Origin of the sequence: Hydrogenophaga sp. RWCD_12, from assembly GCF_046604225.1 — a bacterium.
Classification (GTDB): Bacteria; Pseudomonadota; Gammaproteobacteria; order Burkholderiales; family Burkholderiaceae_C; genus Hydrogenophaga.
On record NZ_JBKIXC010000006.1, the window covers coordinates 55,942 to 111,667 of the forward strand.

Below are 55,726 nucleotides of genomic sequence, written 5' to 3' on the forward strand. Positions count from 1 at the left end.
CTCGGCCCTCTGCGCGACCAGGCGCTGGCGGGAGGCACGCGTGCCGATCTGTTGCTGGGTGCAGAGGCCGCCTTGCGGACGCAGACCGCATTGCCCGCCGTGGCGTCGCGCCTGCAGGACTGGCTGGTGGCGCGACCGAAGGACGCCTCGGCCTGGCAGATGCTGTCCCGGGTTCAGGCGGCGCTGGGGCAGCGGCTGCGGTCGGTGCGTTCCGATGCGGAGGCGCACGCCGCACAACTGGATTTCAGTGGCGCGGCCGAGCGCTTCCGGGCCGCGCAGATGTTGCCGGCCGCCGAGCGCAACGCCGACGCCATGGAACTGGCGATCATCGATGTGCGCCGGCGCGAGGTCGAAGCCCTGCAGCGCGATTCAGCGCGACAGGAGTGATTTCACCGCAGCATCGACCATCAGCATGATGGCCGAGTAGATCAGCGAACCCAGCAGCGCGGCACCGAAACCGTTGACGTGGAAGCCGTCGAGCATGCTGGCGGCCGCCCAGAACAGCAGGGCGTTGATCACGAACAGGAACAGGCCCAGCGTGATGATGGTGACCGGCAACGTCAGGATCACAAGGACCGGCCGCAGCACCATGTTGAACAGCCCGATCACGAACGCCGCGATCAGGGCCGAAGTGAAGTTTTGCACCTGCACACCAGGGTACAGATAGGCCACCAGGAGCAGGGCGCAGGCGGCGAGCAGCCAGGTCAGGATGGTTTTCATTGGACCAGCATAGCACCGGTCCCATGGGTCTGTCGCTCAGACGGGAGCCGCTGGATCGCTGTTGGCGTGCCGGCGGTTGCGCCACCATCCGGCGGCGAGCACACCTGCGATGCACAGGCCAATCACTGCCCAGTACAAGGCGTTGGTGGCGGGTTCCGTGCCGGCGGTGTGGAACGTGTCGAACACCAGCTTCTCGTTGACGATCATGCTGCCGGCGGTGAAGGCGAGCACCCCAGCACCGATGTACATGATGGAAGGAAAGCGTTCGACCAGCTTGAGCACTACGGTGCTGCCGAACACCACGATGGGCACGCTCACCAGCAGCCCGATGACCACCAGGTCGAACGAACCGTGGGCCGCACCCGCCACGCCCAGCACGTTGTCGACGCCCATGATCGCGTCGGCGACCACGATGGTCTTCATCGCACCCCAGAAGGTGGTGGCTCCCGGGCCATGGTCATCCCCGCCGTCATCCTCCGCGATCAGCTTGTAGGCGATCCAGAGCAGCGCCACGCCACCGACCAGCATCAGGCCCGGGATCTTGAGCAGCCAGACCACGCCGATGGTCATGATCGAGCGCACGACGATGGCACCGACTGTGCCCCAGACGATGGCCTTCTTCTGCAGGGCGGGGGGCAGGCTGCGGGAAGCCAGGGCGATGACGATGGCGTTGTCGCCCGCCAGCACGAGGTCGATGAGGATGATGGCGAGCAGCGCCGACCACCAGGCGGTGGACAGGAATTCCATGGGGAGGCTCCAGATGGGTGAGTATCTGAAGGTCTTGTCCAGCCCACCAGCCTGGTGGGCCCAGCGCGCCGGGTTCCGTGGATGGAACCGTATTGACGACACGCTGTTCAGCGTCATCCTGCCTCAGTGTGGACAGGATCCGCTTGGGACTACTCCCCTTCCGCTAGCTCTCGATTTTATGGCGCCGACATTCCCCTGCAGACTGAAGGTCCTTCAGTGGTCGTACGCGGTATCCCGCATGGGTGTTCCGGACCAGCCTGTTTACACTGACGCGCTTTCGGCTCGGCTTTTTGCCAGGCTTCCGAACACGACATTTCGCGCGGAGACTCGCTTGGACTTCTTTACTAACCCGCAGTTCTGGCTGGGCCTGGGCCAGATCATCTGGATCAACATCATCCTGTCGGGCGACAACGCGGTCGTGATCGCATTGGCGGCCCGTGGTCTGGAGCCCCGTCAGCAAAAGCAGGCGATCTTCTGGGGCACTGCAGCCGCGGTGATCCTGCGGGTGGTGCTGACCATCGTGGCCGTCAAGCTCATGCAGCTGCCGTGGCTGCAGCTGATCGGTGGCATTCTCCTGCTGTGGATCGGTGTGCAGCTGCTCAATGATGGCGACGAGGAGGAAGTGGAAGGCCACTCCCACAGCGGCCTGATTCCCGCCATCCGGACCATCCTGGTGGCGGACCTGGTGATGAGCCTGGACAACGTGATCGGCGTGGCTGCTGCGGCCAACGGGAACACGGCCCTGCTGGTGATCGGTCTGGCGATCGCGATCCCGATCGTGATCTTCGGCAGCACGCTGATGATCAAGGTCATGGGCCGCTACCCGATCATCGTTACCTTTGGTGCCGCCCTGATTGGCTGGGTCGGTGGTGAAACCATGGTGTCCGATAAGATGATCGAACCGATGGTGCCCCACCATTCGGTCGCTTTCTATGCGGCGGCCGCAGCCGGTGCCGTGCTGGTGGTGGTCCTGGGCAAGTTCCTGCAGAACCGCAAGGCCGTGTCGGCTGCGTGACCAGTGGAGACGGCTGGCGGGGCAGCCGGTCGTAAGATCAGTTTCCCATGCCTGCCATCCACATCACCGACATCGAAGCCGCGATCAACCACTGGCGTGAGCGGGTGCCGTCTGCAGACGGTGTGGCGCTGGCGCCCGAGCTGCAAGCGCTGGCGAAGGTGTATGCGTTGCTGGTCTTTCATGGCCAGACGGAGGCCGACGAAGCGGCGTTGTCCGTAGAGGCGCGACGCGCCTGGCTGGCCTGGTTCGAAACCACCCCGGACACGCCCTGCATCGCAATCTGCTCGACCAGCCAAGGCGATGAGGTGTGCAAGGGCTGTGGCCGCAGCTTCCATGAAGTGCAGCACTGGACGGGCATGAGTCCCGCCGAGAAGCGCAGCGTCTGGCGCCGCATTACCCTCGCAGGAAATGCCTGGCGCTTCAACCGCTACGCCGAGCGCGCGATCGAATAACGATCCGCGCAGCGGCGGAGTGGCGGAGTGGGGGCCAGCCCCTCAGGCCGGGATCGTGTAGTTCGCCTGCGTGACGTTGTCGATGCCGCAGGTCAGGTCACCGATCCAGCCGATGAACTCCTTGACCGCATCGCCGGACAGCGGCGCGCCGTGTTGCGGCACGATCATCTGGATCGGCAGCTGGCGCACCATGTTCGCCCACAGGCGCAGCACCTTCTGCGACACCATGTAGCGGCGGTGGAAGGCTTCCATGCGGTGCAGGTGCGGCGCCAGGCTGGTGATCGGTGTGGCCGCTTCGCCCGAGGTGCCCAGCGACACGCCGAGGTCGCCGGAGAACAGGATCTTGCTCACCGGGTCCCAGAACTGGAAGTTGCCTTCGGCATGCATGAAGTGCGCCGGCAGTGCCACGATCTCGCTGCGCCCGAGCTTGATCCGCATGCCAGGGTCGGGGATGCCGACAATGCGCCCGGCCGTCTTTCCGGGCTTGCAGAAGTGAGGCGCGAAACGCTCCCACAGCTTCGAGATGTACAGCGTGGCCTGGGTGCTGGTCATCCAGCGGTCCAGCGAGGCAATGATGTCCGGATCGGCGTGCGAGGCCAGGATCTCGGTGAGCTTGTTGGGCGGAAAGTAGCGGCCGATGGTCAGCAGCAGTTCGTTGAATGCCATGTTGCCGCCCGGATCGATCACCGCGCCCTGATCGCCATCGATGATCAGGAACTGGTTGGCCTGCACGGCTTCGCCGCCCTCATCGCTGAGGTGCGCGAACATCAGGCACACATGCCCTTGGTGGTTGTACAGCTCGATGGCCATGGTTTTGTGTTCTCCAACGAAAAGCGGGCCATAGGCCCGCAGTGGACCACCTCTTGCCGGGCGGTCTCAAGGGCGTGACTGTAGGGGTGATGCCTCTGGCCCGACTTGAGCCAGATCAACCCCTGCAAGCACTATGCCCAAATTCGAGAAGCACGAAGGGTGGGAAAACCAGTCTTTTCCCCCATTTGTTGGTGCCGGGCTCCACGACGCACACCGAAGTGGTGCGAGGGAGCCCTGCCCCGCAGGGTATCGGGCCCTGGCTCAGGCGCGGCGGGCGAGTTCGGCGGCCTTGCCGACGTAGCTGCCCGGCGTCATCGCCAGCAGGCGGTCCTTCTCGGCCTGGGGGATCTCCAGGCTGCGGATCAAGGTATGCAGCGCCTCGGCGGTCACGGTCTTGCCGCGCGTGACTTCCTTGAGCTTTTCGTAGGCACCCTGCACGCCGAAGCGACGCATGACGGTCTGGATCGGCTCGGCCAGCACTTCCCACGAGGCGTTCAGGTCCTCGGCCAGCGCTTCTTCATTGAGCTCCAGCTTGTTCAGTCCGGTCATGAGCGAGCTGTAGGCCAGCACGGCGTAGCCCATGGCCACACCCATGTTGCGCAGCACGGTCGAGTCGGTCAGGTCGCGCTGCCATCGGCTGATCGGCAGCTTCTCGGACAGGTGCCTGAGCAGCGCGTTGGCCAGGCCCAGGTTGCCTTCGGCGTTCTCGAAGTCGATCGGGTTGACCTTGTGCGGCATGGTCGACGAGCCGATCTCGCCGGCCTTGAGCTTCTGCTTGAAGTAGCCCAGGCTCACATAGCCCCAGATGTCGCGCGAGAGGTCGACCAGGATGGTGTTGGTGCGCGCGATCGCGTCGAACAGCTCGGCCATGTAGTCGTGCGGTTCGATCTGGATCGAATACGGCTGGAACGTCAGGCCCAGACCCAGCGGTTCCGGCGTCTCGATGACCTTCTTGCTGAAAGCTTCCCAGTCGAAGTCGGGCCAGGCCGACAGGTGGGCGTTGTAGTTGCCGACCGCGCCATTCATCTTGCCCATCAGCTTGACCGCAGCGATGCGTTCGCGGGCCGTGGACAGTCGCACCACCACGTTGGCCAGCTCCTTGCCGACGGTGGTCGGGCTGGCGGTCTGGCCGTGGGTGCGGCTGAGCATGGGCACCTCGGCGAACTGCCGGGCCATGTCGCGCAGTCGGTTGATGATGGTGTCCAGCGCGGGCAGCAGGACCACGTCGCGGCCGCCCTTGAGCTGCAGGGCGTGGCTGGTGTTGTTGATGTCTTCGCTGGTGCAGGCGAAGTGCACGAATTCGGCGGCCTTTTCCAGTTCGGGGCGGGCGTCGAACTTGGACTTGATCCAGTACTCGACGGCCTTGACGTCGTGATTGGTGGTCTTTTCGATGTCCTTGATGGCAACAGCGTCTGCTTCGGAAAAGTTCTTCACCAGGCCCATCAGGTAGGTGCGAGCGCCGGGTGAGAGCGGCGGAAATTCGTCGAAACCGGCGTCGGACAGGGCGATGAACCAGGCGATTTCAACCTGCACGCGGCGGTGCATGTAGCCCTGCTCGCTCATGAAGGGGCGCAGCGACGCCAGCTTGCCGGCATAGCGGCCGTCCAACGGAGAAAGGGCGGAAACGGGCGTGAGGGTGCCCGCGGCGGAGGGGGAGGCAGTGGTGGTCGATCGCATCCTTGGATTGTAGAAGGCGGGTGTGGCGCCGGGGTGACCGCCTGCCGTCAGCACGTGTTGGCACCGCGCTGGCTAAAATGACCGGCCCAGGGACTCCCACGCTTTTTCTCCATGAAACTCATTGGCGCCATCACCAGCCCTTACGTCCGCAAAGTGCGCGTCGTCATGGCCGAGAAAAAGCTCGACTACCAGTTCGTGCCGGAAGACGTCTGGTCGGCCGACACGTCGATCGCCACGTCCAACCCGTTGGGCAAGGTGCCCTGTCTGATCATGGAAGGCGGCGAAGCGGTCTTCGATTCGCGCGTGATCGTCGAATACCTCGACACGCTCTCGCCCGTGGGCAAGCTGATTCCGCCGTCCGGCCGCGAACGCGCCGAGGTCAAGACCTGGGAAGCGCTGGCAGACGGCGTGATGGACGCCGCGATCCTGGCGCGCCTGGAAGCGACCTGGCCCGGCCGCACCGAGGAGCAGCGCAGCCAGGCCTGGATCGACCGCCAGCTGGGCAAGGTCGACGCCGCGCTGGTGGCGATGGCCCGCGGACTGGGCGACAAGCCCTTCTGCTCGGGCATCCACCTGAGCCTGTCCGACGTCGCGGTCGGCTGCGCCCTGGGTTACCTGGGCTTCCGATTCCCACAGCTGGAGTGGCGCACCACGCACCCTAACCTCGCCCGCCTGGCCGACAAGCTGGCGCTGCGCCAGAGCTTCGCCGACAGCCGTCCCAGCTGAAGCCTCCCGCCGTTGGGCGGGTTCACTGATTGGCTCTGCGCCTGAGCCAGCGCATCACTGCGCCCAGGCCGGGCAGCTTTTCGTACAGCTCTTCGGCCGCGTCCCAGTAGTCGCGGTGGTCGGTGACCTTGCCGTCGGCAGCCAGCGTCAGATGCGAACCGCCGCGGATCACCTGTTCGGTCACGGTGTCGAAGCGGCGGAAACGGAAGCGGAATTCCCAGACCAGAAAGGCCTGCGATCCGTCGACCAGCTGCTGTGTGACCACAAAACGCGGCTCGTGCAGCGCCGTGAACATGTGGCCGAAGATCTGCCGGATCGCGGGCAGGCCCTGCACCTCGTTGAACGGGTCCTTGAAGCGCGCCGCGGGGGCGTAGTACTCCCCGAGGCGGCCGAGATCCTGCGGGCCCAGTCGCGCGTAGAACGTGGCCAGCCGGGCGACGGCGGCGCGGTGGTCGGAAGTGGCGTTCGTCGTCATGTCGGGTCAGAGCCCGGTGGCCCGGTGCACCAGCGGGAAGTAGGCGCGGTACGGCAGCAGGCGCAGCAGCTTCATCCAGCGCGTGAAGCGCTTGGGAAAGTGGATGTCGAACGCGCCCGCCGCGATGCCGGCCAGCAGTTCCCGTGCCGCCACCTCGGGCGTGATCAGCGCGGGCATCTCGAACTCGTTTTGTGCGGTCAGCGGTGTTTTCACGAAACCGGGGTGTACCACGCTCACGCCGATGCCGCGCGGCGCCAGGTCGAGGTACAGCGTCTCGGCCAGATGCGTCAGCGCCGCCTTGGTCGGGCCGTAGGCCAGTCCCTGGGGCAGGCCGCGAAAGCCCGCCACACTGCTGACCAGGCTGATGTGGCCCTGTCCGCGCGCTAGGAAAGCAGGCAGCACGGCGTTGAGCAGGTTCAGTGCGCCGCCGTAGTTGATCGCCATGTGGCGCTGCATCTCGGCCAGGTCGAAGGTGTCGGCGCGCTGGCCGCGGTAGTGGCCGGCGCAGTAGAGGACCACGTCGACTGGGCCCTGTGCCAGGATGGCCTGGGCGGCGCGGGAGACGCTGGCGGCGTCGGTGGCGTCCAGCGGCCAGGCCTGCACGCGCGACGGCTCACCGGTGCGGGTATGGCGGGCGACCAGTTCTTCCAGCCCGGCCGCGCTGCGCGCCGACGCCAGCACCGTCGCGCCGTGCGCCAGCAGCTGTTCCGACGCGGCGCGGCCGATGCCGGTGGAGGCGCCGACGATCCAGACCCGCTGCCCGCGCCAGTTGGTGATGGGCGGATTGAACGGTCGCCAGAGACCGGGCCCGCGCCGGGGCGCGGAGGTGCCGGTGGCGGCGACCGGTTCGACAAAGCTGCGTGGGGTGTTCATGCCATCGGGCTCAGGTGGCGCGACGCACGAAGCTCAGCGTGACTTCGCCGAGGCGGACGCCGAACTTGCTCATGGTCGCCTTGTTGAGCATCACGCGCTCGTCCATCAGGTACATCCAGTCGTCGAAATCGACGTTCCAGACCCGGCCGTCCACCGGCAGCGCCAGCGTGTAGCCCCAGCGGAAAGCGTTGCCAGCCACCTGTCCGTCGGCGATGCCGACCACGTCGTCCGCGCGGCCGGTGTAGCGGCCGTTGCCCAGGTGCGTCAGGCGCCAGATGCGCTTCTGGGTCGTGCCGTCCGAATAGGCGAAGTCTTCGTCGAGCACGCCCTCGTCGCCGTTCCACTGGCAGCGCATCACCACGGTGAAGCGGCGCACCACCTTGCCGCTGCGGTCGGTGAACACGCCATAGGCGTCGAGCGTGCCGTTGAAATAGGTGCGCAGGTCCAGCGGCGGTTTCTCGCTCGCATATTCGGTCACCTGCGGTCCGGCGCAGCCGGTGAGTGCGAGCGAGGCGGCGGCAGCGCCGGCACCGGAGAGCAGGAGGCGACGTTTCATGGCAATGCCTTGTGGGGAATGGTCGGGGCCGGCGCGGCGGCCGGGCGGATCAGCAGTACGTACAGCAGGCCGGCGGCCAGCAGCTTGAGTGCACAGGGCAGCAGGGCGTAGGCCAGGGTCAGGGTCTGCAGGGCCTCGGGGTCCCGCGTGCCGGGGGCGTAGCCCAGCGCGCCCAGCAGCGGCAGCGCCAGGCCGGCCGCCAGCGCGAGGTTGAACTTGGCGGCGAAGTTCCACCAGCCCAGGTAGGCGCCTTCGCGCTGGCCGCGTTCGCCGGTCTCGTCCATCAGCCCGGTCAGCAGCGCACCCGGCAGCGCCAGGTCGGTGCCCAGCGCAATGCCCGAGAGCGCACACACGATCAGGAAGGGCACGGTGTCGCCGCTGCCCAGCGTGGCGGTCCACACGAAGGTCGCAACCGCCAGCAGCATGCCCGTCAGCCAGGTGCGCGCCAGGCCGAGCCGCGGCACCAGCTGCAGCCACAGCGGCAGCGACAGCGCAGCGCTCAGGAAGTACAGACCCAGAAACGCGGGTTCGAGACGGGCCGGTGCCTGCAGCCGGTCCTGGACGAAGAACAGCACCAGGGTCGCGGGAACCGCACTGGCCGTGCCGTTGACCACGAACACCGCCAGCAGGCGCACGAAGCGCGGTTCCCGCCAGGGGCTGGCGGCGGTCCGGGTGGTGAGCAGCTGCACACCGGGTGGTGGCGCCAGGGCGCTGGACCAGGCCAGCCAGCCGATCGCCAGCAACGCGGCGAACACGCCGACGGTCATTGCCAGACCACCCACCGTCGGCAGCACCGCCGCGATCAGCACGCCGGCCAGAGCGAGCCCCTCGCGCCAGGCCTGCACGCGGCTGCGCTGCACCTCGTTGCCGCCCAGGCGCGCGCCCCAGGACTGGTGCGCCACGCTGGCGACGCTGTAAGCCGCATAGGTCACGGCCATCAGCGCGCCGGCCCAGACCAGCAGGCCGGTGCTGCCGCCGCGCAGCGCGGGCAGCGGAAACAGCAAGCCCCACAGCCCCAGCGCGAGCACGGCCGCCGCCGCGCCCGCGGCGCCCAACACCGCGCGGTGCGAGCGCGCGAACAGCCGGTCGCACCAGCGCCCGATCCACGGGTCGAGCAGCGCGTCGAACAGCCGTGTACCCAGCAACACCATGCCCAGCGCCGCCAGCGGCACGCCGAAGCTGCGTGCGTAGTGGTTGGGCAGCAGCACGTACAGCGGCAGCGCCACGAAGGCCAGCGGCAGACCGAGCAAGCCGTAGCGCAGGCCTTCGCGCCAGGCGCCCGGCCCGGTGAAGCGCTCGGCCACGGAAGGGGTGTGGGTGGCTGGCATGGCTGCGCCTCAGCGCGTCGCGCCCGCGATCAGGGCGTCGCGCAGCTTGGGCTGCGAGGTGCGGGGCGAAAGCCAGATGCCGAAAAAGCGCGCGGAAAACACCGGGTCGTCCACCGTGCCGTGCAGACGGCCGTTGAGGTAGAAGCGCGCGCCGCGTTCCGGGTCGTGTTGCCCGAGCAGCCGGTCGCCCGGAGCGACGTCGGGAAACGTCCTGGCCATGAGGTCCAGCCACTGGCGCGAGCGCGCCGGCTCCAGCGGCGCGATGCCCTGCATCTCGTCGAGCGAACGTTTCGCGATCGCCGGGCCGTCGAAGGCGCGCCGGTATTCCAGCTCCAGGGCGAAGCGCTGCCCTTCATAGCCCTGGGGCTCGAAGCCGGGGCTGGCGTACAGCGTGGCGCGGTAGACCTCCAGGCCAAACCAGCGGAACAGGCTCTGTCCGATCGCGCGCTGGCCCGCCAGGGCTTCGTCCGCCGTGTGCGCATTCGCCGCCGCCAGCCGCGGCAGTGCCGAGCTGCCGGTGGTCACCAGCAGCGTTTGCAACAGGAGCCTGCGCGTGGCCATGGGGCGGTCCTCAGTCCGGCTTGCGCAGCGTGAACTGCACGACGTCGGTGTTGCCTTCGGCGAAGGCGGCTTCACAGTAGGCGAGGTAGAACTCCCAGGTGCGCATGAAGCGCGCGTCGAAGCCCAGCGGCTGCACCTGGTCCTGCTGCTGCAGGAATCGCTGGCGCCAGTGCCACAGCGTGCGCGCGTAGTCCAGGCCGAAGTGGAACTGGTCGACCACCTGCAGGCCGGCGCGTTCGGCGGCGGCGCGGAACTGCGAGGGGCTGGGCAGGCAGCCGCCCGGGAAGATGTACTGCTGGATGAAGTCGGTGCCGGCGATGTAGCGCTCGAACAGGTCGTCGCGGATGGTGATGCTCTGGATGCAGGCGCGGCCGCCCGGTTTGAGCAGGCGCGCGACCGCGCTGAAGTAGGTGTCCCAGTACTCGCGACCCACGGCTTCCACCATCTCGATCGAGCAGATGGCGTCGAACGGCGCATCGGCGATGTCGCGGTAGTCCTGCAGGCGCAGGTCGGCCCCCGGGTTGCGCTTCTGTGCAAACTCCAGTTGTTCGGTCGACAGCGTCACGCCGGTCACCGAAGCTCCAAACTCGGTGCTCGCCTTCTCGGCCAGCGCGCCCCAGCCGCAGCCGATCTCCAGCACCCGGTTGCCCGGCTGCACGCCGGCCATGCGCAGCGCGCGTCGCACCTTGGCGTGCTGCGCCTCCACCATGTCCTGGTCGGGCCGCTCGAACAGCGCCGACGAGTAGTTCATTGTCCCGTCGAGCCAGAGCTCGTAGAAGGCGTTGCCCAGGTCATAGTGGGCGTGGATGTTCTTGCGGCTGTTGGCCTTGCTGTTGCGGTGGAGCAGGTGGCGCAGCCGGTAGGCCAAGCGGCCGATCCAGGAGCCGTAGACCACGTCTTCGATCGCGCTGCGGTTGGCGATCAGCAGGCGCAGCAGGTCGGTCAGCTGCGGCGTGCTCCAGTCGCCGGCGATGTAGCTCTCGGCAAAACCGATGTCGCCGGATTTGAGCGAGGCGCCGAACACGTTCCAGTTGCTCAGGCGCATGGTGGCCAGCGGCCCCTGCCCACTGCCGAAGCGCTGCACCGTGCCGTCGGGCAACTGCAGCGTGAGCGATCCATGGCGCATGCCCTGCAGCAGTTGCAGCGTGGTGCGCGCGGCGGCCGGGGCGCTGCGGGGCAGGGCGAAGCCGGCGTGACGGGGGGCGGTGGTGCTGTTCATGGATCGGATCAGGAGGGCGTGGACACGGGGGGGCTGGGATGGCCGGGCGTGACGAAGTCGGCCGGCGGGGCGGGCTGGCGGAAAAACGGGGCGCGCTTGATCCACAGCCGCAGCGCCTGCCAGTGGATGCGCGCAACCACGGCCAGCGTCATCGCCGGGTGTTGCCACAGCGCACGGCGGGCACTGGCTTCGGTCAGTGGTTCGAGCGCGCCGCTGACGCTGGTGCGGATCAGGGGCTCGGCGCCGGGTTCGTCGTGGAAGTCGATGCGTGCCACGGTGCGGTCTTCGGCGCCGTGCTGCGTGCGCAGGAAGACGAATCGGTATTCCCCACGCACCGGGCAGAAGGGCGAGACGTGGAACACCTTGTCGGCCTTGGCCGGCACGCCGGAGCGCGGCGCGTCCAGCAGGTAGCAATGGCGTTCGCCGAAGGTGTTGTTGACCTCGGCCACCACGGCGCGCAAAGCACCGTCGGCCGCGTGGCAATACCAGAAGCTGACCGGTTTGAACACGAAGCCCAGCACGCGCGGGTAGGTGTGCAGCCAGACCTCGCCGCTGGCGTCGGTGATGCCTTGTGCGGCCAGGGTCTCGTCCAGCCATTGCAGGCTGTCTTCGCGGCCATCGCCGTGGTCGCGGTCGTGGAAGGCCAGCGCGGCGCGGCGGTTGCGCACCAGCGCACCGTTGCCCTGCGCGCGCAGGCTGCGCATCGGCAGCAGCAGGAAGAAGGTCGGGTAGGCAAACGCGTGCGCCTTGGGCCGCGAACGGGCGTGGCGCACCTGGCCAAAGCCGATCAAGGCCTTTGACAGGTTCACGCGATCACCCCGGGCTGTGCCGCCATGCGGGCCTTGCGGGCGCTGCTGGCAGGCAGCAGGTCATGATCCAGGATGATTTCGTGTGCTGCGCGCAGGCCAGCCTTCAGGCCGTCTTCGTGGAAGCCATAGCCCAGCCAGGCGCCGGCGAACCAGGTGTGGTTCTGGCCCTGAAGCTGGGCGATCTGCTTCTGTGCCCGGATCGCGGCCAGGTCAAACACCGGGTGTGCGTACTCGTATTCGCCAACCACGGTGGCCGGGTCGATCGGGCCCTGAGGGTTGAGCGAGACGATCACGGGCGTCTGCACCGGCAGCGGCTGCAGGCGGTTGATCAGGTAGTGCAGGCAGACGCGCGGCTCGCCGCTGGCGCCGCCGGCCTCGTAGTTCCAGGCCGCCCAGGCCTTCTCGCGCTGCGGCAGCACCGAGACGTCGGTGTGCAGCACGGCGCGGTTGGGCTGGTAGCGGATGGCACCCAGCAACACGGATTCTTCGGCCGTGGCCGAGCGACCGAGGATGGACAGCGCCTGGTCGCTGTGGCAGGCCATGACGATGGCGTCGAAGCGTTCCACGCGGGCGTGGGTGACCACCTGCACGCCGTGCGCGTCGCGCAGCACCTGCTGCACCGGTGTGTTCAGGCGACGGTCGGGAATGGCCGCGACGATCTTCTCGACATACTGCCGCGCGCCGCCGGCGACCGTGTACCACTGCGGGCGGTTGGTGACCTGGATCAGGCCGTGGTTGTGGCAGAAGCGGACCATGGTCGCGACCGGGAAGCGCAGCATCTGGTCGGTCGGGCAGCTCCAGATGCAACCCATCATCGGCAGGAAATACCAGTCGCGGAAGGCATCGGAAAAACGGTGGCGGGTCAGGAAATCGCCCAGCGGTTCCAGCAGCGGGCTGTCGCCGCCGAGGTCGTCGCCGCGCCGCGCCAGCCGGGTCGTCAGGCGGTTGAAGCGCACGATGTCGGCCAGCATGCGCCAGAAGCGCGGGTTCCCCAGGTTTTCTCGCTGCGCGAACACGGTCGACAGGTCACAGCCGCTCCACTCTAGCGCCGCACCCTTCGGACCGGCACCGGGCGCCTGGACCGAGAAGGACATGTCCGACGGGGCGACGGCCACGTCCAGTTGTTCCAGCAACGCCAGGAGGTTGGGGTAGGTGCGCTCGTTGAGCACCAGAAAGCCGGTGTCGACGCCGAACGTGACCGGCCGGCCGCTGGGATCGGGCAGGGTCAGGTCGACCGTGTGCGTATGGCCGCCGAAGTAGTCGCCGGCCTCAAACAGCGTCAGTTCGGCCAGTCCGGTCAGGGTGTGGGCGGCGGCCAGTCCGGCGATGCCGGAGCCGACGATGGCGACGCGGGGACGGCGGCCGGGAGCGCCGCCGATGGGGGAGGTCTGGTGGGGCGAGTACATGGCTCAGCCCCGGCAGGCCGCCACCCGGAAGGGGCGGCGGTGAGAGGAAAAACAAAGATCTGCGAAGCGCCCCGACGCGAAGGAGGGAGGGAGGGAGGAGGAGGAGAAGCGCCTCGGGATTGCAACCGCCACGATCGGCGGAAGGCTTCGCAGAGCAAAAACCTGTGGTTCCGACAACACCAGCATCGGCATCGCGGTGCCGATATTGAGCGGGGTGGCCGTGGAAAAGTTCCGCGGGTATGGGTACATGTGCCCTCCGGGTGGCTGGGTTGCCGAATTGAACTGCTTGGTCTCATTGTGACTGATTAGTCACAAAACAGCCGAAGCAATCTTTCGGTTGCCCCTTCCGGGCACATGGTCTTGGTTGCTGGCGCCCCGCGCAGCGCCGGAGGGCACGGGCCAGCCGCCGGGCCGTCCCAAGGCTGGCCCAGCCCCCTTGGGGGGCAGCGACCCGCGCCAGCGGCGGAGCGTGGGGGCTCGATCTAGCCTGGGTTGCCGAGCACGTGTTGCCAGAGCGCCTGTACCGCAGCGGCCAGGCCGGCGGCGGCGCTGGCGTCGATCTGTGTTGGCGCTTCGTCCAGGCGTGCCCTGTGCTGGAGGTGACGCAGCTCGCGGTAGGCGTCGGCCGCTTCCTGGCCCACGCCGTGCGGCAGCAGCCCCACCGCCTCGGCACGCTGCAGCAGTGCGATGTTGCCCAGATTGCCGCGCAGTTCCGGGTGTTCGCCCGAGTGCGCCAGCACCAGGTACTGGACCACGAATTCGACGTCGACCATGCCGCCCACGCTGTGCTTGACGTCGAACTGGTCGCCGCGCACAGGGTGGGCCGCGCGCACCTTCTCGCGCATAGCCGTGATTTCCTGCGCCAGTGCAACGCGATCGCGCGTGGCGGTGATGACCGCTTCCCGCACATCGTCAAAGCGCAGGGCCAGCTCGGCGATGCCCATCACGAAACGGGCCCGCGTCATGGCCTGGTGTTCCCAGGTCCAGGCGGTGTTGCTGCCGCGGCCGCGCTGGTAGTGGTCGTAGGCAGCGAAGGTGGTCACCAGCATGCCCGAGTTGCCGTTGGGCCGCAGGGCGGTGTCGATCTCGTAGAGGTCGCCTTCGCCGGTTTTCACGGTGAGCCAGTTGATCAGCTTGCGCACGAAGCCGGCGTAGATCTCGCTGGCGTTTTCGTGCTCGTCTTCGTAGACGAACACGATGTCCAGGTCGCTGCCGTAGCCCAGCTCCTTGCCGCCGAGCTTGCCGTAGCCAATGATGGCGAACGCAGGCTCGTCGCGGTGGCGGTTCTTCAGCCGGCTCCAGCACCAGCGTGCGGTCACGCGCAGTACCGCGTCGGCCAGCGCCGACAGGTCGTCGGCCACCTGCTCCACCGTCAGCACGCCCTCGACGTCGCGCGCCAGGGTGCGGAACACCTCGGCGTGCTGTGCGCGGCGCAGCAGGTTCAGCAGCGCCTCCTCGTCGTCCTCGCCGGTGCGGGTCAGCGAGGTGCGCCGGTCTTCGAGGTCGGCCTCGAACTGCGCGGCGTCGAAGCGGTCGGTCAGCAACTGCTGGCTGGCCAGTTCGTCGATCACGCCCGGGTGCTTGAGCAGGTAACGCGCCGGCCACTTGGCCGCGCCCAGCAGGCGCAACAGCCGCTCGTGCACCGAAGGCCGCTCCTGCAGCAGGGCGAGGTAACTTTCGCGGCGCAGCAGCGGCTCGATCCAGTCGGCCAGGCGCAAGGCCGCCACTTCGCTGACGCGCCCTTCTTCGAGCCACGCGCCGGTGCGTTCGACCAGCCGCACCAGCCGCATGCGCGCGTCTTCGCGGAGTGCCAGCACGCGCGGGTGTTCACACCACTGAGCGACCTTGGCGGCAAAGGCCTTGGGCAGGCCGGCCATCACGCCCTGTAGGTCTTCCATCGCGCCGCGCGAGGCAGCCTTGTGGCAACCCTTGCCGCTGCAACCGCCGCCCGGCGCGCCGCCCAGCAGGATGTCGAACTCGTGCGCCACCGTTTCGCGGTGGGTGTCCAGCGCGCACAGGAAGGCACAGGTGTCGGGGTAGCCCATGGTCGCGGCGATCCAGGCCAGGTCGTCGTCGCGCGTGGGAATCAGGTGGGTCTGCTGGTCGTCGAGGTACTGGATGCGGTGCTCCACCTTGCGCAGGAACACATAGGCCGTCGACAGCGCGTCGGCCGTGGCGCGCGGCATCAGGCTGGCCTTGGCGACGCGCTGCAGTGCATCCAGCGTCGGGCGCGTGCGCAGCTCGGGGAACTGGCCGCCGCGCACCACCTGCAGCAGCTGCACAGTGAATTCGATCTCGCGGATGCCGCCGCGCGAGAGCTTGACGTCGTTGGCGCGGCCCGGGTTGCCGGCGGCGCGCTTGGCCGCGTGGTCGCGGATCTGGCGGTGCAGGGTGCGCAGGGCGTCGAAGACGTTGTAGTCCAGGTACTTGCGGAACACGAAGGGCAGCACGGCGCTGCGCAGCGCGCTGGCGCTCTTGTCGGCGATGCACGCGTCGGGCGCGATCACGCGGCTCTTGAGCCAGGCAAAACGCTCCCACTCGCGCCCCTGCACCAGGAAATACTCTTCCAGCGCCCCAAGCGAAACCGCGCTGGGGCCGGAGTTGCCATTGGGCCGCAGCGCCAGGTCGACGCGGAACACATTGCCGTGTTCGGTGGTCTCGCCCACGCTGTTGTAGAGGTGCTTGACCGCCTTGCCGAAGTACTCGTGGTTGCTGATGCGGTTGCGGCCGGCCGCGTTGCCGGCGGTCTCGCCGTCGGCGTCGTAGACGTAGATCAGGTCGATGTCGCTGGAGACGTTGAGCTCGCGCGCGCCGAGCTTGCCCATGCCGATCACCCAGAGCTGGGCGCGCTGGCCGGTCTCGCTCATCGGAGCGCCGTAAAGGTCGTCGAGGTCGGCAAAGGCCAGCGTGCAGGCTTGGTCGAGGGCCAGTTCGGCCAGTTCGGTGACGGCGCGCGTGATGTCGGCGAGCGGGGCATCCTGTTCGCAATCGAGCACCACCAGGCGTTCCATCACCAGCTGGCGCAGCACCCGCAGAGCGGCCGGCACCGGCAGGCTGCGCGCACGCAGTGCCGCCAGGCAGGTCAGCATCGTCGCCTTCACCGGGGCACCCGGCGGGAGGCAGTCCAGTTCGTTCTCGTAGCGGCGCCGCACCCGCTGCACGAAGCGGGAATGCTCGGCCTGCCGCGCGACCGGAGCACCGGAATTCACATTTGATGACAAAGCAGAAACCGACGCTGCGGAACCGTCGCTAGCACTGACCGTCATAATTTGCGTTGGATATGAATCAAAGCCCGGCCCCCGTCGCCCCTGCCTCGCGAACACAAAGGACCTTTTCGGCGATCACGCGGCTGCTGCTGTGGGTGGTGCTCGCGGTCTGGACGGTGTTCGCCCTGACCCTGGGTGCCTTGCATCTCTGGATTGTGCCGCGAATCGGAGAGTGGCGCCCCGACCTGGAACGCTGGGCCACGGCGGCCGTGGGGGTACCGGTCAAGGTTGGCGCCATCCGTGCCGAATCTGTGGGTGAGTCGGGCGCGCAGGCCGGATACCTTTTGCGCCTGGTGCCCGCGCTGGAACTCGACGACGTGCGCCTGTTCGACACGGTCGGGCGCGAGGCGCTGCGTTTGCCGCGGGTGCGCGCCGCGATCTCGGTCACCTCGCTGTGGCGCCTGGGCTTCGAGCAGTTGATGATCGATTCGCCGGTGCTCGACATCCGGCGCACCGCCAAGGGCCACATCGAAATCGCCGGCCTGGACTTCTCCGGCCCGAAGGAAGACGACGGCCGCGCGGCCGACTGGTTCTTCTCGCAGACCGAGTTTGTGATCCAGAACGGCACCGTGCGCTGGAGCGACGACCTGCGCAACCGGCCGCCGCTGTCACTCTCGGCGCTGAACCTGGTGGTGCGCAACAGTGTGCGCAGCCACCTGATGCGGCTGGACGCCAGCCCGCCGGCGGACTGGGGGCAGCCGTTCAGCCTGATGGCCAACCTGCGCGAGCCGCTGCTCGATCTCGACCTCGGCCCGGCGCCCCAGGACCGCGCACCCTGGCACAACTGGAGTGGCGAGCTGTACGCCGACTTCCCCGGTGTCGATGTGTCGCGCCTGAAGACCTATGTCGATCTGTCCGAATGGAACATCGAGGTGCGCACCGGCCAGGGCAAGCTTCGCGCCTGGGGCGACATGGATCGGGGCCAGCTGGTCGGTGTCACCGCCGACCTGGGGCTCAAGTCGGTCGCGACCCGCCTGGGCGCGCAGCTGCCAGAACTGGCGCTGGACAGTGTCGACGGCCGCCTGGCCGCCAGCTGGAACACCCAGGGCTTCGCGCTCTCGGCCGACAACCTGAGTTTTCGCACCAAGGACGCGCTGGACTGGCGCAGCGGCAAGCTGCGCCTGAAGCACGACAACGGCCAGACGAGCCGCACCCAGTCGACCACGCTGGATGCCGACCGCGTCGATCTGGCGGCGCTGGCGGCGCTGGCCGAGCGCGTGCCGCTGCCCGAAGCCAGTCGCAGCCTGCTCGCCAGCCTGAATCCGTCCGGCCGTCTGGAAGGGCTGTCCGCGCGCTGGCAGGGCCCCGCGACCATACCGGCGACGCCGGCCGGCAATGCCACTGCGCCAGCACCGGCTGCTCCTGCTCCTGCCGCCACCATCACCGCCTACCAGGCCAAAGGCCGCGCTGTTGGCGTCTCGCTGGCGGGCCAGCCCAGCGGGCAGATGTCCGCCTTGGGCCCCTACCCGATCCCGGGCCGGCCCGGCGTGACCGGCGCCAATGCCGACTTTGAATTGACGCAGGACGGCGGCTCCGCGCGCGTGACCATCACCAAGGGCTCGGTCGAACTGCCGGGCATGTTCGAAGTGCCGGTGATTCCGCTGGACAGCCTGCAGGCCGATGCCCGCTGGGAGCTCAAGGGCGAGCGCATCGAGGCCTGGGTCGAGAACGTGCGGCTGGCCAATGCCGATGCCACTGGCACTGCGCGCATCCGCTGGGCCACGGCCGACCCCGCCCGCAGCAAGGCGAAGTCGAAATTCCCCGGCGTGCTTGACCTGGACGCGACCCTCACCCGCGCCGACGCGAAGCAGGTGCACCGCTACATGCCGCTGTCGGTCAGTGCCGACGTGCGCCGCTATGTGCGCGAGGCGGTGCGCGGCGGCAGCTCGGACAAGGTCGAGTTCCGGGTCCGCGGCGACCTCTGGGACCTGCCGTTCACCGAAGCGGGCACCGAGGGTGAGTTCCGCATCTCCGCTGGCCTCAAGGGGCTGGACTACGGCTTCCTGCCGGCGTATCTGCAGGCCGCTGGCGAGCCGGTCTGGCCAGCGCTCAAGGCCATGGACGGGCTGCTCGTGCTGGACAAGGGCTCCCTGAAACTGACCGGCCTGGCCGGTGGCGTCGAGGGCCAGCCCAGGGTGCGCCTGTCCGAGGGTGAGGTGAGCGTGCCGAACCTGATCGTCAACCCCAAGCTCGAGGTCTCGGCCAAGGCGCAGGGGCCGGCCAGCGAGGTGCTGGGCTTCGTGCAGGCCTCGCCGGTCAACGGCCTGCTCGGCAACGCGCTGGCCAAGACCACCGGAACCGGACAGGCCGGCGTGCAGTTCAAGCTGCAGCTCCCGCTGCAGAAGACCGAAGACTTCACCATGCAGGGCAGCGTGGCGCTGTCCGGCAACGATCTGCGCATCACCCCCGATTCGCCCCTGCTCGAACGCAGCAGCGGCAGCATCGCCTTCACCGAACGCAGCTTCAAGCTGCAGGATGCGCGTGCCCGGGTCTACGGCGGCGAGATCGCCCTGGACGGCGGCATGGTGCCGGCCGACACGCGTGGCCCTTCGCGCGTCGAGTTCCGCGGCCAGGGCACGGCCACCGCCGAGGGTTTGCGCGATGGCGGCCTGGGTTTTGCCTCGCGGCTGTTCGCCCGCGCCAGCGGCAGCACCGGCTACACCGCGCGGCTGGGCTTTCGCGGCGGCGTGCCCGAGATCAATGTGGCGACCAACCTGCAGGGCATGGCGGTCAACCTGCCGGCGCCGCTGGAAAAACGCGCCGACGAAAGCTTGCTGCTGCGCTACGACAACGTCGTCACATCGGTCGGCCCTGGCGCTGGTGGCGAGGTGGCGCGCACCGACCGGCTGTCGGTCGAGGTCGGCCCGCCGGCACAGCCGGTGCTGACGGTGCTGTACGAGCGCGACGTCACCGAGCCGGAGGCGCGTGTGCTGCGGGGCAGCCTGGGCACCGGCCTGCAACCCGGCGAGTCGTCGCCCATCCCGCCGCAGGGCGTGCTGGCCAACCTGCGCTTCGGCCGGGTCGATGTCGGTGCCTGGGAAAGCGTGTTCAACAGCGTCAGCGGCGTCGATGTGCGCAGTGCCGCTACCTCCGCCACGCCGCCACCCGCCTCGGCCAACCAGAGCCTATCCTACCTGCCGACCATCCTGGCCGCGCGCGCCGGCCAGGTGCTGGTCGACGGACGCACCTTCAACAACGTGGTGCTCGGCGGTTCGCGCGATGGCACGCACTGGCGCACCAACGTCGAGGCCGACGAGCTCAACGGCTATGTCGAGTACCGCCAGCCCACGGCGACCAGCGCCGGCAGCATCTATGCGCGGCTGGCCGAGTTGAACCTGGCGCCCAGCGCGGCGGCCGACGTCGAGCAGTTGCTGGAGCAGCCCAGCAGCGTGCCGGCGCTGGACATCACGGTCGAGAACTTCGTGCTCGCCGGCCGCCAGCTGGGCATGGTCGACATCCAGGCGGTCAACCGCGGCACCGGCCGCAACCGCGAGTGGCGGCTGAACAAGCTCAATGTGCGCGTGCCCGAAGCGCGCCTGATCGGCAGCGGCAACTGGGCCGCGTCCGACAGCGACGGCGGGCCGCGACGCTCGCACCTGGATTTCCGCCTCGACGTCGACGACTCCGGCAAGCTGCTGGCGCGCTTTGGCAAACCCGGCGTGGTGCGCGGCGGCAAAGGCACGATCGAGGGCAACATCGCCTGGCGCGGCTCGCCGCTGGCGCTGGACTACCCCAGCCTGTCGGGCGAGATGAACGCCAACTTCGAGACCGGCCAGTTCCTCAAGGTCGAACCCGGTGCGGCCAAGCTGCTGGGCGTGCTGAGCCTGCAGGCGCTGCCGCGGCGCCTGACGCTGGACTTCCGCGATGTGTTCTCCGAGGGCTTCGCCTTCGACTTTGTGCGCGGCGACGTGCAGATCCAGCAGGGCGTGGCAACCACCAACAACCTGCAGATGAAGGGCGTCAACGCGGCGGTGCTGATGGAAGGCACGGCCGACATCGTGCGCGAGCAGCAAGACATCCGCGCCGTGGTCGTGCCCGAGATCAACGCTGGCACCGCCTCGCTGATCGCCACCGCGATCAACCCCGCGATCGGCCTGGGCACCTTCCTGGCGCAGTTCCTGTTGCGCCAGCCGCTGCAGTCGGCCACGACGCAGGAGTTCCACATCAGCGGCAGCTGGGCCGACCCCAAGGTCGAGAAAGTGGAGCAGCCCAAACCCGCCAAAGAGCCCGCCAAACCCGAGGCGCCTGCCACGCCGGCCCCGGCGGTGAAGTAAGCTGGTGTCACTGCGCCGCCCGCGAGTGGCGCGCCAAGGAGAAATGATGAAAGTCGCCGCCATCCAGATGGTCTCGGGCATCAGCCTGGACGCCAACCTCAGCGCCGCGCGCGCCCTGCTGGACCAGGCCGCCCGCAGCGGCGCCGAGCTGGCGGTGCTGCCCGAATACTTCTGCTTCATGGGCCAGCAGGACGCCGACAAGCTGCTGCTGGCCGAGCAGCCCGGCCTGGGCACGGTGCAGGACTTCCTCTCCGACGCCTCGCGCGAACTCAAGCTGTGGATCGTCGGCGGGACCATGCCCATGGCCACCGACGACCCGGCGCACGCCGCCAACGCCTCGCTGGTCTATGACCACAAGGGCCACTGCGTCAGCCGCTACGACAAGATCCACCTGTTTCGCTACGACAACGGCCGCGAGGCCTACGACGAAGCCAATGTGCTCAGGCCGGGCGACACGCCGACCGTGTTCGACTTCCCGTCCAAAGGTGGCGAGCACTGGCGCGTGGGCATGAGCGTCTGCTACGACCTTCGCTTCGGCGAGCTCTACCGCATGCTGGCGGCCGACCTGCTGCTGGTGCCCGCCGCGTTCACCCACACCACCGGCCAGTCGCACTGGGAAGTGCTGCTGCGCGCCCGTGCGATCGAGAACCAGGCCTATGTGATTGCCAGCGCGCAGGGCGGCGTGCACGAGAACGGCCGCCGCACCTGGGGCCGCAGCATGGTGATCGACCCCTGGGGCCAGGTGATGGCGATGCAGGCCGAGGGTCCCGGTGTGGTGCTGGCCGACATCGATCTGAACTACCTGCGCAGCGTGCGCGAACAGCTGCCCTCGCTGCAACACCGGCGGCTGTGAGCCGATGAAGAGACCTCCCAGACGCTGGCTGCTCTGGGGCGCCTTGCTGCTGCTGGTGCTCGCCCTGCTGGGCGTGCTGGTGTTCCTGGCGGCCAAGTACGAAGAGGTGCGTGACCAGGAAGCGCTCGAGCGCGACGCTGTCACGCTGGCCAGCGACATCCGCGGCGGCCTGGTGCGCAATGTGCAGACACTGCAGTCGCTGCACAGCGTGGCGCCCACCACCGGCTCCTGGCAGGACCCGGCCGCCGATCTGCTGGCCCAGCACCGCGAGCTGGTGCGGCTGGAGTGGCGCGACGGTGGGCTGAAGATCCTGGCCGCGCGCGACTCCGCGTATGTGTCCGAGCTCTACGCCCAGCTGCCGCGCAGCCAGGCATTGCCCGACGTGCGGCAGGCCTGCGAGAACGCGCACCGGGTGTCCGGGCCGTCGTATTCCCCGAGCTACTTCTGGCCGATGAGCAACGGCATGGGCATGGAGCTGATGGAGATGTGCCTGCCGGTCGTGCGCACCGGTGCGCCCGAGGGCTATCTGGTCGCGACCTACGCCCTGCCCGGCCTGCTGGCCGAGCTGACCAACAAGGACCTGGTGCGCGGCCGCGGCCTGGCCTTCACCGAGGTCGACGGCACGCGGCTGGCGCTGCACAGCAGCGTGGCCGGCAGCCCCCGCATCCAGATGGCGACCACGCTGCTGGACCTGCCCGGCCACACGCTGATGCTGCGGCTGGAGAGTCCGCGCCGTGTCGCCGGGCTGTTTCCCAACGTGCTGACCGCCGTGGTCGGCGCGCTCTCGCTGGCGCTGCTGGCGGTGCTGGCGCTGCTGGGGCGCGACATGCGGCGGCGCCAGCGCGCCGAGACTGAGGTGGCTGATGCGCTGGCGTTCCGCAAGGCGATGGAGAACTCGCTGGTGACCGGCCTGCGCGCGCGCGACATGCAGGGCCTGGTCACCTACGTCAACCCGGCGTTCTGCCAGATGGTGGGTTTTGCGGCCGAGGAGCTGATCGGCACCGGCCAGCCCGCGCCCTGGTGGCCGCCCGAACTGGTCGACGAGTACCAGCAGCGACAGGCCGTGCGGCTGGCCGGCCAGATCCTGCCGCGCGAAGGCTACGAATCGGTGTTCCAGCGCAAGGACGGCACGCGTTTCCCGGTGCTTATCATCGAGGCGCCGCTGATCGACGCGCAGGGCACGCAGACCGGCTTCATGAGCGCCATCATCGACCAGAGCGAGCAGCGCCGCGTCGAAGAACTCAACCGAACCTCGCAGGAGCGGCTCCAGGCCACGGCACGGCTGGCGACGGTGGGCGAGATGGCCTCACTGCTGAGCCACGAGCTGAACCAGCCGCTGGCCGCGATCGCCAGCTACGCCACCGGCAGCCTCAACCTGCTCAGGGACGGTTCGGGCCTGGACACGCCGGAGCTGCTGCGCCAGGCGATGCAGCGGGTGGCCGAGCAGGCCGACCGCGCCGGGCGCGTGATCAAGAGCGTGGCCGATTTCGTGCGCCGGCGCGAGCAGGTGCGCGAGAACGTGGCGCCGACCCACCTGCTCGACGCCGTCATGCCGCTCGTTTCACTGCAGGCCAAGAAGCTGGACATTCGCGTTCAGACCCGCGTCGCACCCGGTTGCCCCGACGTGTTGTGTGACCGGACCATGGTCGAACAGGTGCTGCTCAACCTCGCGCGCAACGGCATGCAGGCCATGCCCGAGGGCGACCCGCCGCTGGCCTCGGGCCTGCGCGTGATTTCGCTGGTCATCGCGCCCCGGCGCGCGCCGCAGCAGGACGGTGAGCCGCCGCGCAAGACCTGGGTCGAGTTCGCGGTGACCGACCACGGCCGCGGCCTGAGCGACGACGTGCGCGACAAGCTGTTCACCCCCTTCTTCACCACCAAGGCCGAGGGCATGGGGCTGGGCCTGTCGCTGTGCCGCACGGTGATCGAGCAGCACGGCGGCGCGCTGACCTTCGAACCGGCGCAGCCGCGCGGCACGGTGTTCCGCTTCACGTTGCCAGGGGTTTAACCCCCAGGCCCCGCCGCTGCGCCGCTCGGTATCATCCCGCCCATGACCCTGCATCCAGACGCCAAGGTGTTCATCGTCGACGACGACGCCGGTGTGCGCGACGCGCTGGCCTGGCTGCTGCGCACGCGGCGCCACCTCAGCGAAGGCTACGACAGCGCCGATGCCTTTCTCGACGAGATCGCGCGCTGGAACGCCGAGCCCGACGTGCCCTGCTGCCTGCTGCTGGATGTGCGCATGCCCGGCACCAGCGGCCTGGCCATGTTCGAACAGCTGCTGACCCTGCCCTGGCAGTCGGTGATGCCGGTGATCTTTCTCTCGGGCCATGCCGACGTCCCCACCGCGGTCGATGCTGTCAAGCGCGGCGCCTTCGACTTCTGCGAGAAGCCGTTTTCCGACAACGCCCTGGTTGACCGCGTGGAGCAGGCACTGGCCCTGTCGGCACAGGTGCAGGCCGAGCGCCGTGCGCAGAAAAGCGTGCAGCAGCGGCTGGACAGCCTGACCGACCGCGAGCGCGACGTGATGCACCTGGTGATCGAGGGCCTGCCCAACAAGCTGGTGGCCGACCGGCTGGCGATCAGCGTGCGCACGGTGGAAGTCCACCGCGCCCGGGTGTTCGACAAGATGGGCGTGAAGTCGGCCGTCGAGCTGGCCAACGCGCTGCGTCAGGTGGCCGGCCGTTGAGGCTCAGCGACTGTCTTTGTCCGGCGGTTCCTGCCGGTGCTCCTCGGGCAACTCGCCCTTCTTGCGACCCGAGAACATGGTCCACCACACGATGAAGATCAGCAACACCAGCGCGGCGAGCGCTTCAAGCATCAGCAGGAGCATGGGCGTGGCGTGGAACGGTTGGGGGAGGTGGACGGCGGCGCTGATTGTAGGCAGCCTGGCCGCGTGCACGACCGTGGAAGTGCCGCAGACGCCTCCCGGGCCGGTGGCCGACAACGACCCGCTGCCGCCCGCGATCCAGCGCGCCACTGCCCGCTGGGTGCCGGTGCGCTGGAGCGAAGTGCCTGGCTGGGGGACCGACCAGCTGCATGAGGTGTGGAGCGCCTGGGTGCGGGGCTGCGAGAAGCCCGCCGCCGGCCAGGCCGCGCTCTGCGCCGAGCTGCGACCGCTCACCATGGCCGATGCCGGCGAACAGCGTGCCTGGATCGAGCGGCGCTTTCGGCCCTACCGCGTGACCGACACCGAAGGCCGTCCGCCGCCCGGGCTGCTGACCGGCTACTACGAACCCGTGCTCAACGCCTCGCGCCTGCCGACCGCGACACAGCGTGTGCCGCTGTACGGCGTGCCGCCAGGCCTGCGGGCCGGCCAGCCCTGGTACAGCCGGCAGGACATCGACACCCTGCCCGCCGCGCAGACCGCGCTCAAGGACAGGGCGATCGCCTGGCTGGCCGACCCGATCGACGCACTGGTGCTGCAGATCCAGGGATCGGGCCGCATCAATCTGCGCGAGGCCGACGGCAGCATCAAGACCGTGCGCCTGACCTTCGCCGGCCACAACGGCCACCCGTACCAGAGCGTGGGCAAATGGCTGCTCGACCAGGGCGACAGCCGCGGATCGGGCTGGGAAGGCATCCGCGCCTGGGCGGCACAGAACCCCAAGCGGCTCAACGAGATGCTCTGGAGCAACCCGCGCACGGTGTTCTTCAAGGAGGTGCCGCTGAACGCACTGGACGCGAAGTTCGGTCCATCAGGGGCACAGGGGGTGGCGCTGACGCCGGGTCGTTCGATCGCGGTCGACCCGCAGAGCGTGCCCTACGGCACGCCGGTCTGGATCGCGACGCAGGGGCCGGCCCTGAACCAGCAGAAGCTGGTGATGGCGCAGGACACCGGTGGGGCGATCACGGGCGCGGTGCGCGCCGACCTGTTCACCGGCTGGGGCAGCTGGAGCGAGCCGGCCTACCAGCTGGCTTCGCGGCTGAAGCAGCCGCTGCAGATGTGGGTGCTCTGGCCGCGCTGAAAGCAGGCGGCGGCCAGGCGAAGGGTCAGCCCTTGCCGTCCCGGTATTCGCAGACCAGGTCGGGCTTCGCTCGGCGCTGTTCCTGGCAGATGGCGGCGAAGGTTTCGCGGTTGCGCTTGTCCTCGTCGCCGTTGTAGACCGTGACCCCGGCGACCACGCCGATCAGCGGGCACAGCGCGGCGGCGGCGCCACCGGTGGCAATCGCGGCGATCACGCACAGGTTGTTGGCCGTGGCGCCCCAGCCGAAGGCGCCGTAGGCGCTCCACATGGCCGGCTGTTCCGTGGCGGGGGCTTCCTTGATCTGTTTGTAAGCAATTGCTTTCACCCCGAGGGTCAGGATGCCCAGCGGGTTGGCTTCGGCCGCGCCCAGTGCGAGTCCGAGGCCGGTCGAGCCAACGTCGGCCACCTGGCCGGCGACGGCGTTGTCTCTCAGGGCCGAACCCTCCTCTTCGGCCCGGGCCTGGCCAGTCGCTGCGCAAGCGGCGGCGATCAGTAGAAGCTGGGCAAGGTGGCGGCGAACGCCGACCGGCTGGACAGAGGCGGAAGCAGTCCGCGATGCGCTGAAGTTGAACATGGCAGCAGTCCTTGAAGGGTTGGACTTCAGGCCTTCGCGGTGATGCGAAACCTGCAGGTGAACTCTTCATCGGACTGCCCGCCGGATTACTTGAGGCTGGACTTCTGCGCGCGCAATGAGCGGTTTTCAGGTGCCGCTAGCACCTTTTTCCGCTGCACCTTCGGGAGCGCCTGGGAGAGCGGGGCCGTGGTGCATGGCGACACTGTTTGTGCGAAATGTTGCATTTAGGCCCGATAACGAACGCTTACAATGCAGGAAAACATCAAGTCGTTGGGTCTTTGTAGTTACATCTCAAAGGCATCTGGGAGTAGGTCCACCCTTCTCGGGCGTTTTCGCGCGGGTGGGTTCTAAATACCATTGTGTTCAGTTCATGAACGTCCTAGTGCCTCTCAGAAGCCTCAGTTTGTTTGCGCAAGTGCTCTCGGTCACGCTGTTCGTGGCCCTCGCCATCTGCCTGCTGGTCGTCACCACCAACCGTCTCCATGGCCGGTTCAGCATGGACCATCCCGGGACGGTGCAGAAATTCCACATTCGCCCGACCCCCCGCATTGGTGGCATCGGCATCTACTTCGCCATGGTGGTGGCTTGGTATGTGCTCAAGCCCTCGGAGGCGCGCATCATTCTGGGCGCCACCGTGCTGGCCGGCCTGCCTGCCTTCCTGTTCGGCATTGCCGAAGACCTGACCAAGAACATCAGCGTCCGCACCCGGCTGTTTGCCACCATGGGCAGCGGCGCGCTGGCCTGCATCCTGAGTGGTCACTCGCTGAACCATCTGGACGTGCCCCTGATTGACGAAGTGCTCAAGTTCACGCCGGTGGCCGTGCTGTTCACAGCCTTCGCGGTGGGCGGCGTGGCCAACGCCATCAACATCGTCGACGGATTTCATGGTCTGGCCAGTGGTATCGGCATCCTGTGCTTCATCGGACTGGGGCTCCTGGCCCTGATCGGCGGCGATACCGCGGTGGCTGCGGTGGCCTTCATCGGCGCCACGGCGCTGATCGGTTTCTGGCTGGTCAACTACCCTTGGGGCAAGCTCTTCCTGGGCGATGGCGGGGCCTATTTCACCGGCTTCGTGCTGGCCTGGCTGTCTGTGCTGATCCCGGCGCGCAATCCGGCCATCTCGCCCTGGGCCTGCCTGCTGGTGTGCGGCTATCCGATCATCGAAGTGCTCTACAGCATCGTGCGCCGGCTGGTCAACCGCATGTCGCCCGGCGATCCGGACAGCAAGCACCTGCACAGCCTGCTGGCCACCCGCCTGATCAAGCGCCACTTCGTCAGCCTCTCGCACAACTTCCAGAACGCCGCGGTGGCCCCGTTCATCTGGGTCTTCGTCAGCGGTCTGGTGATGGTCGCGATCGTGTTTCGCGGTTCGTCTTCCCAGCTCATGCTCCTGTTCGTGGTGGCGGTTGGGGTCTATCACCTCATCTACCGTGCGCTGCACAGCATCGAAGACCGGACGCACGCCGCGAGCAGGTTCGGCACTTCGGTGCTCGAGTCCGACTGAGACACCGCGGGGCCCGGTGATCCGGGAGCGAGGCGGGCCGGATGCACTGGCCGCACCGCGCTAGGATGTGCCCCCCTCCCGCCTCCGAAGTTTCCTCTCCCTCACCACCATGGATCTGCAAAACATCAAGCTCGGCGTGATCGGGCTGGGCTACGTCGGCCTGCCCCTGGCCGTCGAATTCGGCAAGCACCGCAGCGTGCTGGGCTTCGACATCAACCAGCGCCGCATCGACGAACTGCGCAGCGGGCGTGACCACACCCTCGAAGTCAGCACTGAAGAGCTGGCTGAAGCCGCCCAGCTTGGCTTCTCTGCCCAGCCGGCCGACCTGGCTGCCTGCAACGTCTTCATCGTCACGGTGCCGACGCCGATCGACGAGCACAAGCAGCCCGACATGACCCCGCTGGTCAAGGCCAGCGAGACCATCGGCAAGGTGCTCAAGCAGGGCGACATCGTCATCTACGAATCCACCGTCTACCCCGGTGCGACCGAAGAGGTCTGCGTGCCCGTGCTGGAGAAGTTCAGCGGCCTGAAATTCAACACCGACTTCTACGCCGGCTACAGCCCCGAGCGCATCAACCCGGGCGACAAGGAACACCGCGTCACCACCATCAAGAAGGTCACCAGCGGCTCCACCCCCGAGGTCGCCGAGGTGGTCAACCAGCTCTACGCCAGCATCATCACCGCGGGCACGCACAAGGCCTCCAGCATCCGCGTGGCCGAAGCCGCCAAGGTGATCGAGAACACCCAGCGCGACGTCAACATCGCCCTGATCAACGAACTGGCGCTGATCTTCAACCGCATGGGCATCGACACCGAAGCCGTGCTGCAGGCCGCCGGCACCAAGTGGAACTTCCTGCCGTTCCGGCCCGGCCTGGTCGGTGGCCACTGCATCGGCGTCGACCCGTACTACCTGACCCACAAGGCGCAGGCCATCGGCTACCACCCCGAAATCATCCTTGCCGGCCGACGCCTGAACGACAGCATGGGCGCCTACGTCGTGACCCAGCTCGTCAAGCGCATGACGCAGCGGCGCATGCAGGTGCAGGGCGCCCGCGTGCTGGTCATGGGCCTGACCTTCAAGGAAAACTGCCCCGACCTGCGCAACACCCGCGTCGTCGACATCCTCAAGGAACTCAAGGAATACGACGTCTCGGCCGACGTGTACGACCCCTGGGTGGACACCGCCGAAGCGCAGCACGAATACGGCATCACGCCGGTCCGGTCGCCCGAGGCGGGCGCCTACGATGCAGTCATCCTGGCCGTGGCCCACCGCGAGTTCCGCGAGATGGGTGCCCAGGCCATCCGGAACCTCGGCAAGAAAGAGCACCTGCTCTACGACCTGAAGTACCTCTTCCCAGCCAGCGAATCGGATCTGCGACTGTGAACGCACCCCAGGCCTACGAACTCCTCCAGCAGCAACTGCGCAAGACGCCCAGGACCTGGCTCGTCACCGGCGTGGCCGGCTTCATCGGCAGCAACCTGCTTGAAACCCTGCTCAAGCTCGACCAGCATGTGGTCGGCCTGGACAACTTCGCCACCGGCTTCCAGCACAACCTCGACGAGGTGCGCGGTCTGGTCAGCCCGCTGCAGTGGGCGCGGTTTGACTTCATCGAAGGCGACATCCGCAACCCGGCCGACTGCCAGAAAGCCTGCGACGGCGTCGACCACGTGCTGCACCAGGCCGCGCTGGGCAGCGTCCCCCGCAGCCTCGAGGACCCGGTCACCACCAACAGCGCCAACGTCACCGGCTTCCTGAACATGCTGGTCGCGGCGCGCGACGCCAAGGTCAAGAGCTTCACCTACGCAGCCAGCAGCAGCACCTATGGCGACCACCCTGGCCTGCCCAAAGTGGAAGACCACATCGGCAAGCCGCTCAGCCCCTACGCCGTCACCAAATACGTCAACGAGCTCTACGCCGACGTGTTCGCCCGCTGCTACGGCTTCGACACCATCGGCCTGCGCTACTTCAACGTCTTCGGCCCGCGCCAGAACCCCAACGGCGCCTATGCCGCCGTGATCCCCAAGTGGGCCGGCTCCCTGCTGCAGGGCGAGACCGTGTTCATCAACGGCGATGGTGAAACCAGCCGCGACTTCTGCTTCGTGCGCAACGCCATCCAGGCCAACCTGCTCGCCGCCACGACCACCAACCCCGAAGCACGCAACCAGGTCTTCAACGTCGCCGTCGGCGACCGCACCACGCTCAACGACCTGTTCCGGCTGATCCGCGATTCGCTTGTGCCTCATGGCGTGGCGGCTTCCACCGAGCCCACCTACCGTGACTTCCGCGCCGGCGATGTCCGACACAGCTTGGCCGACGTGAGCAAGGCAAACGGCCTGCTGGGCTATGTGCCCACGCACCGGCTGGCGCAGGGGGTGGCGGAAGCGATGCCCTGGTATGTGGCTCAGGAAAAGCACTAGACCGTGATCACGAGATGCCCGCAATGATCAGGCGGCTGCGTGACTTCCTCGCCAAACCGGGACTCGGTCCCAAGCTTGTCAAAGCCGTTGTTGGTAGCGCGGGACTGCGCCTGGCGGGGATGTTCTTTGGCTTCCTCGTAGGGGTGCAACTGGCTCGGGGGCTTGGTGTTGAGGGCTACGGTATCTACGGCCTGGCAATGTCCATCATTGCGCTTATGTCGGTTGTGACCGAGTTTGGCCTGCCTCAACTGTTGACCCGTGAAGTGGCTGCAGCGCAAGTCAAAGGTGATTGGGGGAAGGTCCGTGGAGTCCTTCAGTGGTCGGCTCGAACCGTGCTTCTGTTTTCCGCACTGACATTCGTTGGTTGTGTCGTGTGGCTGCTAGCCACTGGAAAGCGCCTTTCTGACCCGTTGTCCGTCACCTTGATGGCGGGCCTGCCTTTGGTGGCTCTGGTTTCACAAGGCAAGTTGCGCTGCGCTGCGCTGCGTGGATTGCAGCAAATTGTCAAAAGTCAGGTACCCGAGACACTGCTGCGGCCTGCGAGCTTTTCAATTCTTTTGTTTGCCGCAGTGCTGGTGACCCCTCTGTTCCCCGCCATGGCGATGGGGCTGGGCGTGGTCGCCGCAGGGATTTCGCTGCTGTTTTCGGCAAGCATGCTGCGCAAGTCGTCTCCGGCCGAGATGCGCAACGCCCCAGTAGTCCTTGATGTCAAGCAATGGAGATCTAGCGCTCTGCCGATGGCACTGACCGAAGGCATGCGTGTCTTTCAGGCCCATCTCGCAGTGCTCATGCTGGGAGCCCTCTCAACCGTATCCATGGTTGGCCTCTTTCGGGTTGCCAGTTCCATGGCGGTCCTGATCGCGTTCCCGCTGTCGCTGTTCACGGTTGTAAGTGCGTCCGTGATCGCGCGGCTGCACGCTCAGGAAGACCATGAGCGTCTGCAGAAGTTGTTGAGCTGGCTTTCATTGGGAATGACCGCGTCAACGTTTGGGCTAAGCCTCCCGTTCCTGTTGGCAGGAAGGCCGCTCCTGGGCATGACCTTTGGTCAAGATTTCGCGTCTTCCAATTCGATCCTTCTGGTGCTTTGCCTGAGCAATGTGTTGAGCGGATTCTTTGGAACAAATGCAGTGTTGCTCAACATGACCGGGCATCATGTTCGGGTCATGCGGGCCTCTTGGGTGTCTTTGGCAGTCATTGTTGTTGCCTGCCCGATTCTTGTGATGTGGATGGGTGGCATTGGCGCTGCACTGGCTTCAACGATTGCAACGCTGGTATGGAACATCATCATGTGGCGCGACGCGTTGGAGTTGCTTAATCTGGATGCCTCTTTCATCCCGCTGCTGAAGCGCTCGATGGGGAAACGGAATGGCGAGTGAACAGGTGCTCACCCTGCAAGGACGGTGCGTCGTTGCCAGATCAATCTAATGTCGACCCTCAATGACATCACAGAATCCAATAACCCACGCCAATGAATCTCTGAAGGGTTCGGCCTTGTCGGTTGATCATACGCACTACGCTGCTTTGGATGGCTTGCGTGGTGTAGCGGCATTGTTGGTTGTTGTTTTCCATGCCGGGCCTTTCTTCGGGAAAATTGTCCCGGGGGGTTACTTGGCAGTGGATATGTTCTTCGTCTTGAGTGGGTTCGTGATTGAGCACGCGTATGGGCAACGACTGCGCGACAACCTTGGGGTGTGGGGATTTACAAAGCTTCGCCTGATTCGGTTCTACCCGCTTTATCTTGCCGGACTCCTCGCGGGAGTCGCTCTTGAGCTTCTGCTGCACTTCATGCATGCGAAGAACTCAATATCACTTGATGTGATTGCGATTCAGTTTTCGTTTGCTGCATTGTTCGTCCCTGCGGTCTTCGAGGCGGATGCTTTTCCCTTGAATATCCCTGCCTGGTCGTTGTTCTTTGAGTTGTTGGTGAACGTTCTTTATGCACTATTCGCGCCAAGATTGAAAACCGCGGCTCTCGTCTTGGTCGCTGCTGTTTCCTTGTTGATCTTTGGGTTGTATATAGCACTGGGCTCAGGGCAGATGCCTGGCCCGCAAGTTCACGACATGCCCATGGCGTTCCTTCGAACGGTGTTTTCATTTACCGTTGGAGTGCTGGTGTATCGATATCGTCGGCCGTTCTCAATCGATCCGGGGGTTTTTTTGCTGGCAATATGCTTCTTGTTCCTGTTGCCTCTTCCGCAGGAGTATCGAAAGGCATTTGATCTGATTTGTATTGCAATCGTTTTGCCTGCTATTGTTTGGGTGGCAGCGGGTGGAGAGCCTCGAATCTTCAAGAGTGGATTTGCGGTGCTGGGGGCGATTTCATATGGAATCTATGCGATTCATTACCCTTTGATCTGGTTGGTCAGAGGGTTCGCGGATCGACTTAAACTTCCGATGGCTCCCGTTGGTGTTGGGATGTTGCTGGCTCTTGTTGTTGTTTGTTATTGGCTTGATAAATACTATGATCAACCGGTCCGCGGATGGCTTAAGAGGAAGTTGACGTCGTGACTTGTAGAGTATCTAAGTTTGCCAACAGCAAGGAGATGTGCTCAATGTGGACTCAGTGTTTCGATCGTCGAGTGTCATGAATAAGTCGCCAATTCATGTGGAAATCCTCGATCTGCGGGATCGGTCCGTATTCGATGATGTGCACGCGTTGCAAGTCAAGGCATTTGGGAGTTTTGACGCTACCCTTTTGAAAAGCATCATGTTGGATGGGCGGCCCGAAACAGTCCTGTTTGGCGTCTATTCCCCAGAAGATGGCTCTCTGGTCGGCGTCAATGGCTTTGTGGCCCACTCGGTGCATCGCGACGGTGTGACTGGCATTGCGTACCAGTCCTGCATCAGTGCGACCAATCCTGATTTCAAGGGTAAAGGTACCTTTTCCGCCATCATCAATCATGCCAAGGCGGCACTTGCGGAAGCGGGTGGTGCCTTCATTTTTGGATATCCGAACTCCAAGTCAGGACCAATTTTCACCGGCAAGCTGGGATTTACCCTGGCAGAGGTTGGTTTGGTGTATGTGGCTGGAGTTGGTGATTGGCCGGTTCCAGGTTATGGAATCAATACCGACGTGTTGGCCAAGGAAGCTGAGCTGAGGAAATGCGTTCAGTTTGATGCCAGGGAGACGGCCCTTTGGAAGTCTCAGTTTGCAGCAAAACCCAAGGTGGTCGAGTTGGACATGTTCACCAACTATGCCTTTGGGCGCGTGGTTGAGCGGCGTGTGGGTCCGCTAAAGATTCGCATGCTGAGCGTGGGCGGCTACGAAATCAACAAGCCGGAGATCTTTCCGAAGCTGCTCCTTCGCCTGAGAGAGAAGGCTGGTGCCAATGTGGTGCGGGTAGTGACGCCAGGTCATACCCCTCTGTTTCTGGCGGCGCACAAGCACCGCCTGACCGACACTTCCGAACCCTTGATCGTGTTCCCTCTGAACTGGCAGGTTTCAGCCTCCGATGTGGATGCTTGCACGGGGCTCAAAGATGTCTTTTAAGACTCTGGCGCAGACGGCCTTCGACGCTCTTGGCGCGGGCTTTCTCAAGCGGGGAATCGGGCAAGTTGACGGCGGAATTCGTGTCGCGCCTGTGCTGCATGTTGAGAGTCTTGACGATGACAGGCACTTCAATCAGGTGGTCGACTACGCCGAGCATTTCAAAGAAGTGACGGGAGCCAAGGTCCTTGCGACAGTCATGACTCCTTTGTCTCCCTTGGTTCAGCGGCGTCTTGAAGCCAATCGGTTCAGCCCTGCGGAGTACCTGCGGCGAATCCAGCGCCTCGCGCAAGCTTCGGAGATCGGGCTGCATGGGCATTTCGTCCGTCGGTTCGATGGGTCGTCGGTCTGGCCCATGCATGCAGCCTTTTTTGATCGAGACGCCATCGAGGAACAGCTTCGCCTGGAAACCCGCTGGCTCGAACAGCATGGGCTCTTCTCCAGCGACGTAAGGATCTATAGCGGAGGCTGGTGGTTCAGCAACCACCAGATCAGGTCGCAGCTCAAGGAGTTGGGCTATGCCATTGACTTCACTCTCTCGTCGAACCCATTCAATGTCACGCCATTTGCCAGCCGATTCAAGCGCGAGCTGCGACACGGCCTGGCATTGCGCACCGAGGATGGATTGGTTTCATTCAATGCACTCTGTTCTGTCGCCCAGAAACGCCGACCAAAAGCGACGGTGAACCGGTTGGCGTTGGCCTCGCGAGGCAAGACATCCCCGGTGTTCACGCTCTATTCCCACGACTACGACCTGAACCTGACGGAGGCCAAGGCCTGCACCCAGTTGCTCGCCGATGCGGGTGTGAAGTTTGTGGGGAGCCAGGCACTTGCCGTCATGGCGACTCGGGCCGCGGAGTGCTCGCCCGCCCCATGAAGGTCCTCCACATCATCGAATCGCTGGGCGTCGGCGGCGCGGAAACGCTGCTGGTGAACCTGCTGCCCGAGCTGCAGCGCCAGGGCGACGAGGTCACGCTGGCGGTGATGCGCGGGCCGTTCGATCTGCGCGGGGCGCTGGAGTCGCAGGGTGTGCGGGTCGTGGTGCTGGGTGCCCGCCACCGCTGGAACCTGCTCGGTGCTTCCCGCGAGCTGGCCGCGCTGGTCCGCTCGGGCGAACATGCGGTGGTGCATGCCCATCTTTACTTTCCGGCCGTGGCCGCTGCGCTCAGCCGTCGTCTGGGCCTGAGCCGCGCAGCGCACGTCGTGAGCTTTCACAACCTGGCCTATGCCCGGGGGGTCAACAAGGCGGGTGCCGGCCTGCGCTGGCGCAAGCGGCTGGCGGCCTCGCTGTATCCGCGCGGGTTCGACGCCAAGCTGGCGGTCAGTGCCGCCGTCGCCAGCCATTACCAGCAGGAGCTGGGGCTGCGCGGCGTCGAGGTGTTGCACAACCCGATCCCGAAGACGCTGTCGGACCGCGTGCGGCCTGCGCTGGACGTGCCAGCGCGCGTGCAGGGCGTGTTCTCGGTGCTGGTGCCGGGTCGCCTGGTGCACGAGAAGGGCCATGCCGATTTCCTGCAGGCGCTGTCTCAGCTCAGGGCCGAAGGCCGTGCGCTGTCGGTCACCTTCGCAGGCCATGGCCCTCTGCGGGATGCGCTGTCGCAGGCGATCCGCGACGCAGGGCTCGGTGACGCGGTGACCATCACCGGCGTGATGCCGCATGAGCGCCTGCTCGATGCGATGGAGGCCGCCGATCTGGTGGTGGTGCCGTCGCGCTTTGAGGGTTTCGGTCTGACCGCTCTGGAAGCGATGGCGCTGGGCCGCCCGGTGGTCGCGACCACCGCCGGTGGCCTTCCCGAAGTGATCGACCACGGCGTGAGCGGCTGGCTGGTGCCGCCGCAAGACCCGACCGCGCTGGCGCAGGCGATCGGCCGGCTGATGGACGATGCGCCGCTGCGCCAGCGGCTGGGCGACGCCGGGCGCGTCCGTGCCCAGGAACGTTTTTCACTGCCCGCGCTGACGGCCCAGCTGCGCGAGATCTACCGCCGTGTCGTCCAGGCCAATGCCCACGGCGCCCGCAATCCATGAACTCACCCGAGACCCCGACTGTCGTGTCCACCCGCGTTCTCTACATTTCCTACACCGGGCTGCTCGACCCGCTCGGGCAGTCGCAGGTGCTGCAATACGTGCTCGGCCTGGCGCGTGAACACCGCATGACGCTGCTGACTTTCGAGAAGCCGGCGGCGCTGGCCGACGCGGCCCGGGTGGCCGAGATCCGCGCGCAGTGCGAGGCGGCGGGCGTGCAGTGGCACCACCTTCGCTATCACAACCGCCCCAACCTGCCGGCGACCCTGTACGACCTGGCCAGCGGCATCCGGGTGGGCATCCGGCTGGCCCGTGCATCGGGCGCACAGGTGGTGCACTGCCGCAGCTACATCGCCGGCCTGATGGGGCTGGCGGTCAAGCGGGCGACGGGCGCGAAGTACATCTTCGACATGCGCGGTTTCTGGCCGGACGAGCGGGTTGACGGCGGCATCTGGCGCAAGACCTCGCTGCAATACCGCGTGTTCAAGGGCGTGGAGCGGCGGCTGTTCCTCGGCGCCGATCACGTGGTTTCGCTCACCCGCGCCGGCGTGCGCGAGTTCGGGCAGTTCGACTACCTGCAAGGCCGCGTGCCACCGGTGTCGGTGATCCCGACCTGCACCAACCTCGACCTGTTCCGCCCGACGCCTTCGCCGGCGTCGCCGGAAGCTGGATTCACCCTCGGCTACATCGGCTCCGTCGGCAGCTGGTACATGTTCGAGGAAGTGGCCCGGGTGGTGCGCATGCTGTTCGACGCGCAGCCCTCGGCCCGCTTCAAGGTCATCAACAAGGGTGGGCACGACGCCATCCGGCAGGCGCTGCAGCAGGCCGGTGTCGACCTCTCGCGCGTCGACATCAAGGCGGTGACCTACGACCAGGTCGGCGTGGAGGTCGGGCGCATGGACGCCGGCATCTTCTTCATCAAGCCCGCCTGGTCCAAGCGCGCGTCCTGCCCGACGCGCATGGGCGAGTTCCTGGCCTGCGGCAAACCCTGTCTGGCCAATGTGGGCGTGGGCGACGTGGAAGAGGACTTCATGCAGACCGGCACCGGCGTGCCGATCCGCGACTGGTCCGACGACACGCTGCGAACGGCCCTGGCGCAACTGCTGGAACTGACCCGCCAGCCCGGCATGGCCGAGCGCTGCCGGCAGGCGGCCGAAGACCGCTTCTCGCTCAGCGGCGGCGTGCGCTCGTATTCAGCGATCTACCGCCGGCTCGCGGGCCAGGAGGCGGCGTGACCCCGACCGCGAACCGTTCGCTCAAGGTGCTGTTCCTCACGCGTTACCCGGTCGAGGGCGCGTCGAGCCGCTACCGCGTGCACCAGTACCTGCCGCAACTGGAAGCGCTGGGCGTGCGTTGTACGGTGCAGACCTTCATGGACGACGCCATGTACCGGCTGAGCTTCTCGCCGGGCCGCACCGGGCGCAAGGCGTGGATGACGCTGCAGGCGACCGTGCGCCGCCTGCGCGCCCTGCTGCGTTGGCGCGAATACGACCTGATCTATCTGCAGCGCGAGCTGTTCCCGTTCGGGCCGCCCTGGGTCGAGCGCATGCTGCGACAACGCGGCGCGGCGATGCTGTTCGATTACGACGACGCCCTGTTCATCAAGAAGCCCAGCCGCTACAACCCGATCGCCACCCTGCTGCGCTCGTCGTCCAAGACGCTGGACATCTTCCGGCTGGTCGATTGCGTGGTGGCGGGCAACGACTGGCTGCGCGACCGCGCCATCGCCGAGGGCGGCCGCGCAGTGAAGCTGGAAGTCGCCGAAGACACGCAGCGCATCGCCATGCATCCGCCGCACAGCAACGCGCGGCCGGTGACCGTGGGCTGGCTCGGTTCGAAGTCCACCGTGAAATACCTGCGGCTGATCGAGGCGGTGCTGCAGGAGCTGGCGCGCGCGCATCCGGGGCTGCGTTTCGAAATCGTCGGTGGCGGCGAGTTCGCAATGGACGGCGTGCCCTGGGTCCACACCGAGTGGAGCCTGGACGCCGAGCTGCAGGCGCTGCAGCGCTTCGACATCGGCCTGATGCCGTTGCCGCAGGAAGACTGGGCCAACGGCAAGTCCGGCGGCAAGGCGCGAACCTACATGGCGGCCGGCGTGGTGCCGGTGTGCCAGGACATTGGCTACAACCGCCAGCTGATCCGCCCCGGCGAGACGGGCTTCCTCTGCACGACGCCGCAGCAGTGGCGCGAGACGCTGGAGCAGGCCATCGCCGACGCGGCGCTGCGCCAGCGGGTGGCCGAGGCCGCGCGCGCCGACGTGGAGCAGCGCTTCTCGCTGGCGGGTCAGGCCGCCGCGCTGCGGGCCGTGTTCGACGAGGTGCTCGCGCGGCGGGCCGGCGGGAGGGGCGCCTGATGGCCGCCGCGAACATGACGCCGGCCGTGGTGCTCGGGCTGTCGCCGACCGGCCTGTACGCGGTGCGCGAACTCGGCCGGGCGGGTGTGCCGGTGGTGGGGGTGTGCAGCGAGTGGCAAACGGGCAGCGCGTCGCGCTATCTGACGGCCTGCATCGTCGAGCCGGATGAGACGCGCCGGCTGGAGCGCCTGATGCGGCAGTTCCCCGAGGGATCGCCCAGGGCCGTTCTGATTCCCACGTCCGACAAGGACATCGAGTTCATCGCCGCGCACGCCGACCTGCTGTCGGCGCGCTTCGTGTACCAGGCGTCCTACACGCAGGACGTGGTCCACACCCTGCTGACCAAGGAGCGGTTTTACGCGCTGTGCGAGGCCCATGGCGTCGCCTACCCGAAGCTATGGCGCTGCCTGCCGCAGGAGCTGGGCGGGCTGCGGGACCGCATTGCCTACCCCTGCATGATCAAGCCCAGCCGCATCCACGATGTGAAGGGCGTCATGGCCGGCAAGAAGGGCTGGATCGCCGAAGACGCCGCCGGGTTTGACCGCGTCGTCGCCGGGATTCCGCCGGAGGCTGGCGTGCTGCTGCTGCAGGAGATCGTGCCCGGGCCGGAGTCGGGCATCACGCTGTTTGCCGCCTACCGCCAAGCCGGCGGCCAGGTGCTGCAGCCGGTCACCGGGCGCAAGCTGCGACAATTTCCCCCCGGCTTCGGCTCGGCCTCGCTGGTGGTGACCCGGCCGGAAGACGACAGCCGCGCCATTGCCGAGAGACTGCTGTCGATCCTGTCGTACACCGGCATTGCCGCCGCCGAGTTCAAGCGCGATCCGCGCGACGGCGCCCTCAAGGTGATCGAGATCAACGCGAGGCCGTCGCTGTGGTTTGCGCTGGCGGGCGCGGCGGGTCAGAAGCTGACCCTGGCGGCGTACCACGACCTGGCCGGGACCGGGCAGGTGCTGCCAGAGGCTGGCCAGACCGACGGTGTCGTCTGGCGTTTTGTGTTCAAGGATCTGTATTCCGCCATGTTCTACCGCTTGCGACCAGGCTTCTTGCTGCCGGCCCCGGACACCAGTGCCCGGCGCGCTGCGGTGCGCCGTGTCTACGCGGTCTTTGCGGCGGACGACCCGGCGCCCCTGTTCGCCGAGTGGTTCCAGCTCACCCGCAAGGCGGTGTCGCGGCTCGCGCGCCGCGCCGGTTTCGGCGGAAAGGCGCGCGCATGAGCGGCAGCCTGGTGATTTCGCTCGATTTCGAGCTGATGTGGGGTGTGCGCGACCACCGCACCACAGCCGACTACGGCGACGCGGTGCTCGGGGTGCGGCAGGCGCTGCCAGCCATGCTGGCGCTGTTCAAGGCCCACGGCATCCGCGCCACCTGGGCCACGGTCGGCCTGCTGTTCGCGCGCAACCGCCGCGAGATGCTGGAGCACTGCCCAGAGCTGCAGCCGGGCTACCGGCACCAGGCGCTGTCGCCCTACGCCGCGATCCGCTCGGAGATCGGCGAAGACGAGGCGGCCGACCCCTGGCACTACGGTCGTTCGCTGGTCGATCAGGTGCTGGCGGTCGAGGGCCAGGAACTGGCGACCCACACGTTTTCGCACTACTACTGCCTGGAGGAAGGGCAGAGCCTGTCCGCCTTTGACGCCGACCTGGCTGCCGCCGTGCGCATCATGTCGGCGGCTGGCGCAGCGCCCCGCAGCATCGTGTTCCCGCGCAACCAGATGACCGACGCGCATGTGCAGGCCTGCGCCCGCCACGGCATCACGGCTTTCCGCGGCAACCCCGACAGCTTCGCCTACCGCGCCCGCTCGCAGGAAGACAACAGCCCGCTGGTGCGTGGCCTGCGTCTGCTCGACGCGAGCTTCCCGGTGACGGGCCGGCACTCCTACCGGGCGCCCGCGCGCATTGGCGCTTGCGTTGACGTGCGGGCGTCGCGTTTCTTCCGGCCGTTCTCGCCGCGCATGGGCGCGCTCAACGATCTGCATGTGCGCCGCATCGTCGGCGAGATGACGGTGGCCGCGCGCGCGGGCGAGGTCTACCACCTGTGGTGGCATCCGCACAATGTTGGCCGCCACACCGGCCAGCAGCTGGCGCGGCTGGACACCATCCTCAAGGCCTACCGCCGGCTGGCCGACGAACACGGCATGCGCAGCCAGACCATGGCCGAGTGCGCGGCCGCGTCCCAAGGGCAGGCTGCCCCATCGAACTGAGCGCAACGTGACCGTTTATCTGAGCATCTTTCTGGCGATGGCCTTCCTGGGGCTGATGGTCAAGACCCGCGGGCAGCAGGACGGTGCGCTGGCGGTGGTCGGGGTGTTCCTGCTGCTGTTCATGGGCACACGCAACGACACGGGCTGCGACTTCCGTGCCTATTCCGCGCGGTTCATGAACCTGTACCACGACCCCAGCTACCTGTCGTATGTGACCCAGGAAGAGCCAGGGTTTCACTGGCTGAACCTGCTGGTGCACGACCTCGGCCTGAGCTACATGTGGCTCAACGTGTTCGGGTCGCTCATCTTTCTGGTGTGCCTGATCCGTTTCGTCCGGCTGGCGCCGGCGCCGATGTTGCTGATGGCAATCATGTTTCCAGTGGTGATTCTCCAGTTGGGCATGTCTGGTCTTCGGCAGGCGCTGGCGACCGCATTCCTGCTGCAGGCCATGATCAGCTTCGTCCATGTGCGCCGGATCAACGTCGGACTCTGGATCTTGGTCGCGGCCCAGTTTCACCACTCGGCCTACCTGTTCCTGCCGCTGGCGATGATGGCTGGCCGGCGGTTCAGCGTGCCCATGGCCGTGGCGGCTGTCGCCTTTCTCGGACCGGCCTCGGTGTTCCTGCTGGGAGATCGCGCCGACGTGTACTCGGACCGGTACGTGGAACAGATCTACGGTGAAAACTCGTCGGGCGGTGCGGTGCTGCGGTACGCGCTGGCGGTTCTGCCGTGTGTCCTGTTCGAGTTCCACACCAAGCGCATGCGCGCGCTGTTTCCGAAGCTGTATCCCTTGCTGCGTGTGTCGTCCCTGATGACCATCGCGCTGGCACCGATCGGTCTGCTGTCGACCGTGGCTCTGCACCGGATGACCTTCTACGTGCTGCCGGTGGACCTGCTGATCTTCATTTGCACGGTCATGACGATGCCCAAACCCAAGGTCCTGTCGCGCGAATGGCTGTACGCGCCGGCAGGCGTGCTGCTCACCTATCTGGTCGGCTGGTTCACCCTGTCCAGCCACTCGACGATCTGCTACGTCCCCTATGAGTCCTTCCTCTTCTAGGCCCCGGGTACTGATCTGCCTGAACACGGCCTGGAACCTCGTGAATTTCCGCGCGGGGCTGATCCGGGCACTGGTCGCACAGGGTTATGAGGTCATCGCCGTGGCGCCGCGAGACGCGCACGCCGACCGGCTGGCCGCGCTGGGTGCCCGCTTTGTCGATCTGCCCATGGACAACGGAGGCACGAACCCGGTGCGCGATGCGCAACTCTGGTGGAACTTCCGCCGGCTGTTCAAGGCCGAGCGGCCGGACGTGTTCCTGGGCTACACGGTCAAACCCAACGTCTACGGATCGCTGGCGGCCCACTCGCTGGGCATTCCGGTCGTGAACAACATCGCCGGACTCGGCGCGGTGTTCATCCGCCAGAGCTTCGTCACGTCCATCGTCAAGTGGCTCTACCGCACGGCGTTGAAGCGCTCCGCCCATGTGTTCTTCCAGAACAACGACGACCGGCAGCTCTTCGTGGAGGGCGGTCTGGTGCGCGAGAGCATCACCAGCCTGATCCCGGGCTCGGGCATTGACCTGGACCGTTTCGCGCCGGTGCCCGATCGCGGCACACCAGGAGCGTCGATGTGCTTTCTGCTGATTGCCCGCATGCTGTGGGACAAGGGCGTGCAGGAGTATGTGGACGCCGCCCGCGCGCTGCGCCAGCGCCATCCGCAGTTGCGCTTTGCCATGCTGGGGTTCCTCGACGTCGACAACCCGGCCGCCATTCCCCGGGACAAGGTGGAGGCCTGGGTGGCCGAAGGCGTGATCGAGTACTGGGGCACCAGCGACGACGTGCGCCAGGAAGTCGCGAAGGCCGATTGCGTGGTGCTGCCGTCGTACCGCGAAGGCACGCCGCGCACCCTGCTGGAAGCCGCGGCCATGGGCAAGCCGCTGGTGACGACCGACGCCGTGGGCTGCCGCGAAGTCGTCGACGACGGCGTCAACGGCTACCTGTGCGAAGTGCGCAGCGCCAGCTCGCTGGCGGACGCGATGGAGCGCATGGCGTTGCTGGCGACGGATCAGCGGGCGGCGCTGGGTGCCGCGGGGCGCCACAAGATGGAAACCCAGTTCGACGAGCGCAAGGTGGTTGCAGCCTATCTCCAGGCCATCCAACACGCGCTGGCGAAGCCTCAATGACGAGGAATGCCGTACCGTCTGACGGCAGAAATTCCTGGCTGGAGATGCTCAGGGGCTTTGCGGCTCTGTGGGTGTTGCTGCACCACGCGAACCAGTCGGTGTCTGCGTTCGTGGCCCCGCTTGGACACTCGGTGTGGTTCGAAAACGGCTACCTGGGCGTTGACTTCTTCTTCGTGTTGTCGGGCTTCATCATTGCGATGTCTTCGCAGTCGCTGGTGGAGCGAGGCAAGGGATGGCGTGAGTACCTGCAGGCCCGGCTGATCCGCATCTATGTGCCGTATCTGCCGATCGGCGTGGCGATGTACCTGCTGTACCTGCTCTTGCCGGGACTCAGCGAAGGCGGTCGGTCTCCAGGCTGGTGGACGTCGTTGACCTTGCTGCCGAGCAACTCCCCTCCTGCGCTGTCCGTGGCTTGGACGCTGGTGCACGAGATGCTGTTCTATCTGATCTTTCTCGCGTGGTTCTGGCGCCGTCGTGTGTTCTGGGTCTGCATCGCGGTCTGGGCCAGCCTGATCATCGGCAGGTCTGTCGCCGGGGTGGAGATGGGCCGTGCGTGGGGCTATGTGTTTTCGCCGCTCAACCTGTACTTTCTGTTGGGCGTCGGTCTGTTTCATGCGACACGCAGCAACCGGATCGGCAACGCCTGGGTGCTGGCGCTGCTGACCATTGCTTTTGGGGTACTGTTGGTGGTTTGCGGTCAGCCCAACCCGGACAGGGTCTGGGTGGGCGTGGCGTTTGCACTCATGCTGGTGGCGTTCACCGCGCCCGGGATTGCGGCCAGGAAGGCTCCGGCCGCTCTGGTGTTGCTGGGGGGCGCTTCTTACTCCATCTATCTGGTCCACAACCCCGCCCTGTCGCTGGCAGTGCGCCTGATGCGGCGACTGCCCGGGCTGGGCGCGTGGCCCAGCTTCTTCGCGATCGCCGCGATGAGTCTCGCCGCCGGTGTCTGCTACTGGTGGTTCTTCGAGAGAGCAGCCTTGCGCGTGGTGCGGCAGAAGATCACCGCGGCCTGAATCATCTGGCCTTGCCTTCGCGCTCCAGCAGGTCTGACGGCAGCAGCATCTCTGCGGGGCTCCGCGCGAAATACGGCGGCACCGTCAGCATCCGCATCGCGCCCCTGACGTAGCGCACGCGCCAGAACTTGCCGTCCTGCCCCTGGGGGACTTCGATGGCGTAGAAGCCGGTCTGTCGGCCGTTGAGCCAGAAGTGGATGTGGCCTTCGGCGTCGAGCACTTCGCCGTGTTCGCCGCCGTACAGGCCGATGCGCCGGGTGCCGCGCGGCACGTAGAAGTAGGCGGCCCACTGCCGGTAGCTGTCGGTCATCGGCGCCTGCAGGGTCGAGGCGATGGTCAGCGGCAGTCCTTCGGGCCAGCGGACCTGGGTGCGGTCTCCACCGTCGGAGACGCGCACGAGGTAGAGGCCGGGTTCGCGGGCGGTCAGGCGCACGCTGTGCTCCTTGCCGTCGGGCGGGGTGGGCGGGGCGCTGGCGATCAGGGTTTCCGATTCGCCGGTGGCGCTGGTGCCACCCAGTTTGAAGAGTTCGACCGTGACTTGGCTGCGGGTGGCCAGCTGCGGCGTGAGGCCGCCGGTGATGCCCAGGTCGAGGATCTGGCCGGGTTGTTCGGTCCAGGTCAGGAAGTTCTGCACGCCGCGCCCGGAGAAGCTGCTGTCCAGCGGCGGCGCCGTGCCCGCGAGGTTGCCCATGTAGCGGGACGCCAGCCGCAGTTCCCCGCCGTAGCCGACGGGCTGGAAGTCGACCTGGATCAGGGGATGGACTTCGACGCCTTCGCGCAGGAAGCCTTGCAGCTCCTGCGCGGTGAACGGTGCGTCGGATTTCCAGGGGTTGGCGGGCGCGGGGTCGTAGAGGCCACCCTTGTCGGGGTAGCGGATGGTGCTGTCGCGCTTGGGGATGTCGCGGTAGAGTGCCCAGGTGTGGACCATCATGGTCTGGCGCATGCGCCAGGCATGGCGGATCAGTTGCTCCAGGGCCTGCTGGCGGGCCTCGCCGCTGGCGCCGGCGTAGCGGTAGTAGAGCGTGCAGTAGCGGGCGTAGAGCGTGAGTTCGTCCAGGCGCTTCAACACGTCGGGGCGGTCGGCAGCGAGGCGGCGCGCTTCGTCCAGGGCGCGGTACATGCGGCCGACCTGGTCGTCGACCACCAGCTTGGGTTGAGAGCCGTCGAGCTGTTCGTAGAACCGGCGCATCGGTTCCTTGGCGGGGCCGAAGGCCTTGTCGAGAAAGTCCTCGACCAGCGCCTCGACGCGGCCGGCTTCGCGGATGTCCCAGAGCATGCGCGCGGCCAGCCAGTAGCCCAGGCCATTGGGTGCCCAGTTGTCGGAAGACTCGGCCGACATGTAGCGGGCGCCGAGGGCATGGAAGTGCGGGATGGTGTGGCGCAGGTAGGCGAGGTTGCTGCCGCGCGCGGCGCCGGGCTGGTCGCGGTCCCAGGGGTTGACGCTGTAGTACTCGCGCACGCCGAGCGTGGCGCCCTGCTTCGACCAGCCGGCCATGAGCTCGTCGACGGTGAGGTCGCCCTTGATGAAGGCGGTCGCGACGCTGACGACGACGTTGGGGTGGACCCGGATGTTGGGCGGCGGGGAGTGGTAGTTGTAGGCGTAGATGCCGACGCGCTTGCCCGGGAACTCCTTGTCCACTGCAGCGGCCACTTCGTTGGCCAGGGTCAGCACCTGGTCGCTCACGCTGCCGAGCTTGGCCGACTCTTCGCTCTGGCTCCAGTCGCCGCCGTCGCTGGGGTCCATGGAGATGCTGTCGAGCGTCGGCCGCTTGCGGAACTGCTCGACGGCGTGGCGGGCGATCAGGGCGCGCAACTCGGGGTTGCCGAGTTCGAACTTGAGGTTGCGCGGCTTCTGGCGCTGGCCGTTGATCAGGGGCAGGTATTCGGGGTGCTTCTCCAGTTCGGGGGCCAGCGCATTGGCCAGGCCACCGTAGGCGTGCCCGGTGTTGAGCTCCATGCCCGGCGTGCAGCGGTTGCGGCGACACCATTCGGCGTTCGCCTCGCCCGATTCCTTGCTCATGCCGTAGCTGTACCAGATGCGGCGCGAGTAGTAGCTGGGGCGTTCGACGGTGTCGATGTCGAGTGTGAGCCGCGGCGACGAGGGCACGACCTCCCAGGCGGCGCCGGGAAAGTACTGCCGGTAGCCCAGGCGGTACAGCAGGTCCCACATGCCGTTTTGCGCACCCAGGTCGGTCGCGCCGATCACCCAGACGCCCTTGGCGTGGCTGCGGATCAGGTAATCCTCACGGCCCAGCGGGCTCTGCGGCTGGAAGACGACCGAGGTCTTGAGCTGCGCGAAGCTGGCGGCCGTGCCGAGCACGATGCCTTCCTGCCCGCTGCCTTGCGTGACGTCGAAGCGCTGGCCGGTCATGCGACCGAGCAGGGTGGCGAGTTGCTGGGCGTTGGCGCGGGTCTGGGCGGAAGCGTCGGCGCCGACGACGATGGGGAGCGGCGATTGGGCGGGGGCGGCGAGGGTCGCGGGCACGGCCCATGCGGTGTGGCAGGTCAGAGCGGTGATGGCGAGGGCTGTCACCCGGTAGACTGCCGAGATGGTTTTCAAGGACATGGCCGATAGCATGACCGACCCGTTTTGGAGGGTCAAGGCGAAGGGCCAGGTGCGCCGGCGGTTGGACCAGGTGCGCCGGCGTGTCGAGCAGTCGGTCGATCAGGCGGCGGCACTGGCACACCGGGGGCTGTTCGGCACCGCGTCCGTCCCGCCGTTCGATGGCCAGCCACGGTTTGCGCTGGTCACGGTCAACTACTCCACCACGCGCTGGCTCAAGCTGATGCTGTTGACCCTGTCGGAGCAGGACGCGCTTGACACGGTGTCTGACATCGTGGTGGTCGACAACGATTCGCGGGACGGTGCGGACCGGCTGCGCGCCGCGCTCGGGAGCCGTGTGCCCCGGCTGCGCTGGGTGCAGAACCGGCGCTTCCTGTCGCACGCACGCGGCATTCGGCTGGGCCTGCGGGCGCTGGACGACATGGGCTCGCGGGCCAATGTGGTGCTGGCGATCGACACCGATGTGGTGTTCCTGCGGCAAGACACGCTGCAGACGCTGGGCGGACTCTTCCAGCAGGGGGCGGCGCTGGCTGGCGAGATGCGCGACTGGGTCTACGCCGTACCCGAAGCGCAGGCTTCGTTCGTGGCGTTCCGGCGCGATGTCTATGCGCGCCGCGACATCGCGCCCTGGGTCAACCACGGCGCGCCGAGCTACTGGATGCAGAAGAGCATCCGCCGCCGCGGTCTGCCGGTGGTGGACTTCGCTACCTACCGCGACGGGTACGCGCTGCACCGGGGTCGGTCCGGTGTTCTCGCCGCCGGGCGGTACCGGCAGGGCAGTTCTTACGCCAGTGTGTTGAACCACGACCCGCATTTCATGGGTGTGCCGGGGGGCGAGGAAACCTGGCGCGCCACCGAGCAGCGCTGGGGTCGCTACCTGGAGCCGGGCGCAGAAGAAGCGCTGGTCGAGCTGCTGGCCCGGCGCCTGGGGGGGCCGACATGAGCCTGCGCTGGATCCTCTCGTTTGCCTGGCCCTGGCGCTGGACGCTGGCCTTGTGTTCGCTGCTGATGCTGGCCGAGACGGCCGTATCGCTGGCGGTGCCCTGGCTGGCGGGGCGCTATGCCGGCGGCTTGTTCACCGGGTCGGTGGTGGCTGTGGGTGGCCTGCTGGTCTGGCTGGTGATGCTGCTGGCGGCTCAGGGGCTGCTGCGGTTTTTCAGTGGCTGGGCCACGGGGCGCACGGCCGAAGCGGTGCTGGCCAGCCTGCGCGTGCGGCTGTACGACCACCTGCAGGCCCTGCCGCTGGGCTGGTTCCAGCAGCGCAAGCACGGCGATGTGGTCGCGCTGCTGACCTATGACGTCGAGCGGCTGTCCACCTACCTGAGTGGCACCTTGACCAATCTGCTGCCGCTGCTGGTGTCGCTGGTGGGCGCGCTGGTGATGATGGCGCGCATCGATGGCCGCCTGACCTTGCTGGTGCTGGCGACGGTGCCGGTGTTCTATCTGGTGATGAAGGTGATGGGGCGGCGTCTGCGGCCGCTGTCGAACCAGCTGCAGCAGGCCTACGCCGACGCCATGGCGGTGGCCGAAGAGAACCTGCAGATGCTGCCCGCGATCAAGACCTTCACCCGCGAACCGCTGGAGTCGGCGCGCTATCGCGAGCATGTGGACCGCATCTTCCGCCTGAGCAACCAGGAGCGGCTGATCTACGCCGCCATGGGGCCGACGGTGCAGTTCCTCGCGGCGGCGGGCATGGTGCTGGTGCTGTGGCTGCTGGGCAGCGGGCAGGGGCGCAGCCCGGCCGAGATGGTGAGCTTCCTGCTCTATGCAGCGTTCCTGACCCGGCCGGTCGGTTCGCTGGCCGACATCTATGGACAGACGCGCCAGGCCAGGGGTGCGCTCCAGCGGCTGGGCGAGGTCCTGCAGGAGCTTCCCGAACCAGACGCTTCCACCGCGGCCGATCTGCCCCCGGTGCGCGGCGAGATCGGCATGCAGGACGTGGGTTTTGCCTACCCGGGGCGCGGTCCGACGCTGCAGGGCCTGAACCTGCGCGTGATGGCTGGAGAGACGGTGGCACTGACCGGTGTCAACGGCGCTGGCAAGAGCACCCTGGTGCACCTGCTGATGCGGCTCATCGTGCCTTCGCAGGGCGTTGTCCGCATCGACGGCCACGACATCGCGGGGGTGCGTCTGGAGAGCCTGCGGCGCCAGATCGGGGTGGTGCCCCAGCACGTGCTGCTGTTCAACGGATCGGTGCTCGACAACATTGCCTGGGGTCTGCCGGGCGCTTCGCTGGATGCCGTGCAGGAAGCGGCCCGCAAGGCCCAGGCGCATGACTTCATCACCCAGCTGCCGCAGGGTTACGACACGCTGATCGGTGACCAGGGTGTGCGGCTGTCGGGCGGCCAGCGGCAACGCATTGCCTTGGCGCGCGCGCTGCTCAAGGACCCGCCGATCCTGGTGCTGGACGAAGCGACGGCGATGTTCGATCCGGAGGCTGAGCGCAGCTTCATCGCCGACTGCCACGACGCGCTGGCGCGCCGCACGGTCATTCTCATCACGCACCGACCGGCCAGCCTGGCGCTGGCCGACCGGGTGCTGCGGCTGGAGGGCGGGGTGCTGCACGAAGTGCCCCGTGGCGGGGCGGCGCAGCCATGAGCGGCCATGCGTCCCGCTGGGCGCGCTGGCGTGCCCTGACGGCGGAACAGCGCAGTGTGCTGCTCTCGGCCTGGTGCCTGCTGCCACTGGTCTGGCTGGCGCTGTGGACCCTGGGGCTGCCCCGGTTGCAGGTGCGGATGATGGCGCGGGCCCCGGGCGCCGGGGCACCGGACCTCGTGCGGGCACGGGATCTGGGCCGCGCGGTGAACATCGCCGCCTCGTTGACGCCGTTTCCGGTGACCTGCCTGACCCGTTCGCTGCTGCTGGGCTGGATGCTGAGCCGCCGGGGCATGGCCAGCGAGTTGCGCATCGGCGTGCAGTTGTCGCAGGGCGTGTTCAAGGCGCACGCGTGGATCGAGTGCGAAGGGGTCCCGGTCAACGACCGTGCCGATGTGGCGGCGGATTTCGCACCGTTCGACGATCTGGGGCTGGTCGCCTCGTTCGACCGGTGAGGGAGCATCGATGAGCGGCGTGGCAGGCATCGTGTTCTGGGACGGGCGTCTGGTGGAGCCCGGCGTGATCGAGGGCATGACGGCGGCGATGCAGCACCGCGGCCCGGACGGCATCACGCACTGGCGCCAGGGGCCGGTGGCGCTGGGCCAGTGCATGCTGCGCACCACGCCGGAGTCGCTGGAAGAGTCACTGCCGTTGGCCAATGGCGATGGCAGCCTGGTGCTGGTGATGGACGGCCGGGTCGACAACGCGCCCGAGCTGCGGCGCGAACTGCTGGGCCGTGGCGCTGTATTGCGTTCGCGCGCCGACGCTGAACTGGTGCTGCGGGCCTACGAAGCCTGGGGCGAAGACTGCGTCCGGCACATCGTCGGCGAGTGTGTGTTCTTCGTCTGGGACGCGCGGCGGCAGATCCTGTTTGCGGGGCGCGATGCCGCGGGGACGCGGCACTTCTATTACCACGCGGGCCGCGGCTGGCTGGCTTTTGCGTCGGAAATCAAGGGGCTGCTGACGCTGCCCGGCATTCCGCGGCGGGTGAACGATTCGCGGGTGCTCGACTACCTGGTGCCGGCGTTCGACCGGGACGATCAGACCGGGACCTTCTGGGAGGACATCCTGCGCCTGCCGGCCGGAAACGCGATGCGGGCCACGGCGCATGGGGTCGAAACCTGGCGGTGGTGGAACCCGGCGGACCTGGAGCCCCTGCACTTTGCCTCGCTGGCAGAGTGCACCGAGGCCTTCATGGCCCAGCTGCAGGAGGCGGTGAAGTGCCGCCTGCGCCACATCCGCCCGGTCGGCGCCATGCTCAGCGGCGGCATGGACTCCTCGACCATCGTCGGGCTCATCAGTCACCGGCTGCGCGGCGAGCTGACCCAGCCACTGAGAACCGTCTCGCTGGTCCGCGAGGACCGGGAGAACTGCACCGACTGGAAGAGCATCAGTGCGATCCTGCAGGCGGACCCCTGGCTGCAGCCGACGGTGATGAATGCATCGAAGGTGAATGAAGAGCGGGACCGCTTGTGTGCAGCCATCGCCACGACGGACGAGCCCTTTGCCTGGGCCAACGGTCTGACCTACCACCTGTGCTACCAGGCGGCGCGCGACGCGGGTTGCGGCGTGCTGCTGGACGGCATGGCGGGCGACCTTCTGTTTCGCGATGGAGCCTCGTCGTTCGAGGAGGTGGTGAGACGCCGTCGGCTGGATCTGGCCGGAGGCCTGCTGCAGGCTGGGCGGAATCACGGTTGGCCGCGCCCATATTGGGAGTTTCTGATCACTTGGGCGAGAGTCATCGTGCCGCGGTGGCTGAGGGCGGGCATCCGGGAACGCCGGGATCGCCAAAGGCTGAATTCCGGCGACCTGCAGGCAATCCGGCCCGAATGGGCGTCGCCCTACCTCCGGGGGAAACGCTCCAGCGCGTACACGGCAGGACATTCTTCCTGGTCACCGGACGATCTTCGCCGCCACGCCCGATTGTTTATGTCGGGGCAGGCGTCCTTTGCGCACGAGAACTACGGCTTGCTGGCCTTCGCCAACGGCGTCGAGCCGCGCAGCGCCTATTCGGACCGCCGGGTGATCGAGTTTGCGGTGCGGATGCCGCTGGAGGCCAAACTGGCCATCCCTTGGTACAAGAACGTGTTGCGTGAGGGTACCGAAGGCATGTTGCCCGATGCCACGCGCTGGCGTTCCGACACGGGCAACCATCCGGGATGGACGTTCTACGACCGGCTGGCGGTGTTGACCGAATCCGATGCCCTGGCTGAACTGACGCAGGGTGAGGGTGGACGGCATCTCCGGCGGTGGCTCACTTCGCCCGAAATGGAAGCAGTCAATACGGACTATGGGGATCCAGGCTACAGCTTGCGGCTGGAGCGCCTCAGCCGCTTCGTGCTGGCGTCCTGGCTCAAATCCTCCGGGCCACACAGGGCGTAAGAAGTGCCGCAACTTGTAAGATAGTGTTGCAGACAGGCCCAAATTTCCGCCAAATTCCCTCCAGATCGCGCCTGTAGTCCAGTGGGGGCTTGTGGGCTATTCAACGATTACCCTACACTTGCAATATCGCGGCTGACCTGCTGCAGTCTTTTTACTTACATAATCTTGCCGTTGGGTTGTTATCCATGAATCACTTCGTCGCTGAAACCTCTGCCAAGAAGGCTTATGTGGCTCCTGAGCTCGTCATGCACGGGGATCTGCGTACCCTGACCCAGGGCGGTTCACAGGGCGTGGTCACTGAAAACAAGAGTGGCGGTACGGGCACCAATTGCGGCACCGCAGTGAAGAAGCGTTGCTGATTCACTGTTCCGTGTGACCGGCAGCTTGGCTCCCGGTCGATCGACAGTGGAATTCGAACTCATTCAGGGCTCCTCGGGAGCCCTCGGTATTTTTCCGGCGCCCTCTCACCAATGGACATTGCCTGACGGGAGTCTCTGGCTGTCGTTTGCCCGGCTTCCCGATGCTCACTGGTTGCGCTTCCCCGGTCTGGCGGATTTCCTGGTTTCTTTGGACGGCCTGAAGGTGCAACAGTTTCCGGGTGAGGGGATCGACGCCACCACCCTAGAACACCTGCTCCTCAACCAGGTGTTGCCCCTTGCGCAAAGTCTGCAGGGGGAACTGGTGTTTCATGCTGCCGCCGTGTCTCTCGGTACCGAAGGCGTGGCATTCATGGGACGCTCTGGCAGGGGCAAATCCACGCTGGCCGCCAGTTTTGCCTCCAATGGCGAATTCTTCCTGACCGATGACGGCTTGCGGCTGACCAAGGGGGATGACGGTTATCTGATCCAGCCCAGCCATCCGTCGATCCGCTTGTGGGAAGACAGCCGCGATGCGCTGGTCCACGCCGATGCGCTGCTGTCACCACCTGTTCTGTACACGGCGAAGACGAGGGTGCTTTCTGACGGTCACCTTGCGCACCGGGAGGAACAGCTTCCGCTCCGGCGCGTCTACTTCCTTGGCGAGGGAGTCTCAGAAGACGTGGTCATCGAGCCGATGAAACCCAGCGATGCCCTGATCGGACTGGTGAACCACTCGTTCATGCTGGACATCTCTTCCGGCCCGGTGATTGCCCGGCATTTCGATGAGCTCAGCCAGATGGTGGCGTTGCCGATCTTCTACCGGCTGGACTATCCTCGCCGATACGAACTGCTGGATCGCGTGAGGGACGCCATACAGCAGCATGCGCTTTCGAATCAGGACGCCACATGAACCCGCTTGATACTGCAGAAATTCCGTCGCAGGTGATGACCCGGGAGATGGGGGACGAGACCGTGATTCTCGACCTGACCACTGGCACCTACTTCAGCCTCAATCCTGTGGGTGCCCGCTTCTGGGAACTGCTTCGTCAAGGAATGACGTTTGCCCAGGCCCGCGAGGCTCTCCAGGACGAATACGACGTAGAGCAGAACCGGCTGGAGTCTGACTTGCAGCAGCTGGCGATCGACCTGGTGGAGAAGTCGCTGCTGCGCGTGCGTCCTGCGGGGCAGTAAGGCCTTTCCATGAGCGACAGCGCACCCGATCCTCACAAGCTTTGTCTGGCCTGCGGTCTTTGCTGCCGTGGCGGATGGTTTGCCACTGGAGAGCTGGGACAGGACGAGTTGGAGGATGCCAAATCGGCCGGACTGCATGTGAACGATGCGCCCGGTCAGGTTGCCCTGCGGTTGCCGTGTCCGAAGTTTCTTGGCGGCTGTTGCAGCATCTATGACAGCTGGCGCCCCAAGGTTTGCGGTGCCTACTCCTGCGCGTTGCTGAACAAATACATGGCGGGCGATGTTGCGGAGAAGGAAGCACTGAATCTGGTGACCGCAGCAGTGGTGATGTTTGATCGCATCGTGGCGGAAACCGGACCGATGGAGGGCGGCATTGCCGGCCAGGAGTTCCTCCAGCTGCTTTCAGCCAGCGAACAGGGTCAGGTAGCCGGGGGGCGCCAACTCTCTCCTGTGGCCAAGATGGACGTGGTGGCGCTGAAGGTGTTCTTCGCGCGGCACTTCAGAAAACCAGGCGACATGGTGGAGCCGTCCGCAACGCGCGACGTATCGCTCCCGGGCGATGGAGATTGAACGGGCGCGACTGGCCCGCTGGCTGGCCGGCGTTGAGGCGCCTGCGGAACCCTGGACGTCTGATGCCCACGCTGAGTTGCTGGTTCGGGCGGCCCAATCGGAGGGAGTGGTCTGCCTGCTGGAGCGGGCGGTCCGTGGTCTCCATGGCGAAGCGGCCAACGGCCGTTGGCTGCACGAACTTCGGCTGGTGGCACGACAGGAAGTCCTCGGCTCGATGCGCATGGAGTCGGAGTACCGGCGCGTCATCGAACTGCTGTGTGCCAACGGGGTGGCGCCGCTCGTTCTGAAGGGTTCGGCACTCGCTTACTGGGCCTATCCGGAGCCGCATCTGCGAGCCTGCGGCGATCTCGACCTGCTGGTGTCTTCGCGCGACGAAGCGGAGCGGGTGGTCGAGCTTCTGGCGGGGTTGGGCTACCGGTACCTGGAAGCGCCTGGAACGCTCACGACATCGGCCCTGATGTGCATTGGGGGTATTTCACCCGAATGGTCGTTGGAGGTGGACATTCACTGGCGTCTCAACCATTCCGCTGTCTTTGCCAGCGCGCTTGGATTCGACGAGCTCATGGCCTCCTCCATCGCATTGCCGCGCCTGGCCCCGGGCGCTCGCGGCCTCGGCCCGGCGCACGCCATGCTGCATGCGGCCGTGCACCGCGCGCGCAACCTCGAAAACGGGGTTGGAGACCTGCTGAAGTGGCTGTATGACTTTGTGGCGCTGGGGCGCTGCTTCTCGCGTGCCGATTGGGACATGCTGCTCACCCTGGCGGCGCAGAAGGAGCTGGCGGGTGTGACCCTGAATGCACTGGAAGCGGCGAAAGCGGTCCTTGCAACGCCGATTCCCGAAGACGTGCTGACGCGCCTGCGCGGGCTGGCCAACCAAGAGTCCCTGGATGCTGCCCGGCTGGGCGACTGGCGTTACATGCAGCGCCAGGCGTGGAAGGCATTGCCCGGAACTCGCGCCCGGCTGCGCTGGGTCTGGCAGCGGCTGTTTCCCGGTGCGGAGTACCTGCGCCAAGCCTATGGCATGGAGGGCAGCTACCCGGTGCTGCTGCGGGAGCGGTTGCGCCGTTTCTGGTTGAAATGGCGGTCGCAATGACCTGCCAGCCGACTGGGGTGGGGGCTGTCAGTGTCTCGTCGCCACGATCCACCGCCTATACTGAGAGGTTGTAACTTTATTGTTACAACTTGACCGCGTTTCCATGCCCCATCTTTCCCACTACAAAACGAGCCCGCGCGAAGGGGGTACTCCCTTCGGCGCGACCTTGGCCTATGGGGCTGGGCTCGCGTTGCTGCTCGCGGCGCCCTTGATCCGGGGGGGTAACCGGGGTGTTGCCCTGATTCCGCTGGAGGGGCTGGGGCTGATGGTTTTGCTGGGGGCCGTGCTGGCTTGGGCGCAGGGTCGGCGCCAGCATTGGGGTTCCGGTGCCCGGCTGGTGGCGCTGCTCGTCTTGCTGGCCTCCCCGCTGTGGATCGCCCTGGTGCAACTGGTGCCTCTTCCACCGGATCTCTGGACCGCGCTGCCGGGGCGCGCGTTTTACCGGGAACTCCTGGAGGGTCTGGGGCTGTGGTCCGATCGGTGGCGGGCCTTGTCCCTGACGCCGGAGGCGACGCTGGTGTCTGCCTTGGCCGGCATTCCGGTGGTGGCTGCAGTGGCGCTGGGCTTGACCGCCACGCGTGCCCAGCTGACGGTGCTTGCGCGTGTCTGCCTGGCGTCGGCACTGGCTCAGGCAATCCTCGCACTGGCGCAGCTCGGGCCCGCCAAGTTCCTGCATTTCGGAGCTTTCTTCACTGGAGCGATCGGGACCTTCGCCAATTCCAACCACTTGGCCAGCTATCTGGTGATGTGCATTCCCTGGACCGTGCTGGAGATGCAGCGCCAGTCGCACGAGCGGGGACGTTCGCGCCGGGAGGGCGGTCAAGCCTGGATGTGGGGCGTCGTCCTGGCGGTCATGATGGCTGCCGTGGTGGCCACCGGATCGCGGGCAGGGCTCGCAATCGCCCTGTTGGTGCTGGCGGCCGCCATCCTGATCATGCCGCCGGGGATCGGGCAGTACTGGCCGCTGCGGTGGCGCCTGGGGGCGCTGGGCGTGCTGGTCTTGGCGGCGCTGCTGGCGGTCGGGACCCAGTTCCTGCACCGGCTGGGCGGGCTTTCCGCCGACGCTTCGGTGCGTTGGTCGATCTTCCAGAGCACAGGGCAGGCCGCAAAGATTTTCTGGCCGATGGGTTCCGGGTTAGGTTCTTTTTCGGCCGTGTTTCCGAGGTTTCAGCCGATGCAGACGAGCAGGAACTTCGTGGAGCACGCGCACAGTGACTACGTTCAGTTCCTGATGGAGACCGGGGCGCTGGGGGTCATCTGTGTACTGTTGGCGGGTTGGCTGTTGGCGAGACAGGCCTGGCCCTTGCTGCGACGCGTTTCAGACTCGAAACGCCCGCTGGCGGCAGACGATGCCTGGGCGCTGGCGGCTGCGCTGGGCCTGGCGGGACTGTTGCTGCATGCCTGGGTGGACTTCAACCTGCGCATCCCGGCGCTGGCCATCCAGGGTGCGTTCTGTTCTGGGATCCTCCTGCGGCAGGCATCAC

50 protein-coding genes (2 of these 50 running past the window's edge) are annotated in these 55,726 nt (G+C 66.7%); 34 read left to right on the top strand and 16 right to left on the bottom strand.

Features of this window, described 5'->3' with window-relative positions; translation table 11 throughout:
- On the top strand, positions 1–387 hold the final stretch of the coding sequence (locus ACLIJ1_RS21455) for a M48 family metalloprotease (RefSeq protein WP_411367600.1). It extends 1,176 nt beyond the left edge of the window; only the last 387 of its 1,563 coding nucleotides appear in the window; the start codon falls outside the window, past its left edge; it ends in the stop codon at positions 385–387.
- Here the strand turns inward: ACLIJ1_RS21455 and ACLIJ1_RS21460 are convergent.
- Together ACLIJ1_RS21460 and ACLIJ1_RS21465 are read right to left on the bottom strand one after the other, a co-directional pair.
- Positions 370–720: a phage holin family protein gene (locus ACLIJ1_RS21460; protein WP_411367601.1), complete on the bottom strand. Its 351-nt coding sequence runs from the start codon at positions 718–720 to the stop codon at positions 370–372. The genes ACLIJ1_RS21455 and ACLIJ1_RS21460 overlap by 18 nt on opposite strands.
- Before the next feature lie 36 nt (positions 721–756).
- Positions 757–1,467, bottom strand: a complete 711-nt coding sequence (locus tag ACLIJ1_RS21465) for a TerC family protein (protein WP_411367602.1) — start codon at positions 1,465–1,467, stop codon at positions 757–759.
- 331 nt (positions 1,468–1,798) lie between these two features.
- On the opposite strand from ACLIJ1_RS21465, the gene ACLIJ1_RS21470 reads away from it, so the two are divergent.
- Positions 1,799–2,482 (top strand): TerC family protein, encoded by a 684-nt coding sequence (locus tag ACLIJ1_RS21470; RefSeq protein WP_411367603.1) that lies wholly within the window; start codon positions 1,799–1,801, stop codon positions 2,480–2,482.
- A 47-nt stretch (positions 2,483–2,529) separates the two neighbouring features.
- Complete coding sequence (locus ACLIJ1_RS21475; protein ID WP_411367604.1) at positions 2,530–2,934, top strand: DUF3717 domain-containing protein; 405 nt, start codon at positions 2,530–2,532, stop codon at positions 2,932–2,934.
- Between the two features lie 42 nt (positions 2,935–2,976).
- On the opposite strand, the gene ACLIJ1_RS21480 is transcribed toward ACLIJ1_RS21475, so the two are convergent.
- Together ACLIJ1_RS21480 and purB are read right to left on the bottom strand one after the other, a co-directional pair.
- Positions 2,977–3,744 (bottom strand): MBL fold metallo-hydrolase, encoded by a 768-nt coding sequence (locus tag ACLIJ1_RS21480; protein WP_411367605.1) that lies wholly within the window; start codon positions 3,742–3,744, stop codon positions 2,977–2,979.
- A gap of 261 nt (positions 3,745–4,005) precedes the next feature.
- The gene (gene purB / locus ACLIJ1_RS21485; RefSeq protein ID WP_411367606.1) at positions 4,006–5,421 is read right to left on the bottom strand and encodes an adenylosuccinate lyase; all 1,416 of its coding nucleotides are present in this window, start codon (positions 5,419–5,421) and stop codon (positions 4,006–4,008) included.
- Between the two features lie 111 nt (positions 5,422–5,532).
- Between purB and ACLIJ1_RS21490 the strand changes: the two genes are divergently transcribed.
- Positions 5,533–6,147 carry a glutathione S-transferase N-terminal domain-containing protein gene (locus ACLIJ1_RS21490; RefSeq protein WP_411367607.1) on the top strand — a complete coding sequence of 205 codons (615 nt, stop codon included), beginning with the start codon at positions 5,533–5,535 and terminating at the stop codon, positions 6,145–6,147.
- A 22-nt stretch (positions 6,148–6,169) separates the two neighbouring features.
- Here ACLIJ1_RS21490 and ACLIJ1_RS21495 read toward each other — a convergent pair whose 3' ends face one another.
- The 9 genes from ACLIJ1_RS21495 to glnE all read right to left on the bottom strand — a co-directional run bounded on the left by ACLIJ1_RS21495 (position 6,170) and on the right by glnE (position 16,640).
- Complete coding sequence (locus tag ACLIJ1_RS21495; protein ID WP_411367608.1) at positions 6,170–6,622, bottom strand: nuclear transport factor 2 family protein; 453 nt, start codon at positions 6,620–6,622, stop codon at positions 6,170–6,172.
- A gap of 6 nt (positions 6,623–6,628) precedes the next feature.
- Positions 6,629–7,495: an SDR family NAD(P)-dependent oxidoreductase gene (locus tag ACLIJ1_RS21500; RefSeq protein WP_411367609.1), complete on the bottom strand. Its 867-nt coding sequence runs from the start codon at positions 7,493–7,495 to the stop codon at positions 6,629–6,631.
- Positions 7,496–7,505: 10 nt separating this feature from the next.
- On the bottom strand, positions 7,506–8,051 hold the full coding sequence (locus ACLIJ1_RS21505) for a DUF3833 domain-containing protein (RefSeq protein WP_411367610.1): 546 nt from the start codon (positions 8,049–8,051) through the stop codon (positions 7,506–7,508).
- Complete coding sequence (locus ACLIJ1_RS21510; RefSeq protein ID WP_411367611.1) at positions 8,048–9,379, bottom strand: MFS transporter; 1,332 nt, start codon at positions 9,377–9,379, stop codon at positions 8,048–8,050. Before ACLIJ1_RS21510 ends, ACLIJ1_RS21505 begins: the two co-directional genes overlap by 4 nt.
- A 9-nt stretch (positions 9,380–9,388) precedes the next feature.
- Positions 9,389–9,940 (bottom strand): chalcone isomerase family protein, encoded by a 552-nt coding sequence (locus ACLIJ1_RS21515; RefSeq protein WP_411367612.1) that lies wholly within the window; start codon positions 9,938–9,940, stop codon positions 9,389–9,391.
- Between the two features lie 10 nt (positions 9,941–9,950).
- A complete protein-coding gene (locus ACLIJ1_RS21520; protein WP_411367613.1) occupies positions 9,951–11,159 on the bottom strand; it encodes a class I SAM-dependent methyltransferase in 1,209 nt (402 codons plus the stop codon).
- 8 nt (positions 11,160–11,167) lie between these two features.
- Positions 11,168–11,968 (bottom strand): DUF1365 domain-containing protein, encoded by an 801-nt coding sequence (locus tag ACLIJ1_RS21525; RefSeq protein ID WP_411367614.1) that lies wholly within the window; start codon positions 11,966–11,968, stop codon positions 11,168–11,170.
- Entirely contained in the window at positions 11,965–13,374 is a 1,410-nt protein-coding gene (locus ACLIJ1_RS21530) for an NAD(P)/FAD-dependent oxidoreductase (protein WP_411367615.1), read from the bottom strand. The genes ACLIJ1_RS21525 and ACLIJ1_RS21530 overlap by 4 nt, the downstream gene beginning before the upstream one ends.
- Positions 13,375–13,856: 482 nt before the next feature.
- Entirely contained in the window at positions 13,857–16,640 is a 2,784-nt protein-coding gene (glnE, locus tag ACLIJ1_RS21535) for a bifunctional [glutamate--ammonia ligase]-adenylyl-L-tyrosine phosphorylase/[glutamate--ammonia-ligase] adenylyltransferase (protein ID WP_411367616.1), read from the bottom strand.
- A 14-nt stretch (positions 16,641–16,654) separates the two neighbouring features.
- Between glnE and ACLIJ1_RS21540 the strand changes: the two genes are divergently transcribed.
- From ACLIJ1_RS21540 to ACLIJ1_RS21555, 4 genes are read left to right on the top strand one after another with little or no spacing between them, the layout of a single operon-like run.
- Complete coding sequence (locus tag ACLIJ1_RS21540; RefSeq protein ID WP_411367617.1) at positions 16,655–20,914, top strand: YhdP family protein; 4,260 nt, start codon at positions 16,655–16,657, stop codon at positions 20,912–20,914.
- 46 nt (positions 20,915–20,960) lie between these two features.
- Positions 20,961–21,767 carry a carbon-nitrogen hydrolase family protein gene (locus tag ACLIJ1_RS21545; protein ID WP_411367618.1) on the top strand — a complete coding sequence of 269 codons (807 nt, stop codon included), beginning with the start codon at positions 20,961–20,963 and terminating at the stop codon, positions 21,765–21,767.
- Positions 21,768–21,771: 4 nt separating this feature from the next.
- Positions 21,772–23,775: a two-component system sensor histidine kinase NtrB gene (locus tag ACLIJ1_RS21550; protein ID WP_411367619.1), complete on the top strand. Its 2,004-nt coding sequence runs from the start codon at positions 21,772–21,774 to the stop codon at positions 23,773–23,775.
- A 42-nt stretch (positions 23,776–23,817) separates the two neighbouring features.
- Positions 23,818–24,456: a response regulator transcription factor gene (locus ACLIJ1_RS21555; RefSeq protein WP_411367620.1), complete on the top strand. Its 639-nt coding sequence runs from the start codon at positions 23,818–23,820 to the stop codon at positions 24,454–24,456.
- Positions 24,457–24,459: 3 nt separating this feature from the next.
- Here ACLIJ1_RS21555 and ACLIJ1_RS21560 read toward each other — a convergent pair whose 3' ends face one another.
- Positions 24,460–24,600, bottom strand: coding sequence for a hypothetical protein (locus ACLIJ1_RS21560; RefSeq protein WP_411367621.1), 141 nt, complete (start codon positions 24,598–24,600; stop codon positions 24,460–24,462).
- On the opposite strand from ACLIJ1_RS21560, the gene ACLIJ1_RS21565 reads away from it, so the two are divergent.
- Positions 24,533–25,735: a murein transglycosylase A gene (locus ACLIJ1_RS21565; protein ID WP_411367622.1), complete on the top strand. Its 1,203-nt coding sequence runs from the start codon at positions 24,533–24,535 to the stop codon at positions 25,733–25,735. The two genes, ACLIJ1_RS21560 and ACLIJ1_RS21565, sit on opposite strands and share 68 nt — an antisense overlap.
- 25 nt (positions 25,736–25,760) lie before the next feature.
- Here the strand turns inward: ACLIJ1_RS21565 and ACLIJ1_RS21570 are convergent, their stop codons facing one another.
- Positions 25,761–26,309: a hypothetical protein gene (locus ACLIJ1_RS21570; protein WP_411367623.1), complete on the bottom strand. Its 549-nt coding sequence runs from the start codon at positions 26,307–26,309 to the stop codon at positions 25,761–25,763.
- 403 nt (positions 26,310–26,712) lie between these two features.
- On the opposite strand from ACLIJ1_RS21570, the gene ACLIJ1_RS21575 reads away from it, so the two are divergent.
- From ACLIJ1_RS21575 to ACLIJ1_RS21645, 15 genes are all read left to right on the top strand, one after another.
- Entirely contained in the window at positions 26,713–27,813 is a 1,101-nt protein-coding gene (locus tag ACLIJ1_RS21575) for an MraY family glycosyltransferase (protein ID WP_411367624.1), read from the top strand.
- A gap of 109 nt (positions 27,814–27,922) precedes the next feature.
- Positions 27,923–29,197, top strand: a complete 1,275-nt coding sequence (gene tviB / locus ACLIJ1_RS21580) for a Vi polysaccharide biosynthesis UDP-N-acetylglucosamine C-6 dehydrogenase TviB (protein WP_411367625.1) — start codon at positions 27,923–27,925, stop codon at positions 29,195–29,197.
- On the top strand, positions 29,194–30,231 hold the full coding sequence (locus tag ACLIJ1_RS21585) for an NAD-dependent epimerase/dehydratase family protein (RefSeq protein WP_411367626.1): 1,038 nt from the start codon (positions 29,194–29,196) through the stop codon (positions 30,229–30,231). Before tviB ends, ACLIJ1_RS21585 begins: the two co-directional genes overlap by 4 nt.
- Positions 30,232–30,245: 14 nt before the next feature.
- Positions 30,246–31,607, top strand: coding sequence for an oligosaccharide flippase family protein (locus ACLIJ1_RS21590; RefSeq protein ID WP_411367627.1), 1,362 nt, complete (start codon positions 30,246–30,248; stop codon positions 31,605–31,607).
- Positions 31,608–31,668: 61 nt separating this feature from the next.
- Positions 31,669–32,739: an acyltransferase family protein gene (locus ACLIJ1_RS21595; RefSeq protein WP_411367628.1), complete on the top strand. Its 1,071-nt coding sequence runs from the start codon at positions 31,669–31,671 to the stop codon at positions 32,737–32,739.
- Between the two features lie 76 nt (positions 32,740–32,815).
- The gene (locus tag ACLIJ1_RS21600) at positions 32,816–33,721 is read left to right on the top strand and encodes a hypothetical protein (protein ID WP_411367629.1); all 906 of its coding nucleotides are present in this window, start codon (positions 32,816–32,818) and stop codon (positions 33,719–33,721) included.
- The gene (locus ACLIJ1_RS21605; RefSeq protein WP_411367630.1) at positions 33,711–34,595 is read left to right on the top strand and encodes a hypothetical protein; all 885 of its coding nucleotides are present in this window, start codon (positions 33,711–33,713) and stop codon (positions 34,593–34,595) included. Before ACLIJ1_RS21600 ends, ACLIJ1_RS21605 begins: the two co-directional genes overlap by 11 nt.
- Entirely contained in the window at positions 34,592–35,743 is a 1,152-nt protein-coding gene (locus ACLIJ1_RS21610; RefSeq protein ID WP_411367631.1) for a glycosyltransferase family 4 protein, read from the top strand. The genes ACLIJ1_RS21605 and ACLIJ1_RS21610 overlap by 4 nt, the downstream gene beginning before the upstream one ends.
- 23 nt (positions 35,744–35,766) lie before the next feature.
- Positions 35,767–36,975, top strand: coding sequence for a glycosyltransferase (locus tag ACLIJ1_RS21615; RefSeq protein WP_411367632.1), 1,209 nt, complete (start codon positions 35,767–35,769; stop codon positions 36,973–36,975).
- A complete protein-coding gene (locus ACLIJ1_RS21620; protein ID WP_411367633.1) occupies positions 36,972–38,093 on the top strand; it encodes a glycosyltransferase family 4 protein in 1,122 nt (373 codons plus the stop codon). Before ACLIJ1_RS21615 ends, ACLIJ1_RS21620 begins: the two co-directional genes overlap by 4 nt.
- Positions 38,093–39,307: a hypothetical protein gene (locus tag ACLIJ1_RS21625; protein ID WP_411367634.1), complete on the top strand. Its 1,215-nt coding sequence runs from the start codon at positions 38,093–38,095 to the stop codon at positions 39,305–39,307. The genes ACLIJ1_RS21620 and ACLIJ1_RS21625 overlap by 1 nt, the downstream gene beginning before the upstream one ends.
- Positions 39,304–40,293: a polysaccharide deacetylase family protein gene (locus ACLIJ1_RS21630; protein WP_411367635.1), complete on the top strand. Its 990-nt coding sequence runs from the start codon at positions 39,304–39,306 to the stop codon at positions 40,291–40,293. Before ACLIJ1_RS21625 ends, ACLIJ1_RS21630 begins: the two co-directional genes overlap by 4 nt.
- A gap of 7 nt (positions 40,294–40,300) precedes the next feature.
- A complete protein-coding gene (locus ACLIJ1_RS21635; RefSeq protein WP_411367636.1) occupies positions 40,301–41,353 on the top strand; it encodes an EpsG family protein in 1,053 nt (350 codons plus the stop codon).
- Positions 41,334–42,476 (top strand): glycosyltransferase family 4 protein, encoded by a 1,143-nt coding sequence (locus tag ACLIJ1_RS21640; RefSeq protein ID WP_411367637.1) that lies wholly within the window; start codon positions 41,334–41,336, stop codon positions 42,474–42,476. Before ACLIJ1_RS21635 ends, ACLIJ1_RS21640 begins: the two co-directional genes overlap by 20 nt.
- Complete coding sequence (locus ACLIJ1_RS21645; RefSeq protein WP_411367638.1) at positions 42,473–43,489, top strand: acyltransferase family protein; 1,017 nt, start codon at positions 42,473–42,475, stop codon at positions 43,487–43,489. The genes ACLIJ1_RS21640 and ACLIJ1_RS21645 overlap by 4 nt, the downstream gene beginning before the upstream one ends.
- A gap of 1 nt (position 43,490) precedes the next feature.
- Here the strand turns inward: ACLIJ1_RS21645 and ACLIJ1_RS21650 are convergent, their stop codons facing one another.
- Positions 43,491–46,055 (bottom strand): DUF4838 domain-containing protein, encoded by a 2,565-nt coding sequence (locus ACLIJ1_RS21650; protein WP_411367639.1) that lies wholly within the window; start codon positions 46,053–46,055, stop codon positions 43,491–43,493.
- Positions 46,056–46,065: 10 nt separating this feature from the next.
- On the opposite strand from ACLIJ1_RS21650, the gene ACLIJ1_RS21655 reads away from it, so the two are divergent.
- From ACLIJ1_RS21655 to ACLIJ1_RS21700, 10 genes are all read left to right on the top strand, one after another.
- Complete coding sequence (locus ACLIJ1_RS21655; protein WP_411367640.1) at positions 46,066–46,995, top strand: glycosyltransferase family 2 protein; 930 nt, start codon at positions 46,066–46,068, stop codon at positions 46,993–46,995.
- Positions 46,992–48,650 carry an ABC transporter ATP-binding protein gene (locus ACLIJ1_RS21660; RefSeq protein WP_411367641.1) on the top strand — a complete coding sequence of 553 codons (1,659 nt, stop codon included), beginning with the start codon at positions 46,992–46,994 and terminating at the stop codon, positions 48,648–48,650. Before ACLIJ1_RS21655 ends, ACLIJ1_RS21660 begins: the two co-directional genes overlap by 4 nt.
- Positions 48,647–49,102: a lasso peptide biosynthesis B2 protein gene (locus tag ACLIJ1_RS21665; protein ID WP_411367642.1), complete on the top strand. Its 456-nt coding sequence runs from the start codon at positions 48,647–48,649 to the stop codon at positions 49,100–49,102. The genes ACLIJ1_RS21660 and ACLIJ1_RS21665 overlap by 4 nt, the downstream gene beginning before the upstream one ends.
- Positions 49,103–49,112: 10 nt before the next feature.
- A complete protein-coding gene (locus tag ACLIJ1_RS21670) occupies positions 49,113–51,029 on the top strand; it encodes an asparagine synthase-related protein (RefSeq protein WP_411367643.1) in 1,917 nt (638 codons plus the stop codon).
- Positions 51,030–51,214: 185 nt separating this feature from the next.
- Positions 51,215–51,388, top strand: a complete 174-nt coding sequence (locus ACLIJ1_RS21675; RefSeq protein ID WP_411367644.1) for a lasso RiPP family leader peptide-containing protein — start codon at positions 51,215–51,217, stop codon at positions 51,386–51,388.
- 46 nt (positions 51,389–51,434) lie between these two features.
- The gene (locus ACLIJ1_RS21680) at positions 51,435–52,298 is read left to right on the top strand and encodes a hypothetical protein (protein WP_411367645.1); all 864 of its coding nucleotides are present in this window, start codon (positions 51,435–51,437) and stop codon (positions 52,296–52,298) included.
- Positions 52,295–52,579, top strand: coding sequence for a PqqD family protein (locus ACLIJ1_RS21685; protein ID WP_411367646.1), 285 nt, complete (start codon positions 52,295–52,297; stop codon positions 52,577–52,579). The genes ACLIJ1_RS21680 and ACLIJ1_RS21685 overlap by 4 nt, the downstream gene beginning before the upstream one ends.
- Positions 52,580–52,588: 9 nt before the next feature.
- The gene (locus ACLIJ1_RS21690; RefSeq protein WP_411367647.1) at positions 52,589–53,149 is read left to right on the top strand and encodes a hypothetical protein; all 561 of its coding nucleotides are present in this window, start codon (positions 52,589–52,591) and stop codon (positions 53,147–53,149) included.
- A complete protein-coding gene (locus tag ACLIJ1_RS21695) occupies positions 53,139–54,242 on the top strand; it encodes a nucleotidyltransferase family protein (RefSeq protein ID WP_411367648.1) in 1,104 nt (367 codons plus the stop codon). The genes ACLIJ1_RS21690 and ACLIJ1_RS21695 overlap by 11 nt, the downstream gene beginning before the upstream one ends.
- 103 nt (positions 54,243–54,345) lie before the next feature.
- A protein-coding gene (locus ACLIJ1_RS21700) for an O-antigen ligase family protein (RefSeq protein ID WP_411367649.1) crosses the window boundary here: on the top strand, positions 54,346–55,726 show its 5' portion. Its footprint extends 56 nt past the window's final position; 1,381 of the gene's 1,437 nt are visible here — the first part of the coding sequence; its start codon is at positions 54,346–54,348; its stop codon lies beyond the right edge, outside the window.

Excerpts from the sequence above, each read along its gene's own strand:
- ACLIJ1_RS21460 (WP_411367601.1), bottom strand. The coding sequence starts at position 720 with ATGAAAACCATCCTGACCTGGCTGCTCGCCGCCTGCGCCCTGCTCCTG.
- ACLIJ1_RS21465 (WP_411367602.1), bottom strand. The coding sequence starts at position 1,467 with ATGGAATTCCTGTCCACCGCCTGGTGGTCGGCGCTGCTCGCCATCATC.
- ACLIJ1_RS21475 (WP_411367604.1), top strand. The coding sequence starts at position 2,530 with ATGCCTGCCATCCACATCACCGACATCGAAGCCGCGATCAACCACTGG.
- ACLIJ1_RS21480 (WP_411367605.1), bottom strand. The coding sequence starts at position 3,744 with ATGGCCATCGAGCTGTACAACCACCAAGGGCATGTGTGCCTGATGTTC.
- purB (WP_411367606.1), bottom strand. The coding sequence starts at position 5,421 with ATGCGATCGACCACCACTGCCTCCCCCTCCGCCGCGGGCACCCTCACG.
- ACLIJ1_RS21490 (WP_411367607.1), top strand. The coding sequence starts at position 5,533 with ATGAAACTCATTGGCGCCATCACCAGCCCTTACGTCCGCAAAGTGCGC.
- ACLIJ1_RS21495 (WP_411367608.1), bottom strand. The coding sequence starts at position 6,622 with ATGACGACGAACGCCACTTCCGACCACCGCGCCGCCGTCGCCCGGCTG.
- ACLIJ1_RS21500 (WP_411367609.1), bottom strand. The coding sequence starts at position 7,495 with ATGAACACCCCACGCAGCTTTGTCGAACCGGTCGCCGCCACCGGCACC.
- ACLIJ1_RS21505 (WP_411367610.1), bottom strand. The coding sequence starts at position 8,051 with ATGAAACGTCGCCTCCTGCTCTCCGGTGCCGGCGCTGCCGCCGCCTCG.
- ACLIJ1_RS21510 (WP_411367611.1), bottom strand. The coding sequence starts at position 9,379 with ATGCCAGCCACCCACACCCCTTCCGTGGCCGAGCGCTTCACCGGGCCG.
- ACLIJ1_RS21515 (WP_411367612.1), bottom strand. The coding sequence starts at position 9,940 with ATGGCCACGCGCAGGCTCCTGTTGCAAACGCTGCTGGTGACCACCGGC.
- ACLIJ1_RS21520 (WP_411367613.1), bottom strand. The coding sequence starts at position 11,159 with ATGAACAGCACCACCGCCCCCCGTCACGCCGGCTTCGCCCTGCCCCGC.
- ACLIJ1_RS21530 (WP_411367615.1), bottom strand. The coding sequence starts at position 13,374 with ATGTACTCGCCCCACCAGACCTCCCCCATCGGCGGCGCTCCCGGCCGC.
- glnE (WP_411367616.1), bottom strand. The coding sequence starts at position 16,640 with ATGACGGTCAGTGCTAGCGACGGTTCCGCAGCGTCGGTTTCTGCTTTG.
- ACLIJ1_RS21540 (WP_411367617.1), top strand. The coding sequence starts at position 16,655 with ATGAATCAAAGCCCGGCCCCCGTCGCCCCTGCCTCGCGAACACAAAGG.
- ACLIJ1_RS21545 (WP_411367618.1), top strand. The coding sequence starts at position 20,961 with ATGAAAGTCGCCGCCATCCAGATGGTCTCGGGCATCAGCCTGGACGCC.
- ACLIJ1_RS21550 (WP_411367619.1), top strand. The coding sequence starts at position 21,772 with ATGAAGAGACCTCCCAGACGCTGGCTGCTCTGGGGCGCCTTGCTGCTG.
- ACLIJ1_RS21555 (WP_411367620.1), top strand. The coding sequence starts at position 23,818 with ATGACCCTGCATCCAGACGCCAAGGTGTTCATCGTCGACGACGACGCC.
- ACLIJ1_RS21565 (WP_411367622.1), top strand. The coding sequence starts at position 24,533 with ATGGTCCACCACACGATGAAGATCAGCAACACCAGCGCGGCGAGCGCT.
- ACLIJ1_RS21560 (WP_411367621.1), bottom strand. The coding sequence starts at position 24,600 with ATGCTCCTGCTGATGCTTGAAGCGCTCGCCGCGCTGGTGTTGCTGATC.
- ACLIJ1_RS21570 (WP_411367623.1), bottom strand. The coding sequence starts at position 26,309 with ATGTTCAACTTCAGCGCATCGCGGACTGCTTCCGCCTCTGTCCAGCCG.
- tviB (WP_411367625.1), top strand. The coding sequence starts at position 27,923 with ATGGATCTGCAAAACATCAAGCTCGGCGTGATCGGGCTGGGCTACGTC.
- ACLIJ1_RS21590 (WP_411367627.1), top strand. The coding sequence starts at position 30,246 with ATGCCCGCAATGATCAGGCGGCTGCGTGACTTCCTCGCCAAACCGGGA.
- ACLIJ1_RS21595 (WP_411367628.1), top strand. The coding sequence starts at position 31,669 with ATGACATCACAGAATCCAATAACCCACGCCAATGAATCTCTGAAGGGT.
- ACLIJ1_RS21600 (WP_411367629.1), top strand. The coding sequence starts at position 32,816 with ATGAATAAGTCGCCAATTCATGTGGAAATCCTCGATCTGCGGGATCGG.
- ACLIJ1_RS21605 (WP_411367630.1), top strand. The coding sequence starts at position 33,711 with ATGTCTTTTAAGACTCTGGCGCAGACGGCCTTCGACGCTCTTGGCGCG.
- ACLIJ1_RS21610 (WP_411367631.1), top strand. The coding sequence starts at position 34,592 with ATGAAGGTCCTCCACATCATCGAATCGCTGGGCGTCGGCGGCGCGGAA.
- ACLIJ1_RS21625 (WP_411367634.1), top strand. The coding sequence starts at position 38,093 with ATGGCCGCCGCGAACATGACGCCGGCCGTGGTGCTCGGGCTGTCGCCG.
- ACLIJ1_RS21630 (WP_411367635.1), top strand. The coding sequence starts at position 39,304 with ATGAGCGGCAGCCTGGTGATTTCGCTCGATTTCGAGCTGATGTGGGGT.
- ACLIJ1_RS21640 (WP_411367637.1), top strand. The coding sequence starts at position 41,334 with ATGAGTCCTTCCTCTTCTAGGCCCCGGGTACTGATCTGCCTGAACACG.
- ACLIJ1_RS21645 (WP_411367638.1), top strand. The coding sequence starts at position 42,473 with ATGACGAGGAATGCCGTACCGTCTGACGGCAGAAATTCCTGGCTGGAG.
- ACLIJ1_RS21650 (WP_411367639.1), bottom strand. The coding sequence starts at position 46,055 with ATGTCCTTGAAAACCATCTCGGCAGTCTACCGGGTGACAGCCCTCGCC.
- ACLIJ1_RS21655 (WP_411367640.1), top strand. The coding sequence starts at position 46,066 with ATGACCGACCCGTTTTGGAGGGTCAAGGCGAAGGGCCAGGTGCGCCGG.
- ACLIJ1_RS21660 (WP_411367641.1), top strand. The coding sequence starts at position 46,992 with ATGAGCCTGCGCTGGATCCTCTCGTTTGCCTGGCCCTGGCGCTGGACG.
- ACLIJ1_RS21665 (WP_411367642.1), top strand. The coding sequence starts at position 48,647 with ATGAGCGGCCATGCGTCCCGCTGGGCGCGCTGGCGTGCCCTGACGGCG.
- ACLIJ1_RS21670 (WP_411367643.1), top strand. The coding sequence starts at position 49,113 with ATGAGCGGCGTGGCAGGCATCGTGTTCTGGGACGGGCGTCTGGTGGAG.
- ACLIJ1_RS21675 (WP_411367644.1), top strand. The coding sequence starts at position 51,215 with ATGAATCACTTCGTCGCTGAAACCTCTGCCAAGAAGGCTTATGTGGCT.
- ACLIJ1_RS21685 (WP_411367646.1), top strand. The coding sequence starts at position 52,295 with ATGAACCCGCTTGATACTGCAGAAATTCCGTCGCAGGTGATGACCCGG.
- ACLIJ1_RS21690 (WP_411367647.1), top strand. The coding sequence starts at position 52,589 with ATGAGCGACAGCGCACCCGATCCTCACAAGCTTTGTCTGGCCTGCGGT.
- ACLIJ1_RS21695 (WP_411367648.1), top strand. The coding sequence starts at position 53,139 with ATGGAGATTGAACGGGCGCGACTGGCCCGCTGGCTGGCCGGCGTTGAG.